This window comes from Streptomyces spiroverticillatus (genome assembly GCA_014650415.1).
GTDB classification, from domain to species: Bacteria; Actinomycetota; Actinomycetes; order Streptomycetales; family Streptomycetaceae; genus Streptomyces; species Streptomyces spiroverticillatus.
In genome coordinates, this window is sequence record BMUX01000003.1 from 684801 (window position 1) to 742471 (window position 57671).

The following is a 57671-nucleotide window of genomic DNA, read 5'->3' on the forward strand; positions in this document are numbered from 1 at the left end:
TGTGTCCTGGGCCTCAGCCTCTCTGGGCTGAGGGATGTTACCGGGGCCCCAACCCGCTGTCGACGAGGAAGTCGAAGCTGACTCTTCGTCCAGAGGGAAATCCGGTTTGCCTTGTGCTGTTTCAGAAGCAACTCTGTGGCGCTCTGGCCTCCCTTCTCTGGGCGAGGCTGCGTCCAAAGAAGTGATCGCACGTTGAGCATCGAACGGGGTAGCCCCAGAGAAGGAGCCATCGGGCTGCCCTGGTGCCTCGTGATCCGAGGTCGGATCCTCGCTTGCCACGGGTGAGGTGGCTTCAACCCGATCCCGGCCCAGGGAAGCGTCCTCCAGCGAACTATCAGGATCTCGCTTCGAGGCGTCGTCGCCTGTTGAGGGCGCCTGTTGCGACTCGTCTAACTTTCGGCGCTGCTCGTCGTCTTCGTTGTTGGACGGGGTGCGGTCGTAGTCGAAGGTCATCGTCTGGTGCCGGCCCTCAGCCGATCGGACCTTCGAGGTGTACCCCGACTTGCTCGCCTGTTTCGGCAATCGTCTTTGCCGTCTGTACGACGTGCAGTTGTCCCTTTGCTGTGATTCCCTGCGCACGGACCCCAACCTGCTGGCCTGCGATCTCATCAGAGTGCTGGGAAACCTCCACCCCGGGCCGAGGGCGGTGCTCGTTCCCGAAGGGCAGCCCGCAGCCGTAGACCTCCTCCAAGTCTCGGCGCAGCTGACCAAGGAGTTCACGGAGACCTGCGTCCTCGCCATCCAGCAGCTCAGGGCGCGAGAGGTATACGCGTAGGGCGCCTTGGGCGTGCATGAGGCGCTCAGCCCGTGTGTCTGTGAGCTCAGCAACCCGTACCTGGAGTAGGTCAGACCGCCCCGCAACCTGCTCTGGTTCCTCGACCGGTACGCGCCCGGCCCTCCTGTCGAGCACGGCCCCCGCTCGATCGAACAGGAACTTGACCGCTTCGGTCAGCATCGTCCCGGCGAGCATCGGAAATGTCAGCGGATCCATGATGCGTACCCCTCCCCGTTCCCCGTTGCGCCCCGGGGCGCCCGTCATAGTCGGTCGCCGCGGTCGTGATCAATCGCCACCCAGGCAAAAGCGTGACTCACAGTATGGAAGTGATCACTAAGCGGGGAGTCGGGATTCAGTCACATGCGGATGGCAGATGTCGAAGGCGGCTGAATCTTGCATATCCGACCTGATTGCCCCAGGTGCGGGCGTTCCGGCCTCACTCGACGATGGCTGACAACATGCAATGAGAAGGCGCCTTGGGGGGTGTGGTCAGGGATCTGGTGGGCTCGGCGCATTCACTCCACTGGGGAGAGAACGCCCAGGCGGCTGCGGGTGACCACTCCAGCACCCGCAGGGTGCTGGAGGTGCCCCGTTCCGGCTTCGGGATGGCTGGTGTTGGCCATCGAGTCGTTTGGGAGCAACATCGTTCGCGGCAACTGCAACCAAAACTGCAACCACGGCACGACGAAGGCCCCGACCGGTGAACCGGTCGGGGCCTTCATCTGCCCTGCTGGGCGGGTGCGGAGGATACGAGATTCGAACTCGTGAGGGGTTGCCCCCAACACGCTTTCCAAGCGTGCGCCCTAGGCCACTAGGCGAATCCTCCGCCGCAAACAATACAAGACGTTGAGGGGTGCTTGCGACCGCGTTCCCTGGGCGGGGGCTGTGAGGATCCGCAGGTGGGCCCGGGTCGTATTTGGTGGGGGGCATCGGCTAGGGTGGGCGTCAGCCCCTCACGTGGCGCTATCTGACTGAACTCCCCCAGGGCCGGAAGGCAGCAAGGGTAGGTCGGCTCTGGCGGGTGCGTGGGGGGTCTTTGCGTTCCCGGCGGGGTGTCTTCGTGTGCTCGGTGAGGTGTCCCGGGGTCGGGGCGGGGCCGGTTGTCAGTGGGTCCCGATAACCTCGTAGGTGTGTCGTCCCTTGCGCTGTACCGCCGCTATCGCCCCGAGTCGTTCGCCGAGGTCATCGGGCAGGAGCATGTCACTGCCCCGCTGATGCAGGCCCTGCGGAACAACCGGGTCAACCACGCGTACCTGTTCAGCGGGCCGCGGGGTTGTGGAAAGACGACCAGTGCGCGGATTCTGGCGCGCTGTCTCAACTGTGAGCAGGGGCCGACGCCGACGCCGTGCGGCGAGTGCCAGTCCTGCCAGGACCTCGCGCGGAACGGCCGTGGGTCGATTGACGTCATCGAGATCGACGCCGCTTCGCACGGTGGTGTGGACGATGCGCGTGATCTGAGGGAGAAGGCCTTCTTCGGGCCGGCCAGCAGCCGGTACAAGATCTACATCATCGACGAGGCGCACATGGTCACCTCGGCGGGCTTCAACGCCCTGCTGAAGGTGGTCGAGGAGCCGCCGGAGCACCTGAAGTTCATTTTTGCGACCACGGAGCCCGAGAAGGTCATCGGGACGATCCGGTCGAGGACGCACCACTACCCGTTCCGGCTGGTGCCGCCGGGGACCCTGCGGGACTACCTCGGCGAGGTCTGCGGCAAGGAGGGCATCCCGGTCGCGGACGGCGTGCTGCCGCTGGTGGTGCGGGCCGGGGCCGGGTCCGTACGAGACTCCATGTCGGTGATGGACCAGCTGCTCGCCGGTGCGGCTGATGACGGTGTGACGTATGCCATGGCGACGGGGCTGCTCGGGTACACGGACGGGTCGCTGCTGGATTCGGTCGTGGACGCGTTCGCGGCGGGGGACGGGGCGGCTGCGTTCGAGGTCGTCGACCGGGTCATCGAGGGCGGCAATGATCCGCGGCGGTTCGTGGCGGACTTGCTGGAGCGGCTGCGGGATCTCGTGATTCTGGCGGCCGTGCCGGATGCCGGGGAGAAGGGGCTCATTGATGCCCCTGCCGATGTGGTGGAGCGGATGCAGGCGCAGGCGTCCGTTTTCGGGGCGGCTGAGCTGAGCCGGGCTGCTGATCTGGTCAATTCCGGGCTGACCGAGATGCGGGGGGCGACCTCGCCGCGGTTGCAGCTGGAGCTGATCTGCGCCCGGGTTCTGCTGCCCGCGGCCTTCGACGACGAGCGGTCGGTGCAGGCGCGGCTGGACCGGCTGGAGCGCAACGGGGGCGGTGGGGGCGGCGGCTTCGTGCAGGGCGGGGGCATGCCGGGGATGCCGCCGGTCGGATACGTTCCGGGGCCCGAGGCGCAAGGGGCTCCGGCGCAGGTCGCTCCCCCTGCGCCCACTGCCGCGCCGATGGCGGCGCCGGTGGCTCCTGTGGCGCCTGCGGCTCCCGTGGCACCTGTCGCGCCCGCTCCGGCGGCTGAGGCCCCGGCGGCCCCGGCTCCGGCTCCCGTGCGGCGGCCCGGCGGGTGGCCCACCGCTTCCGCTCCCGGGGCGGGGCGGCCGGAGCCCGTCGCGCCGCCGCAGGCCGCCGCCCCGTTGGTTGCCGCGCCGTCCGCCGGGCCGGCCCAGGGGGCGCCGCCCAGCCAGGCTGCGGCACAGGGCGCCGCGCAGGTGCGGAACATGTGGCCCAACATCCTGGAGGCCGTCAAGAACAAGCGGCGCTTCACCTGGATCCTGCTCAGCCAGAACGCGCAGGTGGCCGGCTTCGACGGCACGACGCTCCAGGTCGGGTTCCTCAACGCCGGTGCGCGGGACAACTTCGCCAGCAGCGGCAGCGAGGACGTGCTGAAGCAGGTGCTGGCGGAGTCCTTCCAGGTGCAGTGGCGGATCGAGTCGGTCGTGGACGCGGGCGGGGGCGGGGGCGCCGGGGGCGGTCCGGCGGGTCCCTCCGGGGGCTTCGGCGGCGGCGGTGGCTTTGGTGGCGGCGGCTTCGGTGGTGGCGGGGCTCCCGCGCCCCCGGCGGCGCCGCGTCCGGCGCAGGACATGGGGGCGCAGGGGGGCGGCGGGGCTGTGTCGCAGGCGGCGACGTCGTACGCGCCCGCGCCCGCCGCCGCGCCTGCGCCGCAGGTGTCGTACCAGCCGGCTCCGGCTCCTTCGGCTCCGTCGCAGCCGGATCCCGGTCCGCAGCGGCGGCCCCCCGTGTCCGCGGAGGAGGACGTGCCGGAGGACGACGATCCGGACCTTCAGGAGGACGCGCTGTCGGGGTACGACCTGATCGTGCGGGAGCTGGGGGCGAGTGTCGTCGAGGAGTACGTCAACGAGTGATCCCCTCGCGGGGCGCTTCGGGGGTGTCCGGGGTGCCCGTGCCGGGGGCGTGCGTTCGCCGGGCCGCGGGTCGCCTCCCGGGGCCGGGTAGGTGCGGCCCCGCCCCGCTGGGCCAAGGGGTCCCCAGCCCCGCCCCTTCACCTAAACCCGCGGGGCAATGGGACCGGTTCCGTGCGGATGAGTGGGTGGCTGGGCGCGCAGTTCCCCGCGCCCCTGAAGGGGCGCGGAAGCGAGCGGCCCGTACGGGCAGGGTTGCCCGCGCGGCGGGGCCGCAGATCCAGTGCAGCCCCGTGCCCCTGAAGGGGCGCGGACAGCCCCCTCGTAGCAACGCACAAGCCTCCGCCCCCGCCCCCTTGAGAGGGAACTCCAGCCCCGGAGGGATTCGGCCGCACCGCAGGCCCTAGGCTTCACCCCGTGAAGGTCCTCGTCATCGGCGGCGGCGCCCGCGAACACGCCCTGTGCCGCTCTCTGTCCCTCGACCCCGACGTCACCGCCCTCTACTGCGCCCCCGGCAACGCCGGCATCGCGGAAGTGGCGGAGCTGCGTCCGGTCGATGCCATGGACGGGGCCGCCGTCGCGCGCCTCGCCACCGAACTCGGCGCCGGTCTCGTCGTCGTCGGCCCGGAGGCCCCGCTCGTCGCGGGCGTCGCCGACGCCGTCAGGGAGGCCGGGATCCCGGTCTTCGGGCCGTCCCGGGAGGCGGCCGAACTGGAGGGGTCCAAGGCCTTCGCCAAGGATGTGATGGCGGCCGCCGAGGTGCCCACCGCGCGGAGTTACGTCTGCACCACGGCCGAGGAGATCGACTCCGCGCTCGCCGCCTTCGGGGCTCCGTATGTGGTGAAGGACGACGGGCTGGCTGCCGGCAAGGGCGTCGTGGTGACGGAGGACGTCGAGGAGGCGCGGGCGCACGCCCTGGCCTGCGAGCGCGTCGTCATCGAGGAGTTCCTGGACGGGCCCGAGGTGTCGCTGTTCGCGATCACCGACGGCACGACCGTCCTTCCGCTCCAGCCCGCGCAGGACTTCAAGCGTGCGCTGGACGGGGACCAGGGGCCCAACACCGGCGGCATGGGCGCGTATTCGCCGCTGCCGTGGGCGGACCCGAAGCTCGTGGACGAGGTCATGGAGTCCGTGCTCCAGCCGACCGTCGACGAGTTGAGGAGGCGCGGGACGCCGTTCTCCGGGCTGCTGTACGCGGGGCTCGCGATCACCAGTCGTGGGGTGCGGGTCATCGAGTTCAACGCCCGGTTCGGTGATCCTGAGACGCAGGTCGTGCTGGCCCGGCTCCGTACCCCGCTGGCCGGAGTCCTGCTCGGCGCCGCCAACGGCACGCTCGACGCCCTGCCCCCGCTGGCCTGGCGCGACGACGCCGCCGTCACCGTCGTCATCGCCTCGCACAACTACCCCGGCACCCCCCGCACCGGCGACCCCATCGAGGGCCTCGCGGAGATCGCCGCCGAGGACGCCCCGTACGCCTACGTGCTGCACGCCGGGACCAAGCAGGACGGCGACGCCGTGCTCAGCGCCGGTGGGCGCGTGCTGTCGGTGACCGCCACCGGGGCCGACCTCGCCGAGGCGCGCACCCGTGCGTACCGCGCGGTCGAACGGATCCGGCTGGACGGGTCGCAGCACCGTACGGACATCGCGGCGAAGGCCGCCGGGGTCTGACACCGCCCCAGCAGGCACGACACGACAGCAGCACACCTGAGTCCCGGATTCGCCCGGGAAGCCAGCACCTTTGCCCAAAGCCATTCCATCGGGTGACGGCTCGCCCATCCGGATGACTCGTGCGGAAGCCCCAACTAGGGTGCCGCGCAAGCGTTCCGGCACTTGGCCCACCGACATTGCGATGTCAGTGGCGGGTGCCACAGTGGGGATGTGAGCAACCCATTGGTGGGCGAGCAGGGCAGAGGGGGTGAATCCGGTCGTGTCCGGTGTGTCTGATTCCGGTGCCAGTTCCACTGGCCCCGGTTCTCGGTCAGGTTCTGGTTCGGGTGTTCCGGGTTCCTCCGGCGACGGCGGCGACTTCGGTACGGAGCTGGGGGCGCAGGCCGCCCGGTCCCGGGCCGGTGCCGTGCTGCGTGTGCGCGGCCGGGCGGTGGGGGCGGCCCTGCTGCCCGCCGCCGCGGCCGTCGTGCTGCTGGCCGGCGGGGTCACCGGGCGCCTGACGGGCGCGGGCTGGGACGCGGCCCGCTGGGCCGTCTCCGGGGTCGCCCTGGTGGTGCTGCTGGTGGGGCTCGTGGTCGCCGCCGTCGTCGCGCGGGCCCGGCCCGCCGTGACGCCCACGGTGGAGCTGAGCGAGGAGTCCGCGCCCGATCTCTACCGGCTCGTACGGGACCTGGCCGCGCGGCTCGACGTGCCCGCGCCCTCCGCGATAGCCCTCACGCCGGACTGCGACAGCTGGCTGGAGGACCGCTCGCACCCCTCGGTGAGCAAGAGCGACGCCGAGTCCATACGCGGCGGGACCGCCCCGGTGCTGGTCATCGGGTCGCCCTTCCTGTGGTGGATGCGGGTCGCCGAGCTGCGCGCCGTCCTCGCCCCGGTCGTCGCCGGTACGGGACCCTCCGCGCACCCGGACATAGCCGCCGCCCGCCGTTTCGTACGGGGTCTGGACGCGGCCGTCGCGATCGCCGCCAAGCCCGGCCAGGGCGTCGTGCGCCGCATCGCCCTCCTTCCGCTCGGGCGGATCGCCCGGCTGCTCCTCGGCGCCTGCCGCGAGCACATCACGCAGCTGGAGCGGGGCGTCGCCGCCGCCGCCTCCGAGCGGGCACAGGCTGTGGACTACGGGCTGCGGATCGTCGCCCAGGAGCAGGTCGGCCTCGCCTACGCGGGCTGGGACCGCCTGCTGACCCGGGTCGCGCTGCCCGCCTGGCGGATGGGCCGCTGGCCCTCCCGGCTGGACGCCGGGGTCGTCTCCGCCCTCACCGAACTCTCCCGCCGCGACCGCCTCGCCGACGGCTTCGCCTCCCGGCTCGGCGAGCGGCCCGCCTGCGACCTCCTGGAGGAGCCGGGCGCCGTCGACGAGGCCGCCTCGCTGCTGGCGGCCCGGCTGTTCCACGGCGGGCCCGCGACCCCCGGACCCGACTGGTCGCCGGTCGACTGGCAGGCGTACCCCGAAGAAGTCGTCGACCGGAAGTGGCGCACCGAGGCCGCCCGCCTGCACCGCGTGCTCGACCGCCTCGGCGTCCGCCGCACCGGCGGCGACCGTACGGGCCCCACGCTGGCCCGCGTCATGGACCACCTCGCCGCCGAGGCCATAGCCCTCACCGGCGCCCCGGGCCCCGACGACGGCCGCAGCGACCAGGAGCGCACGGACGCCCTCGCCGCCGGGATCACGGCCGAGGCCGCCCGCGAGGAGGCCGCCGCGCCGACCCCGGTGCCGGTGGCGCTGGGGGACGGCCAGGAGTTCATGGACGGCGGCGCCTGGGACGGGGACCCGCTGCCCGTCTTCCCCATCCAGCCGCCCCGCACCGGCCGCGACCTGCTCGCCGACCACGTCACCGCGATGGTCTGCTGCGCGGCGGTGGACACGGCGGGCGCGGCACCCGGCCTGGACTGGCTGGACGGCCCGTCCCTGCTGGTCGAGGGCGTCCGGCGGAGCGACCTGGCGGGCCCGGTCCTCAGCCTCGTCGAGGACGGCGACCCCGGCCCGCTGCGCGACTGGCTCGCCGAACTGGGCGTCCGCCCGGAGAAGCCGGTGCGCCTGGTGTGACCCCCAAGACCCCAGGACCCCAGGACCCCGGGACCCCAGGCCCCCAGGACCCCCAGGCCCCTCCGCTGCGCACGCCAGCCGCCGCGCCGCGAAGTCCCACGAACGGAGTACCAAGTTCCGGTTCACGCCAATTCGCGACGAACGGTGACGGAGTGCGTGCTTTATGTGATGTGCTGGGCTCTTGGAGCTGACAGCTGACGTACCACTGTTGTCACGGACGCCGATGCGGCCCGTGGTGCCGGAGGGAACCCAGGGAGGGGCGTGACGTGGCGCCGGAGCAGAATCGCTGGGACTCGGGGGCGCTCGCGCACGCCGTGTCGGATCCCTTCGGGCAGGGCCCCCTGCCCTGGCTGCGCGGCGGCGACCAGTACTTCGACGCCGACGGCACGGTCGTCCCCTGGTACGCGGACCTGGACCCGGCCACCGGCGCCAAGGTCCCGCCGCCCCGGCGCACCTCGGGCCCCCGCGCCGCCGACGACGTGAACTGCCAGATCAAGGGCTTCACGTCCTCCGGCTCCGTCCAGCCCGGCGGTGCCGTTGACTTCCACGTCACGGTCAATCCGCCGCAGGAATTCTCGGTCTACGTCTACCGGATCGGCCACTACAGCGGCGCCGGCGCCCAGAAGGTCGACACCAGCCCCCGCCTCTCCGGCATCGTCCAGCCCGCCCCCCTCACTGTCGACCGCACGGTCTCCTGCCACCACTGGTGGCAGTCCTGGCGGCTCCAGATCCCCTCGTACTGGAGCCTCGGTGCGTACGTCGCCGTGCTGACCAGCGCCGACGGCCACCGCACCCACGTCCCCTTCACCGTCCGCGACGACCGCCCCGCCGACTTCCTGCTGCTCCTGCCGGACGTCACATGGCAGGCGTACAACCTCTTTCCCGAGGACGGCCGCACGGGCGCCAGCCTCTACCACGCCTGGGACGAGAACGGCCGGCTGCTGGGCGAGGAGCAGGCCGCCACCACCGTCTCCTTCGACCGCCCCTACGCGGGCCAGGGCCTTCCGCTGCACGTGGGGCACGCGTACGACTTCATCCGCTGGGCCGAGCGCTACGGCTACGACCTCGCCTACGCCGACGCCCGCGACCTGCACGCCGGCCGCGTCGACACCTCCCGCTACCGGGGCCTGATCTTCCCCGGCCACGACGAGTACTGGTCGGTGCCCATGCGCCGCGCCGCCGAGCAGGCCCGCGACGAGGGCACCTCCCTGGTCTTCCTCTCCGCCAACACCATGTACTGGCAGGTCGAGCTGGGCCCCGCCCCCTCCGGCGTCCCCGACCGCCTGCTGTCCTGCCGCAAGCGCCGGGGCCCCGGAAAGCCCGCCCTGTGGCGCGAGGTCGACAAGCCCGAGCAGCAGCTGATGGGCATCCAGTACGCGGGAAGAGTCCCCGAGCCGAGCCCCCTGGTCGTGCGCAACGCCGAGCACTGGCTGTGGGAGGGCACCGGCGCGGGCGAGGGCGACGAGATCGAGGGCCTGGTCGCGGGCGAGGCCGACCGCTACTTCCCGCGCACGGCCCTGCCCGAGCACCGGGGCCGCATCCTGCTCGCCCACTCCCCGTACCGCGACGGCGAGGGCGCCCTGCGCCACCAGGAGACCTCCCTCTACCGCGCCCCCAGCGGCGCCCTGGTCTTCGCCTCCGGCACCTTCGCCTGGTCCCCGGCCCTCGACCGCCCCGGCCACGTCGACCCCCGCATCCAGAAGGCCACCGCCAACCTCCTGGACCGCATCGCCAAGGGCACCTGAGCCAGAAGGCACCCGGAGCCCGACCGAGGAACACCCCCCACGCACACCCCGTCCGCGCGCCCCGGCCACCCTGACCGGGGACTTCCCCCGCGCATACGGGAGAATCGAGACCGATTGGCCATAACCACGGGGAGGAACCGTGTCCGGATTCGTAGTAAAGCCCGAACCCCAACAGGTGCCGGGCCTGGTACACCTGCACACCGGCAAGGTGCGCGACCTGTACCAGAACGAGGCGGGCGACCTCGTGATGGTCGCCAGCGACCGCACCAGCGCCTTCGACTGGGTGCTGCCCACCGACATCCCCGACAAGGGCCGCATCCTCACCCAGCTCTCGCTGTGGTGGTTCGACCAGCTCGCGGACCTCGTCCCCAACCACGTCCTGTCCACGGACGTGCCCGAGGGAGCCCCCGCAGACTGGGCCGGCCGCACGCTGGTCTGCAAGTCGCTGCGCATGGTCCCCGTCGAGTGCGTCGCCCGCGGCTACCTCACCGGCTCCGGACTGGTCGAGTACAAGGAATCGCGTACGGTCTGCGGCCTCGCCCTCCCCGAGGGCCTGGAGAACGGCTCGGAGCTGCCCGCGCCGATCTTCACGCCCGCCACCAAGGCCGCCGTCGGCGACCACGACGAGAACGTGAGCTACGAGGAGGTCGCCCGCCAGGTCGGCGCCGAGACCGCCGCCCAGCTCCGTCAGGCCACCCTCGCGGTGTACGGCCGGGCCCGCGACATCGCCCGCGACCGGGGCATCATCCTCGCCGACACCAAGTTCGAGTTCGGTTACGAGCCGGCCGCCTCCGGCGACGGCGAGCAACTGGTCATCGCGGACGAGGTCCTCACCCCGGACTCCTCCCGCTTCTGGCCCGCCGACACCTGGCAGCCGGGCCGCGCGCAGAAGTCCTTCGACAAGCAGTTCATCCGCGACTGGCTGTCCTCCGAGGCCTCCGGCTGGGACCCCAAGTCGGAGAACCCGCCGCCCGCCCTCCCGCAGGAGATCGTGGACGCCTCCCGCGCCAAGTACACCGAGGCGTACGAGCGCCTGACCGGCCAGAGCTGGTCGTAGTACGCCGAAGGGGCCCCGGCACAACCCGGGGCCCCACGGCACACAAAGTCACGGCACACGAAGAAGGCCCCGGTCGCAATGACCGGGGCCTTCTTCCTTCTCTGGAGCGGACGACCAGGTTCGAACTGGCGACCTCAACCTTGGCAAGGTTGCGCTCTACCAACTGAGCTACGTCCGCGTTGCGCCGTGGCGCGAGGACAACTATACCCAACCTCGCTCCCGTGCGAGACGCACTGCCGCATGACGGTTCTCCGCCCCCAGTTTCGACGCCGCCGACGACAGGTAGTTCCGTACCGTCCCCTGGCTCAGCGCGGCCCGCTCGGCGATCTCCGCGACCGGCGCCCCGTGCGCCGCCAGCTCCAGCACCTCGGCCTCCCGGGCGGTCAGCGGCGAGTCCCCGGCGGCGATGGCGTCGGCCGCCAACTCCGGGTCCACATAACGGTTTCCGGCTTGTACGGTACGGATGATCTCGGCCAGCCGCTGCGCGCTCACGGTCTTCGGCACGAACCCCCGCACCCCCGCCGCGAGCGCCCGCTTCAGGTGCCCCGGCAGCCCGTGACTGGTCACGATCATGGTCTTGCAGTCGGGCAGTTCGGTGCGCAGCGATGTGGCCACCGCCACACCGTCAAGACCCGGCATCTGGAGATCCAGCACCGCCACGTCCGGCCGGTGCTGGAGCGCCATGGCCAGCGCCTCGGGCCCGGTGGCGGCCTCCGCGACCACCTCCAGGTCGTCCTCCAGCGCGAGCAGCGCGGCCAGCGCCCCCCGGATCAGGTGCTCGTCGTCGGCGAGCAGTACGCGTACGGCGCTCATGCGGCACCCGCCCGCGTGCCCAGGCGCCCCAGGAACCTCGCCGTGCCCGTGCGGGGAGTGCTTGCTTGCGGGGTCATGCCCTCGGCTTCCTTGTCCGTACGTGTGTCCGTGTCGTCCGGGGCGGTCAGCGGGACCTCCGCCCGCACCCGGAACAGGCCGTTCTCCTCGGCCCCGGCGACCAGCGTGCCGCCCACCGCCGCGAGCCGTTCGCGCAGCCCCGCCATGCCCGAGCCGGACGGGCCGACGGCGGCTTCGCCGTTCGCCCCGTCGTTCTCGACGACCAGCACCGCGCGCACCCCGTCCGAGGTCAGGCGCAGGGTGCAGCTCTTGGGATTGCCGTGCCGCAGGACGTTCGTGGTGGTCTCGCGGACCACCCAGCCGAGCGCGGACTGCACCCCGGCGGACAGGTCCGCGGCGAGGCCGTCCTCGACGACGCAGCTGATGCCGGCGGCGGCCAGCACCCCGCGCGCCCCCTCGATCTCGTTGCGCAGATCGGCCTCGCGGTACCCGCGCACGACCGCCCGCACCTCGCGCTGCGACTCCTGCGCGATCCGCTGCACCTCCGCCATCTGCGCGACGGCCTCGGGCCTGCCCCGCTCGGCGAGCTGCACCGCCAGCTCGCTCTTCAGCGCGATGACGGCGAGGTTGCGGCCCATCACGTCGTGCAGGTCCCGCCCGAACCGCAGCCGCTCCTCGGCGACGGCGAGCCGGGCCTCGGTGTCGCGGGCCCGGTCGAGCTCCCAGACGGTGGAGACGAACCAGAGCGAGGAGCGGAACGCCGCCAGCCCGTACAGGCCCGCCAGCAGGATCGCGACCACGGTGATCACGGCGACCGGATCGTTCCCGGTGATCACCTGGACGGCCAGCCCCGAGAGCACCGCCGCCGCGAACGTCGCCAGCGTCAGACGGCCGACCGTCGAGAGGGTGAACGCGCACATCGCCACCGGGGTCAGGCCGAGCATCATGACCAGCGTCAGGTCCGCGCCGTCCTTGCCCGCCGCGCCGAAGCCGCCGGTGAGCTGGTACGTCACCGCCAGAGCCGTGAACGCCACACCCAGCGCCAACGCCACCACGGCCGTCCGCCGGGGCGCGGGGTCCCCGTGCCGGTGGTGGGCCATGCCGCGGCTGACGGCGTGCATCGAGAGCACGTTCAGCGCGAAGGCCACCGCGAGCAGCCCCTCGCCGACCCAGGGCGGGCCGTCGCCGCGGGCCAGCCCGGCGACGAGGGGGCCGATGACTCCGAGGAACAGGAACCACGGAATCCCGTACAGCGTGATCCGCATGTACAGGTCCATCTTGGCGGCCCCGCCGCGCCCCCGCCAGAAGCCCTTCATCCCCGTCACCACTCTCTCGAAAGCCGGCCCGCTCCCCGGAAAACGGCCCCCGCCCCAGGTCGGGACGGGGGCCGCGGGCCGGTCCTACCGTCGCGGCTCCCAGCGGAACCGCTTCTTGACCGTGTACGCCGACAGTACGATCCAGGCCGCCGCGATGGCCATCGCACCGAGCCCGCCCGACCAGGTCAGACTGCCGGACCAGCCGCCCCGCATCAGCTCCACCACGGGGGACAGCGGCAGCAGTTCGCAGATCCGGGCGGCGGTGTCGGGCAGTACCTCCAGCGGGAAGATCAGCCCGGAGCCGAACATCGAGACCAGCATGACCGGCGCGACCGTGAGCTGCGAGCTCTCCACCGACTTGGTGAAGGCCGCCGTCGCCGTGGCGAGCAGCGCGGCCAGTGCGATGCCGAAGACGATGCCCACCACCACGAACAGCAGGTTGGACGGCATCTTCACGCCGAGCACCAGGGCCCCCGCCACGATCAGCACCAGGCACTGCACGAGAGCGGTCGCCAGCGCGGCCACCGAGGTGCCCGCCAGGATCTCCAGGTCGCCCGGCTCCCCGGTGCGCAGCCGCTTCAGGACGAGCTCCTCGCGGCGGGCGACGTAGGTGGCGACCAGCGTGGTGTAGATCCCGAAGATCAGGACGTACGCGACCGAGGTGGGGATCACCATCGTGCCGATGGACAGCCCCATCTTGTCGAGGTCCATGCCCCTGGCGGCCGACCAGGACGAGAAGGTCAGGACGATCGGCATCACCAGCACCATGACCAGCGAGGACCTGTTCCGGCCCAGGAGGGTCAGCTCGGCCCTGGCCAGCGTCGCCATGCGGCCCACCGGTGTGGTGCGCGGACCGGCCGACCCCGTCGCGTGCGTGCCCTGCGTCAGTGTCGTCGTGCTCATCGCGCCGCCACCTCTTCCCTCTTCGTCGTGTCCGTCGTCGTCCTCGCGTCCCGGGCGATGTGCAGGAAGGCCTCCTCCAGCGAGGCCGACCGCACGTCGAGCCCGCGCAGCTGCACCCCTGCGGCCTCTGCCCAGACCAGCAGCCCGGTCGCCGACCGCTGGAGCTGTGGAGTGCTCAACTGGACGGTCTTTCCGGTCAGTTGGTGTTCCGTGACACCGAGCTGGCCGAGCGGCGGCAGGTCTCCCATGTGGTAGCCCTCCGGCAGCTCGAAGCTGATCCGCGACGGGTGTGCGGCGACCACCTCGTCCACCCGCCCCTCGGCGGCGATCCGGCCCTCGTGCATGATCGCCAGCCGGTCGGCCAGCTCCTCGGCCTCTTCGAGGTAGTGCGTGGTCAGCAGGACGGTCGTGCCCTGGTCGCGCAGCTCCCGCACCAACTCCCAGGTGGCGTGCCGCCCTTCGGCGTCCAGACCGGTCGTCGGCTCGTCCAGGAAGAGCACCTCGGGCCGCCCGAGCACCGCCATGGCCAGGTCCAGTCGCCGCCGCTCACCGCCGGACAACTGCTTGACCCGTACGGCAAGGCGCTTGCTCAGGCCCACCAGCTCCAGTGCTTCCTCGACCGGACGCGCCCCGCTCGTGCAGCCGGCCCACATCCGCGCGGTCTCCAGCACCGTCAACTGGGCCGGGAATCCGCCCTCCTGGAGCATCACACCCACGCGGGGGCGCACCTTCGCGCGCTCCGTGTACGGGTGGTGCCCCAGGACCCGGACCCGGCCGCCGCTCGGCTCGGCGAGCCCTTCGAGCAGCTCCAGCGTGGAGGTCTTGCCCGCGCCGTTCGTCCCGAGGAGCGCGAAGAGTTCGCCGCGCCCCACGGAGAAGGAGACGGATCGGACGGCTTCGAACCCTCCGGCGTAGGTCCGCCGGAGCCCTTCGACGTCGATGACAAGCTCTGCGTGGGTGGTCATGTCTCAAGGCTCCCGCCGGCCGGGGGCCGGCGGCAGTGCGGGCTGTCATGACTCCCGATGACAAATGTCATGAGCGATCAAGGCCCACACATACGCCCGCATACGCAGAAGGCCCCCGTCGCAATGACGGGGGCCTTCTGACTTCTGGAGCGGACGACCAGGTTCGAACTGGCGACCTCAACCTTGGCAAGGTTGCGCTCTACCAACTGAGCTACGTCCGCAAGGGGTGGTGCGTGGTGTTGCTTGCTCACCCTACCCGATGCTCCGGGGCTTCCGGAAACCGGTTGAGGCGATGCAGAGCGGGTGACAGGAATTGCACACTGCGCCTTCCCCCTGGAAGGGGGATGTTCTGCTACTGAACTACACCCGCACGCTGCGTGAGGCGGGGCCTTGCGGCCTTGCCCTTCGGCGTGCTCCAGACTTTAGCCCAGGTACCGGGGTGCGATGCAAATCGGTTCCGGCCGACCTCGCGGGGGCGGCCCGGACACCTGTCGTTCCGTCAGGAGGCTTCGGCGAACGCCTCGTAGACCTTCTTCGGGATGCGGCCCCTGGCCGGCACCTCCATGCGGTGCGAGCGGGCCCAGGCGCGCACGGCGGCCGGGTCGGGCGCCACCGAGGTGTGCCGGTACACATTGCCCGACTTCGAGTGCTTTCGCGCCGCCGTCACGTAGGGCTTCAGTGCGGCACGCAGTTTCTTTGCATTGGCGGGATTGAGGTCGATCTCGTACGACTTCCCGTCGAGGCCGAAGGTCACCGTTTCCGCTGCTTCTCCTCCGTCGATGTCGTCGAAGAGCGTGACCACAGTGCGTTGAGCCACGGATATCGGTCCTTCCTAGCGGACGAGTACCGGCGCGAGCGCCGATGTCACCGCGCTGACGTGCGGCGATGTCGGCCTTCCGACGGTTTTGAAGCAAGGCGACGGCAATGTTGCTTTCCCTTGTATTCCTTTGTACAGGGGGAGGCATTGCATTGTGAAGCCCAGTCAATTCCGTCCGCGTGTCCGAGGGCAATGAGGGGTGCCGCTTTTTTCCCTGATTTTTCCCCGCGTTGTCGGCGCCGATACCGGAACGTGATCGTTCGAGGGGATATCTACCCGCGTAGAATTTTTGGGCGGGTACGCTGGTGAAACCGCCTTAAGCACCACACCACACCGGGAGTGCCAGTGGCACGCGTCGTAGTCGACGTCATGCTCAAGCCCGAGATCCTCGACCCGCAGGGACAGGCGGTGCAGCGTGCACTGCCCCGTCTCGGCTTCGAAGGAATCGCGGACGTCCGCCAGGGGAAGCGTTTCGAGCTGGAGGTGGAGGGGCCGGTCGACGACGCCGCCCTCACCCGCATCCACGAGATGGCCGAAACGTTCCTCGCCAACACCGTCATCGAGGACTTCACCGTGAGGGTGGAGGAGGAGAAGTGACTTCTCGCATCGGAGTCGTCACCTTCCCCGGCACGCTCGACGACCAGGACGCGCTGCGCGCCGTCCGCCTCGCCGGGGCCGAGCCGGTGTCCCTCTGGCACCGCGACAAGGACCTCCACCAGGTCGACGCGGTGGTCCTCGCCGGAGGGTTCTCCTACGGCGACTACCTGCGGGCCGGCGCCATTTCGCGCTTCTCGCCGGTGATGGACACGATCATCGAGCAGGCGAAGGCCGGTATGCCGGTCCTGGGCATCTGCAACGGCTTCCAGATCCTCACCGAGGCCCACCTGCTGCCCGGCGCGATGCTCCGCAACAACCACCTCCACTTCATCTGCCGCGACCAGAAGCTGCGGGTGGAGAACGCGGAGACCGCCTGGACCCTCGATTACGAGCAGGGCCAGGAGATCTCCGTACCGCTGAAGAACATGGACGGCCGGTACGTCGCCGACGAGCGCACGCTCGACGAGCTGGAGGCGGAGGGCCGGGTGGCGTTCCGCTACCTGGACGGCAACCCCAACGGCTCGCTGCGGGACATCGCCGGGATCACGAACGCGGCGGGCAACGTCGTCGGACTGATGCCGCACCCCGAGCACGCCGTCGAGCCGCTGATCGGTACGGGCCGTACCGACGGGCTCGGGTTCTTCACCTCGATCCTGAAGAAGCTGGTCAACGCCTGATGACGACTGAGCGCAGCGAAGGCGCAATCAAGCACAGCCTGGACACCGTCAAGCACGCGAGCGAGACCCCCGAGGTCGAGCAGCCCTGGAAGGAACTCGGCCTCAAGGAGGACGAGTACGCCAAGATCCGCGAGATCCTCGGCCGCCGTCCCACCGGCGCCGAGCTCGCCATGTACTCCGTGATGTGGTCCGAGCACTGCTCCTACAAGAGCAGCAAGGTCCACCTCAAGCAGTTCGGCGAGAAGGTCCCCGCCAACGACGCCATGCTCGTCGGGATCGGCGAGAACGCCGGTGTCGTCGACGTCGGCCAGGGTTACGCGGTCACCTTCAAGGTCGAGTCGCACAACCACCCCTCGTACATCGAGCCCTACCAGGGCGCGGCCACCGGCGTCGGCGGCATCGTCCGCGACATCCTCGCCATGGGCGCGCGTCCGGTCGCGGTCGTCGACCCGCTGCGCTTCGGCGCGGCCGACCACCCCGACACCAAGCGCGTCCTGCCGGGCGTCGTCGCGGGCATCGGCGGCTACGGAAACTGCCTCGGCCTGCCGAACATCGGCGGCGAGGTCGTCTTCGACGCCTGCTACCAGGGCAACCCCCTCGTGAACGCCGGCTGCATCGGCGTCATGAAGCACGAGGACATTCACCTCGCGCAGGCGTCGGGCCCGGGCAACAAGGTCATCCTGTACGGCGCCCGCACGGGCGGCGACGGCATCGGCGGCGTCTCGGTCCTCGCCTCCGAGACCTTCGACGACGCGAAGCCGACGAAGCGCCCCGCCGTCCAGGTCGGCGACCCCTTCCAGGAGAAGCTCCTCATCGAGTGCACCCTGGAGATCTTCAAGGAGAAGCTGGTCGCGGGCATCCAGGACCTGGGCGGCGCCGGACTCTCCTGCGCCACTTCGGAGTTGGCCTCGGCCGGTTCCGGGGGCATGCGGGTCGAGCTGGACACCGTACCGCTGCGTGATGCGACGCTCTCGCCCGAGGAAATCCTCATGAGCGAGTCGCAGGAGCGCATGTGCGCGATCGTCGAGCCGCAGCACGTGGACCGCTTCCTGGAGATCTGCGAGAAGTGGGACGTCATCGCCACCGTCATCGGTGAGGTGACCGAGGGCTCGCAGCTGGAGATCTTCTGGCACGGCGAGCAGATCGTGGACGTACCGCCGCGGTCCGTGGCCCACGAGGGCCCGACCTACCACCGGCCGTACGCCCGTCCCTCCTGGCAGGACGCCCTCCAGGCGGACGACGCGAACAAGCTGCCGCGCCCGGCCACTTCGGAGGAACTGCGCGAGCAGGTCCTCAAGCTGGTCGCCTCGCCCAACCAGGCCTCCAAGGCGTGGATCACGGAGCAGTACGACCGCTTCGTGCAGGGCAACACGGTGCTGGCCATGCCCGAGGACGCGGGCATGGTGCGCATCGACGCGGAGACCGGTCTCGGCGTCACGATGGCTACGGACGGCAACGGGCGTTACGCCAAGCTGGACCCGTACACGGGCGCGCAGTTGGCGCTCGCCGAGTCGTACCGGAACGTCGCGACGACCGGTGCGAAGCCGCTCGCGATCTCGGACTGCCTCAACTTCGGTTCCCCCGAGGACCCGGACGTGATGTGGCAGTTCGCGGAGGCCACGCGCGGTCTCGCGGACGGCTGCCTGGAACTGGGCACCCCGGTCACCGGCGGCAACGTCTCCCTCTACAACCAGACCGGTGAGACGGCGATCCACCCGACGCCCGTCGTCGCGGTCCTCGGTGTGATCGACGACGTCGCACGCCGTACGCCGATGGCCTTCGCGCAGGAGGGCCAGCTCCTCTACCTCCTCGGTGACACCCACGAGGAACTGGGCGGCTCCGCCTGGTCGGAGGTCGTGCACGGCCACCTCGGCGGCATGCCGCCGAAGGTCGACCTGGCACGCGAGAAGCTGCTCGCGGAGATCCTGATCTCGGCGTCGCGCGACGGCATGGTCGACGCCGCCCACGACCTTTCGGACGGTGGCCTCATCCAGGCCGTCACCGAGTCCTGCCTGCGCGGCGGGAAGGGTGCGCGGCTGGTGGTCCCGGACGGGCTCGACCCGTTCGTCTTCCTCTTCTCGGAGTCGGCGGGCCGTGCGGTCGTGTCGATCCCGCGGAGCGAGGAGCTCCGCTTCAACGACATGTGCGGGGCGCGCGGTCTGCCGGTCACGCGCATCGGTGTCGTGGACGGTACGGACATCGAGGTCCAGGGCCAGTTCAGCATCCCGCTGAGCGAGCTGAAGGACGCGCACGAGGCGACGATTCCGGGTCTGCTGGCCTGAGTTCGCGCGGAGTGAGTCTCGTATGAGTGCGGCCCCGCCCGGGGAGACCGGGACGGGGCCGCATCCGTAGGTGTCCGGGCGCGTGGTCATAATGCGCGGGTGAGTGATCAATTTCCTTCTCCCGTACGGCTTCCGGGTGCGCGTATACCCGAGGGTGCGGCCCTCTGGCGGTCCGCCGACGCCAGGCGCTGGCCGGCGGCGGTGTCCGCGCGGTGGTGGGCGCGGCCGGTGTGGGCGCTGGTGGTGCTGGGGCTGGCGGGGGTGGTGGTGTGGTTGCTGCCGTTGCCGGAGGCGGAGCGGGTCGCCTTCGGGGTGTTCGGGGCGGTGCCGGACGGGGTGGTCTATCGGGGGTCGTACGTCCCGATGAGGGAGTCCCATGTGCTCGTCTCGACCTACGCCGGGGAATTCACCGGGGACGGTTCCTGGTCCTTCGGGACCCTCTGGGCGTGGGTGCTGCCCACGGTGTTCCAGGGGCTCGTGCTGCTGGAGGCGTACTGGATCTGGCGTCGCCCCGCCCTCGCGCTCGGCGTGCTCGCCCCGCTGACCGCCGCCGCACTGTTCCTCGACGAGGGGATGGCGGACACGGTTCCGGCCGCGCGGATCATGGTCGGGGCGGTGGCCGTTCTGGTCGGGCTGCACCTGCTGCACCGGGTCCGGGCGCGGTCACGGCAGCGGGCGCTGGTGGTGGAGGCTGCCGGTGCGGAGCGCCATCCGGTGCCTGATGTGCCGGTGCGTGGCCGTCCGTGGTTGGTGCCGGGCGCGGGGGCGGTGCTGCTCGCGGTGGCGGTGTACGTCTGGGCGAGTGACTGGTGGGCGGCGGAGTCGAAGTGGGTGTTCCTGGTCGCCGGCACCCTCGGCACCGGCCTGCTGGTCCATGCCCTGGCCGAGTGGCGTGCCGCCGTACGTCTGCGCCGCAGTCCCCAGCCCGTCCTGCGGGTCCTGGTGCGGGAGGACGTGGACGGCAGGACCCTGGTGTACGCCGCCGACGACACGGCCGGGGCCGAGCCGCTGCTCGGTTTCCGGGGGCGGGGCGGGTACGCGGGCGGGTCGGCCGGGCGGCCCGAGGGCCTCGGGCCGCGCCCGCTGCGGGAGGCCGTTCTGTACGGAATTCCCGCTTCCGGCTCGGAGTTGGTGTGCGTGGGCGCGGTCGACGGGCCCGAGGGGCGGGTCGAGGTGGTGCGGGGGGCGGCGGGCCGCCCGGAGCGTACGACTCGTACAAGAAGAGTGGAGAGGGACAACAGCACCGTGGAGAACGTCGCGTCGGGGAGCGGGGTCCGGCAGTGGGCCGCCGGGACGGTCGGGCGGGGGCTGGGGGTGTTCTTCCTGGTCATGTCGGCGGGGGCGGTGTTCAACCTGCTGACGGGGGAGATGTCCCTGTCGTGGTGGATGGCGGTGGTCTCGCTGCCGTTCTGGCTGACGGCCGCCGCGACGGCGCTCAACTGGCGGGTGACCGCCGACCGTTCGGGGGTCTGGGTGGCGGGGGCCTGGCGGGTGAAGCTGGTGCGCTGGGAGGAGATCGAGAAGGTCGACACCGCCAATGACAGCTTCGTACTGCGCGGGGGTGAGGGCGAGGGCGTCGCGCTGCGCCCCACCGGGTGGACGCGGCTGGACCACCGCACCGCCGCCGGGCACACGGCCGGGCATGCGGCGGAGGCGGTGCGCGCGATGCTGGCCGACCCGGGGCTGCGGCCCACGCGGGAGAGCACGACGGCGGAACAGGGGATGCCGCTGGGGCCGGTGCTGGTGGCGGGGGTGCTGGCGTTGGGGGCGTGCGTGTACTGGTTGTTCTGAGGGGTGGCGACGGGGCGATCAACTCCCGGGACAGGGAGCGGTTGTCGCACCGATACTTCGCACATGACCAGTCCTGTTCCGATACCTCCGCGCTCCACCCTGCCTCCGGCCGCGCAGGCCCCCGACGCCGTGTCCTGGAGCAGTGAGGACGCCCGCGCGTGGCGTGCCGAGGGCGTGCCGTGGTGGGCGCGGCCGCGCGTGGTGTCGTGGGGGCTGGCATTGTTCCTGCTGGCGGGCGCGGTCTTTCTCGTTGCCGCCGACACTGCTTACGTGTGCACGGAGGCGGCCCCGTGCGGGACCGACTGGGCCGGCTATCTGGTGCTGGCCTTCTTCGTCGTGCTCCCGTACTGCTGTCTCCGGCTGCCCGGGGTCGCCCTCTGGCTGCTCCCCGCGGTCCCGGTGCTCATACTGACGGGCAGGCCCGACGTCACCACGGAAGACCTACAGGCCGACCTGATCGGCGAAGGGCTGATGACGGCCGGTTCACTGCTCGCCCTCGTCGCGGTGATCGTGCGCCTGCGGGCCCGACGCCGTCAGCGTGCGCTGTTCCTGAAGGCGGCGCAGGGGCGTACCGCGCCGCTGCCCAAGGGGTTCGGCCGCGACGGCAGGGCGGTCCGCAGGCTGTGGGCCGCAACCGCACTGCTGGTGGTGGCCGGTGGGCTTCTGGCCTGGGGTGCGCTCGCCACGTCGGCCTCCGACGCCCGGGACGCGAAGGCCACCCGTACGGTCGCGACCGTCCTCGAAACGGTCGACCTGGACGAGGACGACGGCGGAACGGTGCGCGTGCGGACGGCGGACGGCAGGGAGCGGACCCTGTCCTCGCTGTACCCGCTGGAGCACCCCGTGGGCTCGCGGGTGACCGTACTGAGCGACGAGGGCCCACCGCGCCTGGCCGCTGAAGGCTACGACGCCGTCGGCCAGCAGATGGGCGCGCTGCCCTTCCTGGTCACCGGTGTTCTCCTGCTGGCCAAGGGCCTCCAACTGCACCTGGCGCGGCGGGCACTGCGCAGGGGTGAGCAGCCGGTGCTGCGGGTGTTCGCGGCGGGGCACTTCACGTGGCAGCGGTTGTACGCGGCCACCGACACGGAGCTGACGGGGCCGGCCGTCGACTGTACGGCGCTCGCGTACGGCGAATTGCTGTGGGTGGTCGGGGAGCCTCAGGAGGAGCCCGACGAGGAGGGCGCGGAGGGCGTGGAGGGCGAGGAGGGCGTGGAGAACGACGACGAGGAGGACCTCGGCGAACACCCCGCCTGGTGCGGAGAGGCGGTCGTGTACGGCGTCCTGGCCGAGGGCGCCGAGATCGCCGTTCTCCAGTCCTGTCTGCCCCTGCTGGACTTGGTGGACCTGCGGTCCCCCGGCGATCCGGTGGACGCCGCCGAGCGTGAGAACGCGCTGGTCGTCGCCATGACGGTGGGCGGGAGCAACAGCCGCGAGGGGGCGAACCTGGCGGCGGCCGTGGTCGGTGGTCTGCTGTGACGGCGGCTCTCTGACGGCAGCCGTTGTCAGACCCTGCCTCTAACCTCGAAGGCATGGCACAGAACCCGCGCCCCGCGACCGGCCGCAAGAAGCCCCGTGCGTACGACCCGGTGAAGACCCGGGTCGCCGTGCTCGCCCAGTTCGGGCTGGTCCGGGAGGTCGTCGAGGGGCTCTCCGAGGAGCAGCTCGCGCAGCCCAGCGGGCTGGGGGAGTGGTCGGTGCGGGAGCTGGCCGCGCACCTGTCGATGGCGGTGGGCTCGGTCGTACGGAGCCTGGGGGAGCCGTCGCCGGGCGCCGCCGAAGTGGGCCTCCTGGACTGGCCGTTCGCCACGGAGCAGCACGCCGGGCAGGTCGCGGAGGACACGGCGGGGATCGCCGCGAGCGCACCGATCTCCGAGTTGTACGAGAAGGCCGCGGCCGGAATCGCCGAAGCGCTGCCCGGCGCGGACGACGACCGGGTGGTGCCGACGCGGGTCGGTGCGATGCGGTTCGCGGACTTCCTCGTCACCCGCACCGTCGAGCTGGTCGTGCACAGCGACGACCTGGCGCGGGCCACCGGAGTCGAGGTCCCCTTCGACCGGCAGGCCCTGGCCGCCTGCACCCGCCTCCTCGCGGATGCCCTCGCCGTGAAGGCCCCCGGAGCCTCCACGGAGGTGCGCATCCCGCCGTTCGCGGTGGTGCAGTGCATCGAGGGCCCGAGGCACACCCGCGGCACCCCGCCGAACGTGGTGGAGACCGACCCGCTGACCTGGGTGCGGCTTGCCACAGGACGTACACAATGGGCCGCCGCGATTGAGAATGCGCAGGTCAGCGCCAGTGGCGAGCGTGCGGATCTGGTGGGGGTGCTGCCGATTCTGGGATGAAAGGGAACGCCTGCCGCGAGTGAAGTGGAACCGGTGCCGCCACCCGCTCCGTCACAGCGGCATGCAGAAGACGCCGAAGCTCAAGAAGACGCCGAAGCCCACGAGGCCGAAGACGCTGACGACGCTGAAGGCGCTCGGAGTGCCCGTCACCGCCGCGGCCCTCCTCGCGCTGAGCGCCTGCGGCACGGAGACGACCCCGGGCTCGCAGGCGGCCGGCGACAGAAAGGGTGCCGGCCAGGGCGACGGGCAGGGCACCGTGCAGACGGACCTCGCGCTGACCGGGGTGCGCTGGACGGTCGAGAGCTCGACGGTGGGCGGCAAGAAGGCCACCGCGCCCAGGGACACCTTCGTGCAGATCGACGACAAGGGCGCGGTCAAGGGCAACTACGGCTGCAACTCCTTCACCGGCAAGGCAACGGTCAAGGGCGACGCCGTGAACCTCGACAAGCTGATGTCAACCCAAATGGCCTGCGACGTCCAGGACTTCGAGCTGGCCATGCGCAAGGCCTTCAAGGAACCGCTGACGGCGAAGGTGGACGGCGACCGGCTCACCCTGACCACCGCGAAGGGCGACACCCTCGCCCTGACCTCCAAGCCCAAGAAGGAAGCGGCCGCCCCGCTCGCCGGGACCAAGTGGACCGTGACCTCCTTCAGCGACCGCAAGACCGTGGGCGGCGGCGACACCACCGCCGCGACCGTGCCGAAGGACACCGCCGGCAAGGCGTATCTGACCTTCGGCAAGGACGGCACGGTGCGCGGCCGCACGGGCTGCAACTCCCTGAACGGCACCGCGAAGGAGAGCGGCGGCAACCTCGAATTCGGCCGGGTCGCCACCACGCGCATGATGTGCCAGGGCGGTGCGGGCGAGGTCGAGAAGAAGATGCTGAAGGTGCTGACCGGCAAGGTCTCCTACACCGTGGACGGCCGCAGCCTCTCCCTCACCGGTCCGGCCGGCGTGGGTCTCGAGGCCACGGCCGACAAGTAGGGCTCGTACGAAGCGAATGCGGGCCCGGCTGGGGCAGCCGGGCCCGGGGCCGGGGCCGATGCCGTGGGGGCGTCGGACCCGGCCCTTGCGTCACCGGCCTCGCCCCCGCCTCACGCCCCCGGATACGGCAGCAGCCCCGCATCCGTCCGCTCCCACGCGCCCTTCAGCGCGGCCAGCCGCGCGGGCTCCGCCGCCGCCAGGTCCGCCTGCTCCCGCGCATCCGCCGTCAGCCGGAAGAGCTGGTCCTTCCCGGCCTTGCCCCGGTAGTACTTCCACTCCCCGCGCCGCAGCGCCCGCTCGCCCCGCACCCGCCAGAACAGGTCCCGCTCCGGCAGCCGCTCGCCGCGCAGCAGGTATCCGGCGAGCGAGGTGCCGTCCAGCGGGTGCGCCCGGTCGGGGCGCGCCCCCGCGATCTCCAGCAGCGTCGCCGTCCAGTCCGGCGTGAACACCGGTACGTGACTGACCTGCCGCCCGTCGATCCGCGCGGGCCAGCGCACGACGGTCGGCACCCGGATGCCGCCCTCCTGCAACGACCCCTTGTTGCCGCTCAACGGCCAGTTGTAGGAGAAGCGCTCGCCGCCGTTGTCGCTGGCGAAGAAGACGAGGGTGTCCTCCTCCTGCCCCGACTTCTTCAGCGCCTTCAGCACCTCGCCGACCGACCGGTCCAGGTCCTCGACCATCTCCGTGTACTTCTCGACGGACCCGCCGTCCTGGTGCCACAGCGCCCGCTTGTCCCCGGCCTTGATCCGCCGTACGACCTCGGCGCTCGCCTCCTCGTCGCCGTCGGCGATCCACGGCCAGTGCGGGGTGGTGAAGTTGAGGTTGAGCAGCCAGGGCGTGTCGCCGTGGTCCCTGCGGACGAACTCACTCGCCCGCTCGGTGAGGATCCGCGTGTAGTACCGCAGGTCCTTGTACTCGGCGTCGCCCTCGTAGAGGTCGTACGTCCCGTCGCCGCCCAGCTTCGAGTAGTACTCCAGTGCCCCGCCGAAGTTCCCGAAGAACTCGTCCCAGCCGGACCGGGTCGGGCTGTAGTCGGGCAGGAAGCCGCAGTGCCACTTGCCGATGAGGGCGGTGGAGTACCCGGCGCCCTTGAGGAGGGAGGCGAGCGTGGGGTGGGTGGGTTCGAGCCCGACCCCCTTGTCGGCTATCGGCTCGGCCAGGCCTCCCTTCGTACGCCCCGGAAAGCGGCCGGTGTACAGGCTGAACCGGGTCGGTGAGCAGGTAGCGGACCCGGAGTACGCATCCGTGAACCGCACCCCCTGCCGGGCGAGCCGGTCGAGGTTGGGCGTACGGATGTGGGGCGAGCCGTACGAGGACAGATCGGCCCAGCCGAGGTCGTCGCCCAGGATGAACAGGATGTTGGGCCGCTTGGACCTGCGGCGGTCGGCGGCGCGGAAGGGCCGCTCCTCGGGGGTGTTCGCCTCTGCGGTCGGGGCGGCGGCGGCCAGCCCGGCGGCTGCGGCGGCACCGACGAGGGTGCGGCGGGACAGGGGGGTGCGCGAAGTCACGGCTTCTCCGGAAGAAGTCAGGTCAAGTCGCCCGAACCCGGACAGAGTTCGGCGACCTGTGAGAAAGAGGGGTGCGGGGTGACTAGGCGCAGCGACAGATGGCGCTGGCGACACGGACCAGGTCTACGTGTCGGCGCGCGACGAGCGGGACCGAGCGGTCACCGGAGGGCTGCATGGCCCGTGACTCTGTCGGCTCCCGCCTCCCCGTGTCAACAATCGTCCCGCCCCGTGGACACCTCCCTGAGATCCCGTCACGGATCGCCCCGACACCCACATGGCCCTCCTGAGTCGCGCGTCCGCGCAACCTGACCTTGCCTGATGGAGGTGCACCGCAGGCCGCATCCCACGGCAGCCCGCCGCACTCTCACCCCTGGGGGCCCGTCATGACAGACCCTCAGCAAGGAGACCGAAGCCCCATGTCCCACCGCCTCACCGCCGCCCTCGCGACCTCCACCCTCGCGCTGGGCCTGGCCGCCCTCCCCGTCACCGCCCACGCGAGCGAGAGCGCCGGCCCCCGTCCCGTCCCCGTCGCCAGCGGCACCGTGAACGTCGACCTCTCGGCCTCCCTGCTCGCCTCCCTCAAGGCCAAGGGCCTCGTCCTCGCCCACCTCGGCGCCGACTGCGAGGTTCCGGCCCAGCTGACCGCCGCCACCTCCCTCACCGCCGCCGTCGACTCGGGCACGGTCTCGGCCTCCGCCGACGCCAAGGTCGCGGGCAAGCTCAAGCTCGACGCCACCTGCCTCGGGCTGGTCAACGTCGGTGCGAAGGCCGTCGTGGTCGTCAAGGACCTCGGCGTCGACATGACCACGGGCGCCATCACCGCCACCCTCAAGGGCGACGCCCGCGTCTCCGGCCGGGTCCAGCTCGGTACGTTCGTCCGCCCGGCGGTCAGCGCCAAGACGGTCGCCGGCAACTCCGTGAAGGTGGACGCGGCGGTCAAGCTCGACGCCGCCGTCGCCGCCAAGCTCAACACCGCACTCAAGGCGAACGTGTTCGTCGGCGGCCAGGTCCTCGCCGACGTGAAGACGGTCGTCCTGGTCGACGCCAAGATCGACCTGAAGGCCGCCCTCGGCCTCAAGCTCGACGTGGACCTCGGCGCGACCGTCGGCGGCCTCCTCGGCCTCGGCGCGAAGGCGAAGGTCAACACGAACGTCCAGGCAGACGTAGACGCAGACGTCAACGCCGCCGCCCACCTGAAGGCCGACGCCGACGTCTCCGCGAAGGCGAACGCCCTCCTGCTCGGCGCCGTCCGCTAGAAAGCAGCTCCACAAGGCCCTGACCTGGGCTCCAGCAGGACCGTTTCGTCCCGGGTCAGGGCCTGTTCGCATCCCCAATTCGGACCAGTGCTCGGTCTCGCCTACACTCGGTGCCGTGCCTCGTGGTGATGGACGACTCAACCACGACCTGCTCCCCGGTGAGAAAGGCCCCCAGGACGCTTGCGGCGTCTTCGGTGTCTGGGCTCCCGGCGAAGAGGTCGCCAAGCTCACCTATTTCGGACTGTATGCACTGCAGCACCGGGGACAAGAGTCCGCCGGTATCGCAGTAAGCAACGGGTCCCAGATCCTCGTCTTCAAGGACATGGGACTGGTCTCGCAAGTCTTCGACGAAACCTCTCTCGGCTCCCTCCAGGGCCATATCGCGGTCGGTCACGCCCGCTACTCCACCACCGGAGCCTCGGTGTGGGAGAACGCGCAGCCGACATTCCGTGCCACCGCGCACGGCTCGATCGCGCTGGGCCACAACGGAAACCTGGTCAATACGGCGCAACTCGCCGAACTGGTCGCCGAGCTCCCCAAGGAGAACGGCCGTGCCACCCAGGTGGCGGCCACCAACGACACCGACCTGGTCACGGCCCTCCTCGCGGGCCAGACCGACGACGACGGCAAGCCCCTGAAGCTGGAGGAGGCCGCCGCAAAGGTCCTCCCCAAGGTCATGGGTGCCTTCTCCCTCGTCTTCATGGACGAGGGGACCCTCTACGCGGCCCGCGACCCGCAGGGCATCCGCCCGCTGGTGCTGGGCCGTCTGGAGCGCGGCTGGGTGGTGGCCTCCGAGTCCGCCGCCCTCGACATCTGCGGTGCGTCCTACGTCCGCGAGGTCGAGCCGGGCGAGATGCTCGCGATCGACGAGAACGGTCTCCGCACCTCTCGATTCGCGGAAGCAAAGCCCAAGGGCTGTGTCTTCGAGTACGTGTACCTCGCGCGCCCCGACACCGACATCGCGGGCCGCAACGTCTATCTCAGCCGGGTCGAGATGGGACGCAAACTGGCCAAGGAAGCCCCTGCCGAGGCCGATCTCGTCATAGCTACGCCCGAATCCGGCACCCCCGCCGCGATCGGTTACGCCGAGGCCAGCGGAATTCCGTACGGCTCCGGACTCGTCAAGAACGCCTACGTCGGCCGGACCTTCATCCAGCCCTCGCAGACGATCCGCCAGCTGGGCATTCGGCTGAAGCTCAACCCGCTCAAGGAAGTCATCAAGGGCAAGCGCCTGGTCGTGGTGGACGACTCCATCGTCCGCGGCAACACCCAGCGCGCCCTGGTCAAGATGCTCCGCGAGGCGGGCGCGGCGGAGATCCACATCCGCATCTCCTCGCCGCCCGTGAAGTGGCCGTGCTTCTTCGGCATCGACTTCGCGACCCGCGCCGAGCTGATCGCAAACGGGATGACGATCGAGGAGATCGGGACCTCGCTGGGCGCCGACTCGCTCGCGTACATCTCCATCGACGGCATGATCGAGTCGACGACGATCGACAAGCCGAAGCTCTGCCGCGCCTGCTTCGACGGCGAGTACCCCATGGAACTCCCCGACCCGGAGCTCCTCGGCAAGCAGCTCCTGGAGACCGAACTCGCGGCGGGCCCGGCCAACACGGCCGCCGCCGACGCGCTCCGTCGCCCGTAGCAGCGCCCGTAACACCCTGTTGTACGACACGAAAGTTCTCACCTCCCATGTCTGAGACCACTGGTGCCAGCTACGCAGCCGCGGGCGTCGACATCGAAGCCGGCGACCGCGCCGTAGAGCTGATGAAGGAGTGGGTGAAGAAGACGAAGCGCCCGGAGGTCCTCGGCGGCCTCGGCGGGTTCGCCGGTCTCTTCGACGCCTCCGCCCTCAAGCGCTACGAGCGTCCGCTGCTCGCCTCCGCGACCGACGGCGTCGGCACGAAGGTCGACCTCGCCCGGCAGATGGGCGTGTACGACACCATCGGCCACGACCTCGTCGGCATGGTCGTGGACGACCTCGTCGTCTGCGGTGCCGAGCCGCTGTTCATGACCGACTACATCTGCGTCGGCAAGGTGCACCCCGAGCGTGTCGCCGCCATCGTCAAGGGCATCGCCGAGGGCTGTGTCCTCGCCGGCTGCGCCCTGGTCGGCGGCGAGACGGCGGAGCACCCGGGCCTGCTGGGCCCGGACGACTTCGACGTGGCGGGCGCCGGCACCGGTGTCGTGGAGTACGACCAGCTCCTGGGCGCGGACCGGATCCGGGAGGGCGACGCGGTGATCGCGATGGCCTCCTCCGGTCTTCACTCCAACGGGTACTCGCTCGTACGGCACGTCGTCTTCGACCGCGCCGGCTGGTCCCTCGACCGCGAGGTGGCCGAGTTCGGCCGCACCCTCGGCGAGGAGCTGCTCGAGCCGACCAAGATCTACTCGCTGGACTGCCTGGCCCTCACCCGCACCGCCGAGGTCCACGCGTTCAGCCACGTCACGGGCGGCGGCCTGGCCAACAACCTGGCCCGGGTCATCCCCGACCACCTGCACGCCACGGTCGACCGCTCCACCTGGACCCCCGGCGCCGTCTTCGACGTCGTCGGCCAGGCCGGAAAGGTCGAGCGCCTGGAGCTGGAGAAGACCCTCAACATGGGCGTCGGCATGATCGCCGTCGTTCCCCAGGAGTCGGTCGACGTCGCTCTGGCCACGCTGGAGGACCGGGGCGTCGAGTCGTGGGTCGCGGGCGAGATCCTCGCGCGCGGCGACCACCGCGACGGCGCTGCGCTCACCGGCGACTACGCCAAGTAGGACACGGACGCCCGGCCGGCACCCAGCCGGCCGGGCACGCCGAAGAGCAGGCGGACGCACAGAACCCGGCCCAGGGCTCTCGCCCCGGACCGGGTCCGGTGGAACTGCTCAAACCTTATGAAAATGTTCGAGGTGTACGAACGCCAGAACTGCCAAAACTGAACCGGCCGCACCAGAACCGAGGCGTCAAGCGCCCCGGCGCTGCGACGAAGGACCCGACTCATCGTCGTCGTCATCGTCGTTGTACTGCGACGCGTACTGTGCGTACGGGTCGTCTTCCTCGTCATCGTCCTCGAACGGCTCGCCATTCGGCGGCTGTTGCGAAGTCGAAGCGCCCAGCTCATTGGCCAGACGCGACAGGTCAGTCCCGCCGCTGCTGTACTTCAGCTGGCGGGCGACCTTCGTCTGCTTGGCCTTTGCCCGGCCGCGCCCCATGGCTCGACCCCCTCGGTGACGGGGCTCGACGGCCCCAGAGTCTTGACACGCGTTCATGGTTGGGAACGGGCTCTCCGTGAAGAGACCGGTCCGCAGGACTTCAACGGTACCTGCTTCTTTGGCCATACGGTACGCCGCCCGCAGGAGACACCTCGAAGCACCGCCCGCGGGGAGCCCCGTCCCCGCTGGTCAACCGCGATTTTAGCCTCTTCCTGACGCCCGACCCGCCGAGGGGGGTGAGCCATGTCTCCCCCACGGCGGAACGAGCCCTTCCGTCACCGTCGTGCGCGTGCCTCGGCCATCCGCTGCTCGGCGATCCGGTCGGCCGCGGCGGCCGGCGGAACACCCTCTTCCTTCGCACGTGCGAAGATTTGCAGCGTGGTGTCGAAGATCTTCGCGGCCTTCTTCTTGCACCGGTCGAAGTCGAAGCCGTGCAGCTCGTCGGCGACCTGGATGACCCCGCCCGCGTTCACGACGTAGTCGGGCGCGTACAGGATCCCGCGGTCCTGGAGGTCCTTCTCGACGCCGGGGTGCGCGAGCTGGTTGTTGGCCGCACCGCACACCACGGACGCGGTCAGCACCGGGACGCTCTCGTCGTTCAGCGCACCGCCCAGCGCGCAGGGCGCGTAGATGTCCAGGCCCTCCACCCGGATCAGCGCCTCGGTGTCGGCGACCACCGTCACCTGGGGGTGCCGGTCGGTGACGCGACGTACGGACTCCTCCCGTACGTCCGTGATCACGACCTCCGCGCCGTCCTCCAGCAGGTGCTCCACCAGGTAGTGCCCCACCTTGCCGACGCCGGCCACGCCGACCCTGCGGCCGCGCAGCGTCGGGTCGCCCCACAGGTGCTGGGCCGAGGCCCGCATGCCCTGGAAGACGCCGAAGGCGGTGAGCACGGACGAGTCGCCCGCGCCGCCGTTCTCGGGGGAGCGGCCGGTCGTCCACCGGCACTCGCGCGCCACGACGTCCATGTCCGCGACGTACGTGCCGACGTCGCACGCCGTCACGTAGCGGCCACCGAGCGAGGCGACGAAGCGCCCGTACGCCAGCAGCAGCTCCTCCGTCTTGATCAGCTCCGGATCGCCGATGATCACGGCCTTGCCGCCGCCGTGGTCGAGCCCGGCGAGGGCGTTCTTGTACGACATCCCGCGCGAGAGGTTGAGGGCGTCCGCGACGGCCGCCTCCTCGCTCTCGTACGGATAGAAGCGGGTGCCGCCCAGGCCCGGACCGAGGTCCGTGTTGTGCAGGGCGATGACGGCCTTCAGGCCGGAGGCGCGGTCCTGGCAGAGCACGACTTGCTCGTGGCCTCCCTGCTCCGAACGGAACAGGGTGTGCAGGACGCCGTCGGAAGATGCGGTCACGGTGGTGACTCCCAAGTACGAGGCGGTGAAGCCCTCTTGCGGGTGGAGAGGGCCGATGGGCATGAGAGTAGAGCCTTGACCCCCTCCGATCGGGGCCAGTGCCCGAGATCACCCCCTTTCCGACTACCCCCGTGGGACGATTTGCTTCCGGTCCGCAGTCGTGCCGTTACGGCCCCGGCAGTTTCGGCGGTAGGTGAGGAGCAGGCGTGCCCCTGGCGTCATCGGTGATCGTCCCGTACGTGTCGTCCTTGCGGGTGTACGAACCGCTGGCGGCCTTCCCCGAACCGGAGCGCACCCACTGGGCCCGCTACGCGCGTCGCCCCGCACTGCCCACCGGGCAGGACGAACTCCGCTCCGCGCTCGCCGACTTGCTGCCCACCCCGCCCGTCGCGGTGCCGGTCCACGAGAGCGGCGACGCGTACGTGGCGGAGGCCGACGGGGTCCTGGTGGTGTGCCCGTGGCGCACCCGACTGCGCGGCTGGCAGGCCCTGGAGGAGCTGCCCGAGCACTACCCGGCCGCGCTCCTGGACGCCGTACTGCCTCCTCTTCTGCGACGGCAGGCGAGCGCGGACTACGCGCGCTGGCGGGAGCGGAACCCGGACGCGCGGCCGTGGATCCGCACGTCGGTGTGGCACGTGCCGGTGCGGTGGTTCGTGCTCTTCGGGGACGAGGAGCGGGAGTTCACCAAGGCGGACGGCGAGGAGGGGGCGCTGCTGCGCTACCGGACGCCGATGGTGCAGGCCAGGCGTCGGGTGGCACGCGGGCTGCGGACGCTGCGGCAGCACGGGGGCGAGGCCGAGGAGGGTCCGCTCGTGACGGGTCTGGTGGACGTGGGGCGGTGGCTGGAGGAGTTCCACCCGCGTTCCCTCGTCGAACTGGACTACGGGGGTCTGACCCACGTCCTCGACGAGGCGCACCTCGCCGAGGACCGGTCGGCGGCGGACGTCGCCGAGGGGATCGGGGCACTGCGGGCCGGCGACGCCGAGGGCGCTGCGGCGGCGTACGAGCGGCTCACGGAGCGGTGGCGGACGGTCCGGTACCGCCAGTTCGCCAACTGAATGCTGAATACCGCACACGATTTGAGCAAAACCTGAGCTTTATCTGAACCACACCGTGATGTGGTGCGTGTGACATGTGAGGACTGATGGGCGGGTGGGTCGGGACCTACGTCCTGATCCGGGCTTTTGTGTCAAGCGTGACGGACGGCACTTAAGCACCCCTTGCGTCCATCCCCCGCCCTCGTGTCAAAATAGGACAAGGAGTCCGGGGAGGGCTCCTTCCGTCCAACTAAGGGCGGAATGCTTGGTATTGCTGGCTATGGGGGGTCTGACAACTCCCGATCGCTCTGTGACTGATCGTCACTGTGACGTAACTGTCCGCTATGGCATGGTCCATCGGCTTCCGTCGCGGATGAACACCTCAGAGGGCAATTCCGTCGGTTTGGCCCACGCGGCTGGACGGATGGTGTAGTTGTAGTGCCGAGGACAAGCCGTTCGTCCTATAACCGACTCGGCCCGCGTCCGCCATTTCGGGCAACGCGGGTCAAGGTGCAGAATTTAGAGGAAAGAACCGTGAAGGTTCGGTTCTCCCGAGGAGGCCGCTCATGACCGCTCGCACCCCTGACGCCGAGCCGCTGCTGACCCCGGCTGAGGTCGCCACGATGTTCCGCGTGGACCCGAAGACGGTGACCCGCTGGGCCAAGGCAGGGAAGCTCACGTCCATCCGCACGCTGGGTGGGCACAGGCGTTACCGCGAGGCCGAGGTCCGCGCACTGCTTGCGGGTATCCCGCAGCAGCGCAGCGAGGCCTGACGCTTCGTATTACCTCGCATTACCGCTTCACGCTTGAAGAGTCAGAGCTTTACCCGCAGTAACGGCAACACAGGGCAACACCCCGAAAAATCAGGGTAATTCGGACCCGGGTCCCCCAACTCGGGCCGTACGCCCGCCCACGCACCACTCGGCATGCGCCCGCCCCAACGGGTGCCGTGCCACGATCGCGCCGGACTCCGCCGAGTCCGGCGCGATTTTTTTGTGCCCGTACGGGCCCGTGGGGGCCCTGTGCGGGCCCTGTGCGCCCCGGCGTCCCCGTGCCGGGGTTACCCGGGGTCCGGGGGCTCCAGCCGCCCTGTGGCGGCGAGCTGCGCTCCGGGTGCCGTTCGCGGCCGTGACCTGGGGAGGGCTCGGGGGAGGGGCCGCGGGGGAGCCGGCGGGGCTCGGGGAGGTGCTGCACGAGAGGGTGCAATTGCACATATTAAATTGGCGAGTTGTAGGGAGGGGATAAGTGCACCCGTTCCGCAAACATTTCTCGTGACGCCCGTCACATGATGTGACGCCTGTCAAAAATGAGCTTGCCACCGGAACGGGGTTCCGATCGCGGGGCGATGGTCACGGGATCGGGGGACTTTCGTCCCGAGTCGCCTCGTGCTCCGCCTCGTGCTCCGCCTCGGGCTCGACCGGGTGTTCCGCCGGGTGCTCCACCGGGTGTTCCTCCCCGTACTCCTCCACGATCTGCTCGGCGAGCGCGAGGCGCAGCAGCCGCAGGCAGATCGGGCAGCTCCCGGTGCGGTGCCGGTAGCTGGTGGCGGCGGCCAGGTGGGCACGCAGCAGGGCCCGTGTCTCGTGCTTCTCCGTGGATGCAGCCATCTGTCACCTCCACCGCCCGCCCCCAAGGACCGGAATCCCTCCGTCTCCGGGTTACCGTTGGCAGATGCCCGCGTCAAGACACGCGAAAGCCCCGATCCGTACGGATCGGGGCTTTCGTTACTGCGGTCCTGACGGGATTTGAACCCGCGGCCTCCACCTTGACAGGGTGGCGAGCACTCCAAACTGCTCCACAGGACCTTGATTCGCAGCCGCTCCGCAGGTGTCTGCGTGTTGCTGCGAGTCAGACTGTACAGCAGGTCAGAGGGTGCAGTCGAACTCGATCCCGTCGGGTCCCGGCTAGGGGGCCGCCGCGTCGATCGCCTTCACGATCCGCTTGTCGGAGACCGGGTACGCGGTGCCCAGCGCATGCGCGAAGTAGCTGACCCGCAGCTCCTCGATCATCCACGGGATCTCCCGCACCTCGGCCGGCACCGGCCGCCCCTGCGGGAGCTGCTCCAGCAGCCACGCGTACTCGTCCTGCATCTCGTGGACCTTCTCCATGCGCGCGGTGTCGCGCTGGGCGCCGGTCGGCATCTGCTGGAGCCTGCGGTCGGCCGCCACCAGGTAGCGCATGAGGTGCGGGAGCCGCTTCAGCCCGGTCTTCGTGACGAAGCCCGCCGGCATCAGGGCGTCCAGCTGCTTGCGTACGTCGGCGAGGTTGGCCAGCAGCACGGGGCTGTTGGTCGACTTCAGCCGCCGCTCGCACGCCTGCCACGCGGCCAGCACCTGCTGGACCTGGCCCACGGTCCGTACCGTCGTGTCCACGAGGTCGGCGCGCACCTTGTCGTACAGCTTCCGGAACGACTCCTCGTCCCAGGCCGGGCCGCCGTGGTCGGCGATCAGCTTGTCCGTGGCCGCCATCGCGCAGTCGTCGAAGAGGGCCTGGATGGAGCCGTGCGGGTTGCTGGACAGGGCCAGCTTCTGCTGGTTCGTCAGCTTGTCGGAGGCGAACTTGGCCGGGTTCACCGGGATGTTGAGCAGGATCAGGCGGCGGGTGCCCGCCCACATCGCCTGCCGCTGCTCGGCCTCGCTGTCGAAGAGCCGTACGGAGACGGTCTTGCCCGCGTCCACCAGCGCCGGGAACGCCTTGACCGGCTGCCCGGCCCGTTTGGTCTCGAAGACCTTGGTGAGGGTCCCGATCGTCCAGTCGGTGAGGCCGGTGCGCTCGATGGTCTCGCCGCCCGCGCGCTCGGCGGTCGCTGCCGCCGCCTTGGAGAGGGCCTGGCGGGCCTTCGGGCGGAGCTTCAGGCGCAGGGCCTCCAGGTCCTTGTCCTCGGCGAGCTTCTTGCGGCGCTCGTCGACGATGCGGAAGGTGATGCGCAGGTGGTCCGGGATGCGGGAGAGGTCGAAGTCGGCGGCGGAGACCGGGACCCCGACCATCTTCTGGAGCTCGCGGGCGAGCGTGAAGTGGATCGGCTCCTGCTGTGCTCCTTGGCGGCCAGAGGCCGACGGGACCGCCCGGTCGAGGAAGCGGGTCGCGTAGTTCGGCGCGGGCACGTAATGCCGGCGGATCGGCTTCGGGAGGGAGCGGATCAGCTCGGTCACGACCTCTTCCCGCAGGCCCGGGATCTGCCAGTCGAAGCCCTCGTCGGTGACCTGGTTGAGGACCTGGAGCGGGATGTGGACGGTCACGCCGTCCGCGTCGGCGCCCGGCTCGAACTGGTACGTCACCCGGAATTTGAGGGGGCCCTGCCGCCAGTTGTCCGGGTAGTCGTCCTTCGTGACCCCCGCGGCCTTCTCGTTGATGAGCATCTCGCGCTCGAAGTCGAGGAGTTCGGGCTCCTCGCGCTTCTTGTGCTTCCACCACGAGTCGAAGTGCGCACCGGAGACGACGTGTTCGGGGATGCGCTGGTCGTAGAAGTCGAAGAGCGTCTCGTCGTCGACCAGGATGTCGCGGCGGCGCGCCCGGTGCTCCAACTCCTCGACCTCGGTGAGGAGTTTGCGGTTGTCGGCGAAGAACTTGTGGTGCGTGCGCCAGTCGCCCTCGACGAGGGCGTTGCGGATGAAAAGGTCGCGGCTGATCTCGGCGTCGATGCGCCCGTAGTTCACCTTGCGCTGGGCGACGATCGGGACGCCGTACAGCGTCACTCGCTCGTACGCCATGACGGCCGCCTGGTCCTTCTCCCAGTGCGGCTCGCTGTACGTGCGCTTCAGCAAGTGCTGGGCGAGCGGCTCGATCCACTCGGGCTCGACCTTGGCGTTGACGCGCGCCCACAGCCGGGAGGTCTCCACCAGCTCGGCGGACATCACGAAGCGGGGCTGCTTCTTGAACAGCGCCGACCCGGGGAAGATCGCGAACTTGGCGTTGCGCGCGCCCAGGTACTCGTTCTTGTCGGTGTCCTTGAGGCCGATGTGGGAGAGGAGGCCGGCGAGGAGGGAGGTGTGGACGGAGACCTCCGGGGCGTCCTCCTCGTTGAGATGGATCCCCATCTGCTTGGCGACCGAGCGGAGCTGGGCGTAGATGTCCTGCCACTCCCGGATGCGCAGGAAGTTCAGGTACTCCTGCTTGCACATCCGGCGGAAGGAGGACGAGCCGCGCTCCTTCTGCTGCTCGCGGACGTAGCGCCAGAGGTTGAGATAGGAGAGGAAGTCGCTCGTCTCGTCCTTGAAGCGGGCGTGGTTCTGGTCGGCCTGCGTCTGCTTCTCGACCGGGCGCTCGCGCGGGTCCTGGATGGAGAGCGCGGAGGCGATCACCATCACCTCGCGCACGCAGCCGTTCTTGTCGGCCTCCAGGACCATGCGGGCCAGGCGCGGGTCGACGGGCAGCTGGGAGAGCTTGCGGCCCTGCTGGGTGAGCCGCTTCTTCGGGTCCTTCTCGTGCGGGTCGAGCGCGCCGAGCTCCTGGAGGAGCTGGACGCCGTCGCGGATGTTGCGGTGGTCCGGCGGGTCGATGAACGGGAACTTCTCGATCTCGCCGAGCCCGGCGGCGGTCATCTGGAGGATGACGGAGGCCAGGTTCGTACGGAGGATCTCGGCGTCCGTGAACTCCGGACGGGTGAGGAAGTCGTCCTCGGAGTACAGGCGGATGCAGATGCCGTCGGAGGTACGGCCGCAACGGCCCTTGCGCTGGTTGGCGCTGGCCTGGGAGATCCGCTCGATGGGCAGGCGCTGCACCTTGGTGCGGTGGCTGTAGCGGGAGATGCGGGCGGTGCCCGGGTCGATGACGTACTTGATGCCGGGGACCGTGAGGGAGGTCTCGGCGACGTTCGTCGCGAGGACGACGCGGCGGCCGGTGTGGCGCTGGAAGACGCGGTTCTGCTCGGCGTGACTCAGCCGTGCGTACAGCGGGAGCACCTCGGTGAGGTGCAGCTTGCGTTTGTTGAGCGCGTCGGCCGTGTCGCGGATCTCCCGCTCCCCGGAGAGGAAGACCAGGATGTCGCCCGGGCCCTCGTTCTGGAGCTCGTCGACGGCGTCGGCGATGGCGGTGATCTGGTCCCGGTCGGAGTCGTCGCCGTCCTCTTCGAGGAGGGGGCGGTAGCGGACCTCGACGGGGTAGGTCCGGCCGCTCACTTCGACGATGGGCGCGTCGCCGAAGTGGCGGGAGAAGCGCTCGGGGTCGATGGTCGCGGAGGTGATGACGACCTTGAGGTCGGGGCGCTTGGGGAGGAGCTGGGCGAGGTAGCCGAGCAGGAAGTCGATGTTCAGGCTTCGCTCGTGGGCCTCGTCGATGATGATCGTGTCGTACGCGCGCAGCTCGCGGTCCGTCTGGATCTCGGCGAGCAGGATGCCGTCCGTCATGAGCTTCACGAAGGTGGAGTCCTGGTTCACCTGGTCGGTGAAGCGGACCTTCCAGCCGACGGCCTCGCCGAGCGGGGTCTTCAGCTCGTCCGCGATGCGCTCGGCCACCGTGCGGGCGGCGATGCGGCGGGGCTGGGTGTGGCCGATCATGCCCCTCACCCCGCGGCCCAGCTCCATGCAGATCTTCGGGATCTGCGTCGTCTTGCCGGAGCCGGTCTCGCCCGCGACGATCACGACCTGGTGGTCGCGTATCGCGTCGGCGATGTCCTGCTTCTTCTGGCTGACGGGGAGGGTCTCGGGGTACGTGATCGGGGGCACGCGGGTGGCACGGGCGGCCACCTTGGCGGCGGACTTCTCCGCCTCGGCGGCGATCTCGTCCAGGACGGCCTGCCGGGCCTCCGGCTTACGGATACGACGGGCGCCTTCGAGGCGGCGGCCGAGGCGGTGTGCGTCACGGAGCGAGCTCTGGGCGAGGGTGGCCTGGAGGTCGGCGAGGGAAGTAGACATACCTGGTCCAGGATCTCACTCCGGGTCTGTTGGTGGCGAACCCATTTCCGGTGGCGGGGGTGTTCGGGTGCGCCCCTTCCCTCTCCTGCGCCCCTGGAGGGCATCCCCCCGGCCCCGCCCCCCCGTGCCGGGTGTGCCCGGGATCGTGGGTGGGGGCACGTACCCTCGGGGGCGGGCCCCGTGCCCGGAAGTTTCCTTGCCCGCCCCGAGAGGTGCCCCGTGTTGTCCGTCGCCCCCCTGAGCCGGCTCCTCGCCGTCCTGGTGATGGCGGTCGGGCTGCTGTGCGGGCTGCCGGGGCAGGCTGCTGCCGGGCACACGCCCGGGGACCGGGGCCCGGTGGCCTTCCAGGCCGTGGACGACACGCCCGGGTGCCGGCCCACGCCCTCGCACGACACCGGCAAGCCCTCCGTTCCGCCGCGCGGTTCCACCTCGTACGAGCTGATGCCCGTCCTCTTCGAGACGCCCGGCAGCGGCGATGCGGCCGCCCTCGACCGGCTCCTGGCGCCCCCGGCTCCCGGCCGTGCCCCGCCGGCGGCGGGCCCGCCCACCCCCGTGGACCTCGGCGTACTCCTGCGCGTCTAGGGAGCGCGACGGGCACACCCCTGCCCGTTTCCGGCCCCGAACCCGCCTTCCCGTCAGGAGAACAGCACAGCCATGTCCATGAACAACAAGAGCACCAGCAAGAGCAACGGCAAGAGCAGCGGCAAGACGCGCGGCATTCTCATCGGGGCCGGCGTCGCCGCCGCCGCGGTCCTTCTCGGGCTGGCCTCCTGGTCCGCGACCAAGCCCGCCGACCGTGACTCCGCCGGGTCGATCCTGGAGATCAGTAACTCTCCGACCCCCGAGGCCGAAAGTGGCACCGGGGCCGAGACCGGTGTCTTCCCCGAGCTGGAGAAGCTCGCCCGGCGCACCGAGGGCGACCCCCTCGCGCAGGGGACGGCCGACGCGCCCGTCGTCATGGTCGAGTACGCCGACTTCAAGTGCGGCTTCTGCGGCAAGTTCGCCCGCGACACCGAGCCGAAGCTCGTGAAGAAGTACGTCGAGGACGGGACTCTGCGCATCGAATGGCGCAACTACCCGATCCTGAGCGAGGAGTCCGACGCCGCCGCGCACGCCGCCTGGGCCGCCGGCCGGCAGGGCCGCTTCTGGCAGTTCCACGCCGCGGCCTACGCCAAGGACGCCAAGGCGAAGGGCTTCGGGGCGGAGCAGTTGAAGGAGCTCGCGCGGCAGGCCGGGGTGAAGGACCTCGACAAGTTCGCCGCGGACTCCGCGAGCGAGGACGCGAAGACGTCCGTACGCAAGGACAAGGAGGAGGCCTTCGCGCTGCGGGCCACCGCCACCCCGTCCTTCCTGATCAACGGCCGTCCGATCTCCGGCGCCCAGCCCGACGAGGTCTTCGAGCAGGCCATCGAGTCCGCCAAGAAGGCCGCCGAGGCGGGCAAGGCGGGCAAGAAGGCCACGCCGGGTGCGGGTGCCGGTCAGTGACCCCCGACATCGGCTACTTCGCCGCCTTCCTCGGCGGCCTCCTCGCCCTCGTCAGCCCGTGCAGCGCCCTCCTGCTGCCCGCCTTCTTCGCGTACTCGATCGACTCCACCTCCCGGCTCGTCGCCCGCACCTCCCTCTTCTACGCGGGCCTCGCCACCACCCTCGTCCCGCTGGGCGCGGCGGGCTCCTTCGCGGGACGGTTCTTCTACGGCAACCGGGGGCTGCTGGTCACCCTCGCCGGCTGGCTGATCATCGCGCTCGGTGTCGCGCAGATCCTCGGCATGGGCTTCGCCTCGAAGAAGATGGCCGAGCTGTCGGGACGGATCCGCCCGACCACGGCCCTGTCCGTCTACGCCCTGGGTGCGGTGTACGGGCTGGCGGGCTTCTGCGCGGGACCGATCCTCGGCAGCGTCCTGACCGTGGCCGCCGTCAGCGGCAGCCCGGTCTACGGCGGCCTGCTGCTCGCCGTCTACGCGCTCGGCATGGCCGTCCCCCTCTTCGTCCTCGCCCTGCTCTGGGAACGCTTCGACCTGGGACGACGGAGGTGGCTGCGCGGCCGCACCCTCACCCTCGGCCGCTTCTCCCTCCACACCACCTCCCTCCTCTCCGGCCTCTTCTTCGTCGCCCTCGGCATCCTCTTCCTCGCCTTCGACGGCGCCACGGCCCTGCCCGGCCTCCTCGACGTCGACGACTCCTTCGCCGTCGAACAGTGGGCCTCCCGGATCGGCGAATCCGTCCCGGACTGGGCACTGCTGGCGGGCGCGGTCGCGGTGGTGGGGGCGGTGTTTGGCGTACGGGCCCTGCGCGGCCGGGGCCGCGAGAGCGCCGCAGCCGCAGCTCGCAGGCCCGAATAGCGCCTCACGGAATGCCCCGCCTCCTGCGCCCGGGCGTGCCTAGACTGGGCGCAGGAGGTGTGTGGTGACCGTCACTGAGGACCGGCCGCAGATGCTGGCCGAAGAGTTCGAGCGCATTGCCGCCGCCGCCGGGCGCGAGGGGGTCCGGCTGGAGTTCCTCCACGGCAGGCTGGGAGTGAAGACAGTGCCGGACGGCGATCACGACGAGATCATCCGTTGGCTCATGGAGCACTGCATCCAGCATCGCCCCGATCTCTGGCTCTACCCCGAGCGCGGTCTGCGGGTCGATCAGTACCGCAACGGATATGCCAAGCCAGACGGAACACTCGCGCCCAAGGGCGTTTTCGCTGGTCAGGGCGAATGGGCTGACGCCGGGCAGGTTCTGTTGGTGGCCGAGGTCACCTCGTACGACAGCGACACGGACCGGCGCGACCGGGTGGAGAAGCCGTCGGCGTACGCCCGGGCCGGTATCCCCGTCTACCTGCTGATCGATCGGGACACCTGCGAGGTCCTCGTCCACAGCGAGCCCGACAACGGCACCTACGCCCACCTGCTCCGCCGGCCCTTCGGCCGCACCGTCGAGCTGCCCGAGCCCCTCGGCTTCGCCCTGGAGACCGAGCCGCTCAAGCAGTGGGTCCGCTGAGGAGGCGGGTGCGGACAACGACTGAAGGCCCGGACGGTATCCCGTCCGGGCCTTCAGCTTGTTGCTTGAATGGTGGCTGGGGCCGGGATCGAACCGGCGACCTATCGCTTTTCAGGCGATCGCTCGTACCAACTGAGCTACCCAGCCACTGCGACCGGAGTCGCAAGCGGTCCTGACGGGATTTGAACCCGCGGCCTCCACCTTGACAGGGTGGCGAGCACTCCAAACTGCTCCACAGGACCAAGCTTTGTGCGAGCACGAGTCTCGCACAGGTGTTGCGTGCCCCCAACGGGATTCGAACCCGTGCTACCGCCTTGAAAGGGCGGCGTCCTGGGCCACTAGACGATGAGGGCTAATTGGCCCGCCTTTGCGCTTCGCAGCGCGTCGGGGACGTCAGAAGCATATGGGATGCCGGGGGGTATCGCCAAAACGGTTTACGGGGAGGGGGCCGATGGGGTGGGGGCGGGCCTCGCTCCGGGGCGGTTGGTTTCCGGGAGGTGGCGGCTGACCTCGGCGGTCGTCAGGCCCAGGCCGCCCAGGGTGATCTCGTCCCAGGCCTGGAGGCGGCGGGTGTCGCGGTCCAGGTAGAGGAGGGAGGCGCGGATCTTCTCGGGGTCGCCCTTGCCCTCGACGGCGCGCAGGCCGCCGCCGCCCGTGGAGCCCTCGACCATGAGGCGGGTGCCCTTGGCCATGACCTCCGTCTTGCGGGAGTGGGTGTGGCCGGCGAGGGCGAGCGGGACCTCGCCGTCGGTCTGGGTGACGGCGAGGGGGTTGTGGGCGACCGCGATGTCGACGGGGGTTCCGGCGGCCTTCTGGCCGCGCAGGGAGGCGGCCAGCCGGACGCCCGCGGCGCGCTCGTCGGCATCGCCCTGGGGCTTGACCGAGCGGTCCGGGGTGAACTGGGGGTCGCCCGTGCCCGCCACGCGCAGGCCGCCCGCGACGGTGACGGCGCTGCCGTGGTCGAGGACGTGGACGTTCTTCAGGCGCGACATGTACGCCTGGGTGGCGGCCGAATCGTGGTTTCCGCGCACCCAGATGTACGGGGCGCCCAGGTCGGGGATCGGGTCCAGGAAGACGTTCTCGGCGCTGCTGCCGTGGTCCATGGTGTCGCCGGAATCGATGATCGCGTCGATGTCGTACTGCTCCACGAGGGAGCTGATGATGTGCCACGACGCCGGGTTGAGGTGGATGTCCGAGACGTGCAGGACCCGGTAGGTGGAGGGGGAGGGCTGGTAGGCGGGGAGGGTCGAGGCGGCGTCGTACAGCTTGGTGACGTTGGTGACCAGGCGGGCCAGTTCCTGCTGGTAGACGTCGAACTCGGTGACGATGCTGCGGGCGTCGCCGACGACGGAGGGCGCGGAGGAGAGGAGTCCGGAGAATTTCGGCTCCAGGACCGATTTGGGGTTCCAGGTCGCGTACGCGGTCACGCCCGACGCGGTGAGCAGGGCCAGCGCGAGGCCGCCGGCGGCGAGGGCGCGGCGGGGGCGGCGGTAGACGGCCAGGCCCAGGGCGGTGGCGCCCGCGAGGACGGCGACGCAGGAGCGCAGGGCGAGGCCGAGGGTGCCGGACTCGACGTCCCTGGTGATCTCCTCCTGGAGGCCGGATATCCGCTCGGGGTGGTTGACCAGGGCGGCGGAGCGCGCCGGGTCGAGCCGGTCGATGTCGACGTCGAGGCGGATGGGGGCGGTGTGGGAGTCGAGCTCCAGGGCACCCAGGGGGGACACGTTGATCTTGGTGCCGCCGGTGAGGGAGGGACGCAGGGTCATCGTGGTGTCGACGGGGCCGACGGGGGTGCGGACGTCGCCGACGGTGAGGAGGCCGAGCCAGGCGCCGAGCAGGACGACGGCGAGGAGGCCGAGGGCGCGGGACCAGGGGTGGGGGTGCGGGTCGGGGTGCGGCGGGAGGGGCGTCGGGTTCGCGGGGCGGGGGTGGAGGCGGAGGCGGAGCCGGACTCGGGCCATTGGGGGCGTATGCCCGATCGGGCGGAGCGGTATGCGGGGGTCCGGGGGCGGTCGGGGCCGCGTCCGGCGCTTGCGGGTGCGGGCAGGGGGCGGTGTCCGGGTGGGCCCGGATCGGGCGGGCCGCCCCCTTGCCCGCCCGTTCCGCCCCCGGGGGGCGGCCCCGCCGCCCAAGGGGGCTCGGCGGAAAGGGGGCGCCGCCCAAGGGGGCTAAGGGGTGGGCCGAGATCACGATGCCCCCGCACAATGGACCCGTGCTGGAGATGACGCGTGAGGAGTTCGAGGAGCTGGTCGCCGAGGCGCTGGACCGGATACCGCCGGAGTTGACGCGGTTGATGGACAACGTCGCGGTGTTCGTGGAGGACGAGCCCGCCCCGGAGGACCCGGACCTGCTGGGGCTGTACGAGGGAACGCCGCTCACCGACCGCGGCGAGTGGTACGCCGGTGTGCTCCCCGACCGGATCACCATCTACCGGGGCCCCACCCTGCGCATGTGCGAGGACCGCGAGGACGTGGTCGCGGAGACCGAGATCACGGTCGTCCACGAGATCGCCCACCACTTCGGGATCGACGACGAGCGGCTGCACGCCCTGGGGTACGGGTGAGCGAGGTACGGGAGCCCGTCGACCCCGATGTCGATCTGCGGGCCGCCCCCGAGCCCGTACGCGTCCTGCCCGTGCTGGGCGCGGTGTCGCTCGGCGGCGCCCTCGGCGCGGCTGCCCGGTACGCGGCGCTGCTCGCGTGGCCCGCGTCCGGCGCGGGGTTCCCGTGGGCGCTGTTCGGGATCAACGTGGTGGGGTCGGGGCTGATCGGCGTGCTCATGGTGCTGGTCGTGGAGAGCGGGTTGCGGGTGCATCCGCTGGTGCGGCCCTTCCTGGGGGTGGGCGTGCTCGGCGGCTTCACCTCGTTCTCGACGTACGCCATGGATCTGAGCGGGCTGCTGGCGCGCGGCGAGCTGCTCACCGCGGTCGGCTACCTGCTCGGGACGCTCGCCGGGGCGCTGGGCGCCGTGTGGGCCGGGGCCGTGCTGACACGGCGGCTGTACCGGGCGAGTGAAGGACGTACCGGATGAGCTGGCTGCTGGTGGTCCTCGGCGGGGCGGTCGGTGCGCCGCTGCGGTATCTGACGGACCGTGCGGTGCAGTCGCGGCACGACTCCGGCTTCCCCTGGGGGACGCTGACCGTGAATGCGGTGGGGAGTGTGGTGCTGGGCGTGGTGACCGGGGCGGTGGCGGTGGGGGCCGCGTCCGACTCCGTACAGCTGCTGGTCGGAACGGGGTTGTGCGGGGCCCTCACGACGTATTCGACGTTCAGTTACGAGACGCTGCGGCTGGCCGAGACCGGGCGGCGCTTCCTCGCGGGGGCGAACGCGGCGGTGTCCGTGCTGGTCGCGCTGGGTGGGGTGACGCTCGGGGCGGGGCTGGGGCGCGGGCTCGGGGGCTGATGCCGTGGTCGTACGAGGTGTGCGGTGCGGCGGTACGGGTGTGGCGGGGCCGTGGTGGTCGCGTGCCCGCGCGTGTCCCCGGCGGGGCAAAGGGAGTTGAGAGGGGCAGACCCCAACTCGCCGTTACGGCTCCGGGAGTGTCGCAGACCCGTGCGCCGTCACCCCCGCGGCCGTCGTCCCGGAGGTGCGCCCGTGCGCCAGTTGCCCACCCCTGTCCGACTCGCCGCCGCGATGCTCGCGGTGGCGGCCTCCGCAGGCTGCATGAGTGTGAGTGACGAGGAGGGGAAACCGCTGCCCGCACGCCCGGCCGCCAAGCAGGAGCAGGCCGGGCCGGACGGCGGTGCCGTGGTGGGCGGCGAGGGCCAGGGGCGTCGGGGCGGCGGTCCGGTGGCGCGCGGCGAGGACGGCGGGGACGCCGACCCCAAGGGCGGCTCCTCGGCGAACCCCAGCGCCTCGCCGGGCCCCGAGGCCACTCCCTCCGGCAAGGCCGGTGCCTCGCCGGGCGCCACGCCGTCCCCGGGGGCCGGAGGCGGCCGCGCCACGCCGTCCCCGGGGACGCCGAAGCCGAGCCCCTCCCGACCCACCGAGGAGCCCCCGGAGCCGACTCCCACGCCCACCAGGCCCCCCGAGCCGACCCCGACGCCGAGCGAGCCCGAGCCGCAGCCGACGCCGCCCTCACAGACGCCCGCCGCGCAGAACCGGGCGGCGGACTCCCCGTCGCCGGTGAAGTACCGGCAGGTGCGTTCGGGGCCCGTGGAGAAACCGCAGGTCGCGGCCGTGTAGCGGAGTCGATTTGCCAGGTGTGGGGGAGGGTGCGTATGGTTATAGATCGTTTGATCCCATTGCCCGGCGCCGACACAGAAGAGCGCCGTGTGGCGCGTACTCTCCCTTGCCGTGGCTGACCGCATAGAGGCGGTTTCACTTGCGATTCACGGAGTTTGGGCGCGTGCCGAGACTCCGAGAGGTTTCGCATCCGCATGTCTGTTTCCAGTTCTGACCGCACCGCCATGCCCGCTGACGAGGCGATTGACGCCGTCGTCACCGAGGTCGTCGAGACGGTCGACACCCCCGCCGCCGAGGCCGTCGAGGCCCCGGTCGTTGACGCCACCGAGGTCGTAGAGGCCGCCACCGAGATCGTCGAGGCCGCCGAGGCCGAGGCCGCTCCGGCCGCCGACGAGGCCCCCGCCGCCGACGTCGAGGCTCCCGAGGCCGACGAGGACGACGCCGAGCCCGGCATCACCTTCGCCGACCTGGGCCTGCCCGAGGGCGTCGTGCGCAAGCTCGCGCAGAACGGCGTCACCAGCCCCTTCCCGATCCAGGCCGCGACCATCCCGGACGCCCTGGCCGGCAAGGACATCCTGGGCCGCGGCCGCACCGGCTCCGGCAAGACCCTCTCCTTCGGTCTGCCGACCCTGGCGCAGCTCGCCGGCGGCCAGACCGAGAAGAAGAAGCCCCGCGCGATCATCCTCACCCCGACGCGTGAGCTCGCGATGCAGGTCGCGGACGCCCTCCAGCCGTACGGCGACGTGCTCGGCCTGAAGATGAAGGTCGTCTGCGGCGGTACGTCGATGGGCAACCAGATCTACGCCCTGGAGCGCGGCGTCGACATCCTCGTCGCCACCCCGGGCCGTCTGCGCGACATCATCAACCGCGGCGCCTGCTCGCTGGAGAACGTGCAGATCGCCGTTCTCGACGAGGCCGACCAGATGTCCGACCTGGGCTTCCTGCCCGAGGTCACCGAGCTGCTCGACCAGATCCCGGGCGGCGGCCAGCGCATGCTCTTCTCCGCCACCATGGAGAACGAGATCGGCACGCTGGTCAAGCGCTACCTGTCCAACCCCGTCACGCACGAGGTCGACAGCGCGCAGGGCAACGTCTCGACCATGACCCACCACGTCCTCGTCGTGAAGCCGAAGGACAAGGCGCCGGTCACGGCCGCGATCGCCGCCCGCAAGGGCCGCACGATCATCTTCGTCCGCACCCAGCTGGGCGCGGACCGCATCGCCGAGCAGCTCCAGGACTCGGGCGTCAAGGCCGACGCCCTGCACGGCGGCATGACCCAGGGTGCGCGCACCCGCGTTCTTGAGGACTTCAAGAAGGGTTACGTCAACGCGCTCGTCGCCACCGACGTCGCCGCCCGAGGCATCCACGTCGACGGCATCGACCTGGTCCTGAACGTGGACCCGGCCGGTGACCACAAGGACTACCTGCACCGCTCGGGCCGTACCGCCCGTGCCGGCAAGTCCGGTGTCGTCGTCTCCCTGTCGCTGCCGCACCAGCGCCGCCAGATCTTCCGGCTGATGGAGGACGCGGGCGTCGACGCCTCGCGTCACATCGTCGGCGGCTCCGGCGCGTTCGACCCGGAGGTCGCCGAGATCACCGGCGCCCGTTCGCTGACCGAGGTCCAGGCCGACTCCGCGACCAACTCCGCCAAGCAGGCCGAGCGTGAGGCCAAGGAGCTGGCGAAGGAGCTGGAGCGCGTCCAGCGCCGTGCCACCGAGCTGCGCGAGGAGGCCGACCGTCTGGTCGCCCGTGCCGCCCGCGAGCGTGGCGAGGACCCGGAGACCGCTGTCGCCGAGGCTGCTGCCGCCGCCGAGGCCGAGGCCCTGGAAGAGGCCCAGGCCGAGGCCGCCGCTGCCGCGAAGGCGGCGGAGGAGCAGCGTCAGCGCCGTGACGAGCGCGGCAACTTCGAGCGCCGTGACGACCGTGGTGGCTACCGCGGCAACAACGACCGCGGCGGCGACCGCGGTGGGTTCCGTGGCGGCGACCGTCGTGACGACCGGGGTGGCGACCGTGGCGGCTTCCGCCGTGACGACCGTCCGTCCGGTGGTTTCCGCGGCAACGACCGTCGTGACGACCGTCCCTCCGGCGGCTTCCGTCGCGACGACCGTCCGTCCGGTGGTTTCCGTGGCGGCGACCGTCGTGACGACCGGGGTGGCGACCGTGGCGGCTTCCGTCGCGACGACCGTCCGTCCGGTGGTTTCCGCGGCGGCGAGCGCAGCGGCAGCGACCGTCCGGCGGCCACCGGCTACCGCGGCAACGACCGCAACGACCGCCCCTCCGGCGGCTTCCGTCGCGACGACCGTGACGACCGCGGCGGCGACCGTGGCGGCTTCCGCCGCGACGACCGTCCCTCGGCCGGACACCGTGGCAGCGACCGTCCGTTCAACCGCGACCGTCGTGACGAGCGCCCCTCGGGCGGCCGTTCCTTCGGCGGCGGCGACCGCCCGTACGGCCGTCGTGACGACCACCGTGGTGGCACGGGCACCGGCACCGGCTCCTTCGGCCGCCGCGACGACAAGCCGCGCTGGAAGCGCAACGGCTGAGTCAGCCTGAACGCGATGCCCTTCGCGTAGCAACTCCCTGAAACGGGCCCGCTCTTCACGAGCGGGCCCGTTTCTCTTTTCACTTCCGTCACATCTGCAACTGCTGTTAGCATCCGGCGACTTGTGTGGGGAACACAGGCGTGATGCGGCCGGGGGGCCTGGGGCCGATCGCCCTTTCTCCGGGCTGCCCGGGGGAGGGTTTCGCCGATGAATCGTCGTACGGGAATCAGGTCCGCAGTGGTGCTCGTGGCCGCGCTGGGGACCGCGGCGGGACTGGTGCCGGCGCACGCGGCGGAGAAGGGCCCGGCCGCCGAGGTGGTGATTCCGCTGGGGGCGCGGGAGTTGCCGCCCGAGGTGCGGGTGAGCAATGTGAGCGCCGTCGGCTTCGAGTCGTACGCGGAAAGCAGCACGGGCAACCACCGGTGGACGGACTTCGCGACCGGCGCGCAGCACGACGTGGCCGACGTCGTCGGCACGGAGGGCACCGACCAGCACTCCGGCATCGTCGCCAAGGAGACGGCGGCCGAGGGAAGCACTCCGGGCCGGGTCGACCTGACCGACCTCGCGAGCGGCCGGACGGTGGCCGTTCCGGTGCCCGCCGGGACGGTGTGGACCCGTACGAACACCGCAGACTCGATCGTCGTCGCGGTGCGGGCCGAGGACCGGAAGACGTACACCGCGCTGCGGCAGATCCGCGTCACCGACGGCAAGGCCGTGGCGCGCGACCTCGCCGCGCTGCCCAAGGGGACCGAGTACGCGATGACCTCGCGCCAGGACGGGCGCGGAGCGGTGATCGCCCTGAGCGGCGCGGGCGGGAAGGTCGCCTGGCACCTGCTGGACTACGCGGCCGGTTCCCTGGTGCCGCTGCACGCCGACTCCGGGCAGCTCCCCGTGGTGCTGGGCCGCGACCACCTGGCCTGGCGCGCCGCCGGTGAGGCCACCGTGCACACGGTGCCGCGCAAGCGTCCGGGCACCGCTCCTGTCAACGTCGCCGTCCCGGCGGGCACTTCGGCCACCGACGGGGTCACCGGGCTCGTCGGGGATTGGGTGCTCTTCCGGCACACCCCCGAGACGACCCCGACCAAGGGCGTGGCGGGGCCCGCGCTGTACGGCGTACCGATCAAGGGCGGCGCGGCCCGCGAGCTGCTGCCGCACGCGAGCGACACCCTGCGCACGGCCCCCGACGGGAGCGTGCTCGCCGCCGGCGGCCCCCGCTCGACCGCCTGGGCCGTGCAGCGCATCCGGGCCGACCGCCACGGCGTGCCCCGGCTGAGCGTGGTGCGTGCCCTGGCGCACGTCTACCAGCCGGTCGACGAGTTCACCCTGGGCGCCGGCCGGCTCCACTACACGACCCGGACGCCCGACAACGAAACCGGCATGTACGAGCAGGACCTCGCGACGACCGGCAGGCCCGTGCCGACGGGCGAGCGCCGCCTGGTCACCACGCTGCCCGGCCGCCTCCCCGTTTCTCTCGGCAACGGCCAGTTCGTGTGGAACCTGTGGGGCGACCACCAGCAGCCGGACAGCCCCAACAGCGCCTGGCAGCCGCGCCTGCCCGAGCCCGCCAAGGCGATCGGGATGCCCGCCGCCTCCGGCCGTTACGTCGTCCTGGACGCGGACGACGGCAAGCAGTACGTGGGCGACTTCCTGCGGCCGGACGACCTGGCCCTCACCCTGCCCACCCACACCGCCGCCGCCCTCTGGGGAAGCACGCTCTGGAAGCCCGCCGCCGACATCGGAAGCGTCGAGTCGTACGACGTGAAGACCGGGAAGAAGGCCCCGGCCGTGAACACCGGCTCCGGCTGCGTCCCGACGAAGCTCCAGGCGGTGGGCCGCTGGCTGTACTGGGAGTGCTCCTACGACAAGACCGGTGTCTTCGACCTGACCGAGCGGAAGAACATCGCCGCACCGCCGCTGGGCACGCTCGGCGACGGCTTCGTCGTCACCAAGGACTACATGGAGGGCAGGCTCCTGCTCACCGACCTCCGCAAGGGCACCACCGTCCCCTTCTCGACGCCGGGCGTCTGGATCGACGACTTCACCGTGGACGTGTACGGCGGCCACGTCGCCTACACCGACACCGACCAGCTCATGCACATCAAGCCGACCGGCATCGCCCGCCAGGCCGTCTCCGTGATCGAGTCGGGGACGGACGCGACTGCCGTCACCGGCAGCGACCCCTGGAACGCGCGCTTCTTCCTCTCGCGGCCCGTCGCCCGATGGACCGTCATCTTCACCGACGGCAAGGGCCGCACCGTCGCCACCCGCAGCGGAACCGCCCGCGAGGGCACGCAGATCGCCCCGGTCTGGGACGGCAAGGACAACCGGGGCAACGCCGTCGCGGGCGGCCGGCACACCTGGAAGCTGACCGCCGCGGCGGGCGACGGAACGGGCGTACGGGCGCTGGCCTCCGGCACTGTCGACCTGGGCGGCGCCGAAGGCACGGCCCGCGACTAGGACGGCAACGCGAACAACACCGTGGGAGCAGCGGGGCCGTGCGGTTATGCTGGGGCGCGCGGGCCGCTAGCTCAATTGGTCAGAGCAGCAGACTTTTAATCTGTTGGTTGTGGGTTCGAGTCCCACGCGGCCTACCGCTCGCCCGCTTCTTCACTCGCGGAGCAGAGTGTTTCGACGGTCCGACCGGCTGCGGCTGGTCGGACCGTCCTGTTTTTCCGGGGATTCTTCCCGGGGTCTTCCCGGGGTCTTCCCGCGTCCGTCAGGACGGGCAGCGGGCGAGTTTGCCGGTGTCCACGGTGGACTTGTCGGCGAACACCCAGCCCTCGGTCCTCGTACCGGCGATGCGGCCGTAGTACCACTTGTTGGCGTGCGCGTTGGACACGTAGCAGTGGTAGGCGATCTTGGTGCCGGACTTGATCGCCGTCACGTACGAGCACTCCGCGTACGGGCCGGTGTAGAGGTGGGTGTTCTGCGAGGCGCGGCCCGTTCCGTCGCTGATGTTCGCGTGGGCCCAGCCCGTGCAGGCCGTCGACACCGGAGTGGGCTCGCGCGGCGGGGAGCTGGGGCTGGACTTCGGCGGCGGTGCGGTCTGCTGCGCGGGCGTGGTGGAGCCCTTGCCCGGGGGCTTCTTCGAGGAGGCGCCCGACGGGGTCTTCGCGGGGGAGCGGGAGGCGGTCTTGCCGGGGGCGGTGGTCGGCAGGGTGCCCGCCGGGGGCGGGGCGTCGGCGGTGTTCCCGGCTGCGGGGCCACCGGCGGGGGTGCTCGCCGGGGGAAGCGCGGCGGGGGGTCCGTCGGGCTTGTCGGTACGTGCGTTGACCAGGGCGAATACGGTTCCGCCGCCGATCAGGACGGTGGCGGCGGCCACCGCGACGACCGTACGGGTGCGGCGGCGGGCGGAGTTCCGGCCCGCCGGTGGGTGTGTCGTCGTGCCGGACGCGGGGATTGGTGCCGGGGTGGCGTATGCGGCGGGGACGTAACCCTGGGGTCCCTGCGGTCTCTGCGGTCCCGGTGGCGGGACCGGGGGCCCGAAGCCGGGAGGGGGCGTGGGTGCGGGCGGCGGCGCGGGGGCGGGGGCAGGGGCCGGACCGGGAGCCGGTGAGGTCCCCGCGAGGTGCGTGCCCGTGCCCGCGAGGTCCGTGCCCGTGCCCGCGGCGACCGCCTCCAGCATCTCGCGGGCCTGTCCGGCGTCCGGCCGCCGGAGCGGGTCCTTGTCCATCAGTGCCCGCAGCACCGGGGCGAGCGGCCCGGCGCGGGTGGGCTCCGGCAGGGGCTCGCCCACGATCGCGGAGAGGGTGGACCACACCGACGTACGACGGAACGGCGAAGCCCCCTCCACCGCCGTGTACAGCGTCATGCCGAGTGCCCAGATGTCCGAGGCGGTGCCCGGCACCTGGCCCTGGGCGCGCTCCGGCGCGAGGTAGTCGAGCGAGCCGACGAGCTGGCCGCTCTGGGTCAGCTTGGCCAGCGCCTCGCCGCCGGAGACACCGGAGACGCCGGAGACGCCGGAGACGCCGGAGACGCCGGCCGTCTCCAGGATGGCGATGCCGAAATCGGTGAGGACGACCCGGCCGCCGCGTTCCAGCAGTACGTTCCCCGGCTTGACGTCCCGGTGCAGCACCCCGGCGCGGTGCGCCGCGTCGAGCGCGTCCATCAGCCGGGCGCCGATCGCGGCCGCCTCGCGCGGATCGAGCGAGCCGCGCTCGTCCAGCACGTCGTCCAGGGAGGGCCCGTCGACCAGCTCCATGACGATGACCGGCAGCCCCTGCTCCTCGACCACGTCGTGCACGGTGACGACGCCGCTGTGCCGGATCCGGGCGGCGGCCTGGGCCTCCCGCTGCATCCGGATCCGCAGCTCGGCCAGCTCCGCCGCCGAGGCGTCGGTGTACGAGCGCAGGACCTTGACGGCGACCTCGCGGTTCAGGAGCTGGTCCACGGCGCGTGCGACCACCCCCATGCCGCCGCGCCCGATGACCTCGGTCACCCGGTAGCGCCCGCCCAGAACCCTGCCGGTCAGATCCGCACCGCTGGCCCCCGACACCTGTCACATCCCGTTCGTCGCGTTGTTCGAATTCGGTCGTGCGGGCACCAGGGTAGGGGCAGGGCCGAAAGCGGGTGCACGGCAATGTGGTCGCGAGGGGTGCTCCGGATGGCGTAGGCTGGTCTTTACCGACGCGGGGTGGAGCAGCTCGGTAGCTCGCTGGGCTCATAACCCAGAGGTCGCAGGTTCAAATCCTGTCCCCGCTACTAGATAGGTCGAAGGCCCGGAATTCCTCGGAATTCCGGGCCTTCGGCATTTCCGCACACCACCCCCGTGTCCCCCACATGGCGGACGCCGATTCGCCGTACGGCGCGGCTCCGGCCAGCCTGGGTGGGGAGCGGTACCGTCCGCACCCGGTGCGGACCTGGGCAGGAGAGCTGACGGTGGCGGGGTACGGGCGCGACGGACGTGGGGGCGGCGCGAGCGGCGGGCCCGGTGAGGGGCCGGGAGGCATGCCTCATGAGGGCGGGCGCAAGACGCGGCGGTTCGTGCGGGCGCTGCCCGCGCTGATGATCGTCGGCGGTACCGTCTTCGACGCGACGACGCCATCCGACTTCACCGCCTCGCCGCTCTTCGCCGCCTCGGCCCTGGTCGCCGCGCCGTTCTTCTCGCTCGCCAACACCGCCCTGACCGCCTTCGCCGCCGTCATGGCGGTGGTGGGGCTGCGGGTCGCCGACGACCGGCTGACGACCGTGGTGGCGATCACCGAGCTGATCACCGTGCTCACCGTGTCCGTGCTCGCGATCCTGATCAACCGGGTCGTACGGCGCAGTGGGCGCCAGCTCGCCTCGGTGCGGGTCATCGCGGAGGCGGCGCAGCGGGCCGTGGTGCCGACGCCGCCGGACCGCATCGGCGGTCTGGAGATCGCCGCGCGGTACGAGGCGGCCGAGGCGGACGCGTTCATCGGCGGCGACCTCTTCGCGGTGCAGGACACGCCGTACGGGGTGCGGCTGGTGGTGGGGGACGTGCGGGGCAAGGGACTTGAGGCCGTCGAGGCGGTGGCGGTGGTGGTCGGCGCGTTCCGGGAGGCGGCCGAGACGGAGAGCTGTCTGGAGGGGGTGGCGCAGCGGCTGGAGCGGGCGCTGGAGCGGGAGGGCACCCGGCGCGACGGGCTGGACGCGCTGGAGGGGTTCACGACGGCGGTGCTCGCGGAGATCCCGCGCGGCGAGGGTCTCGTACGACTGGTGAACCGGGGGCATCCCGAGCCGCTGCTGCTGTACGCGGACGGGGAGCTGGACGTGCTGGAGCCGGAGGAGTTCGCGCTGCCGCTGGGGATGGGGGACCTGGGCGACTGGCCGGACCGGGCGCGGGAGTTCCCGTACCCGGCGGGGTCGACGCTGGTGTTCTACACCGACGGGCTGTCGGAGGCGCGGGACGAGACGGGTGCGTTCTACGATCCGGCGGTGCGGCTGCGGCGTTCGCTCTTCCCCGGGCCCGATGCCGTACTGGACGCGCTGACCAGTGATGTGCGGGTGCACACCGGCGGCAAGCAGACCGACGACATGGCGCTGCTCGCGGTGGCGCGGCCGGGGGTGGGGCAGCCCGCGCGGCGGCGGACGGTGGAGATCGTGAAGCGTCCGTGAGGGGGTGATGGCGGTGAGGGGGCGTCAGTTCGTCGACGTACAGGTGGAAATGTCTTGGCCAAAGGCGTCTGCACAGCGTTAACGATCAATCGGAACGGCTTGGAATTCCGGTCACGTGTCTATTAACGTTCGATAACGCAGCACGGTCGTCCCAGCCGTCGTCAGAGGCGGCGCCGTGCGCGTGCGCCGAATTCCGTGAGGAAACCGGGGAACCACCATTTGGGGTGAATCGGGTCCTACCAGGCCCGTAGGAGACCTTCCTGCTCCGAACCCGTCAGCTAACCCGGTAGGCGAGAAGGAAGGAAAGGAGCGCGCCTCCGTGGCGTCCAACAGGCCTGCCCCCGCAGCCCCCGCTTTCTCGTACCAGGCATATGGCGTTCCCAACGACGAGTACGAGACGGGACCCGGCACCGGGGACACCGCCGTCATGACGCCGGAAGCCCCGCAGGCCCAGCAGATGCCGCAGATCCCGCAGCAGCGGCGCGGCGGCTTCGAGGGCTTCGTGGAGGCCGACGCCCCCGAGGCGTCCACCGAGGAGTGGAACCCGACCGCCGACTCCGTCGCCCCCGTGCGCGGCAAGCACCGGGTCGCCAAGCAGCGCGGCTCCCTCGCCCGCAGCTCCACGGTCCTGGGTGTCGGCGTGATCGCGGCCGTCGGCGCGGGCGGCATCGCCACCGCGCAGGACAAGCCGGCCGTGTCGATATCCCTGCCGGACCAGATCACCGAGTCCCTGGACTCGCTCGCCGACTCGCTGCCGGACGCCAAGTCGCTGCCCGGTGTGGGCTCCCTGGTGTCGGACTCCGACTCCTCGGAGGACTCGGCGGAGGAGGGCGTGGTCGTCGCCGCCGCCCCGGCCGCCGCCACCCCCGCATCGACCGGCTCCCAGAGCACCGGCGCCGGCGAGAGCCTGCGCGCCCGCATCCTCCAGCAGGCCGAGCAGCAGCGTTCGGTGGCCGACGAGGCCAAGCGGGCGGAGGCCCGCGAGCAGGCCGTGAAGGACGCCGCGGCCGAGGCGAAGAAGGCCCAGCAGGAGGCCGACGCCAAGGCGGAGAAGGCCGAGAAGGAGAAGGCGGAGAAGGAGGCCCGCGAGAAGGCCGCCGCCGAGGCCAGGGCGGAGGCCGAGCGCCTCGCCAAGCTGGCCGCCAGCTACTCGCTGCCCACCTCCTCGTACACCCTCACCTCGACCTACGGCCAGGCCGGTTCGATGTGGTCCTCCGGGCACCACACCGGTCTCGACTTCGCCGCCCCGACGGGCACGCCGGTCAAGGCCGTGCACGGCGGGACCATCAAGTCGGCGGGCTGGTCCGGTTCGTACGGCTACCGCATCGTGCTGGAGCTGAAGGACGGCACCGAGATCTGGTACTGCCACCTCTCGCAGATGAACGTCGCGGCGGGCGCGGACGTCTCCACCGGCCAGACCATCGGCAACGTGGGCGCCACCGGCAACGTCACCGGCCCGCACCTGCACCTCGAGGTCCACACCCCCGGCGGCGACGGTGTCGACCCGGCGGCCTGGCTGCGCGGCAAGGGCCTGTCCGTCTAGACCTTTGGCGCGTACACGGAATAGGTCCGGCGGGTGTGGGGGTTGTCGTACGACATGACTTCCTCCCCTCTTCGCCCGCTGGGCAACTCCGGCCTCGACGTGTTCCCGCTCGCCCTCGGCGGCAACGTCTTCGGCTGGACAGCCGACCGTGACCAGTCCTTCGCCGTCCTCGACGCATACGTCGCCGGGGGCGGCAATTTCGTGGACAGCGCCGACGTCTACTCGGCCTGGGTGCCGGGCAACGAGGGCGGCGAGTCCGAGACCGTCCTCGGTGCGTGGCTGGCCGCCCGGGGCAACCGCGACGAGGTCGTCGTCGCCACCAAGGTCGGCGCGCACCCCTCCTTCAAGGGCCTGTCCGCCACCAACATCAAGGCCGCCGCCGAGGAGTCGCTGCGCCGCCTGGGCACCGACCACATCGACCTGTACTACACGCACTTCGACGACCCGACCGTGCCGGTCGAGGAGATCGTCACCGCCCTCGACCAGCTCGTACGGGACGGGAAGGTGCGCGCGGTGGCCGCCTCCAACATCACCCCCGACCGGCTGCGCGAATCCCTGGACTTCGCCGAGCGCGAGGGCCTGGCGAAGTACAGCGCGCTCCAGCCGCACTACAACCTGGTCTCCCGCGACACCTACGAGGGCGAGCTCCAGGAGGTCGCCTCCCAGGCGGGCCTGGCGGCCGTCCCGTACTACGCCCTCGCCTCCGGCTTCCTGACCGGCAAGTACCGCGTCGGCGGCGAGTCCGTGCAGAGCCAGCGCGCCGAGGGCGCCGCCAAGCACCTGGAGACCGAGCGCGGCCGCAAGGTCTTGGCCGCGCTCGACGAGGTGGCGCAGGCGCACAACGCCGAGATCGCGTCCGTCGCCCTGGCCTGGCTGGCCTCCCGCCCGACCGTCGTCGCCCCGATCGCCAGCGCCCGCACGGTCGAGCAGCTTCCGGCGCTGCTCGCGGTCGCGGACCTGACGCTCACCGACGCGGAGCTGTCGAAGCTGACCGTCGCGTCGGCCTGATCAGTAGGTCTTGTACGGGTTGTACGCGGCCGCGTAGGCCGGGTGGTACGGCGGCGGGAGCAGCCGTATTCGGCCGGTGACCTGGGCCGCGTACACCAGTGCCGGGCCCGCGAGGCGCTTGCGCTCCCACAGGCGGTGCAGCAGTTCGCGCTCGCGGGCCTGGAAGGCGGCGGCCAGGTCCGGGGTCGCCGCCCCGCGCCGGGCCCGGTAGCGCAGGAAGGCCAGCGCGGTCGCCGCCTCCTCGTACTCGGCGACCGCCTTCGCCGCACCCGGCCCGTGCACCCGGGCGGCCTGGCCCTGGGCGATGGAGCGGGCCCGCATCGAGGACAGGGCGAGCGGCTCGGCCGGGTCCAGCCAGCCGGCGGCCGCGTACGCGGGAAGTTCGGCGGCGAGCAGCCGCAGTTCGCGCTGCCGCGTCCAGATCGCCAGCCAGGTGAGGAAGGCGAAGACGGGGACCATGAACAGCCCGTACACCCCGTAGAAGGCGAGCGGGCTCAGCGACGCCGAGCCGTTCCACAGCGCGTGCATGCCCATGGCCAGCAGCAGGCCGGTCACCGGGAGCAGGAAGCGGCGGATCCGCACCCAGGCCCGCCCCCGCATCCGGCGGGTCGGCGTGAGCGCCACGAGCCCGAAGCCGATGCCGGTGAGCACCGTGAACAGCGGGTGCGCGAACGGCGACATGATGACCCGGACGAAGAAGGTCCCGGCCGTCACCGAGCCCAGCCCCGAGAAGCCGAACTCCTGGTCCTCGCCGAAGGCATTGCCCAGATAGAGGATGTTCTCGGTGAAGGCGAAGCCGGTCGCGGTGAAGCCCGCGAAGACCACGCCGTCCACGATTCCCGTGAAGTGCCGTCTGCGGAACAGGAAGAGCAGCAGGATCGCCGCCGCCTTCGCGCTCTCCTCGACGACCGGGGCCACCAGCGTCGCCCCCAGGGTGTCCGCGCTGTCGGGGTCGGCGGTGGCCACGGCTATCCAGCGCACCGCGAAGCTGTTCGCCGTGATGGCG

Annotated in this window: 45 protein-coding genes, 10 tRNA genes, 1 other RNA gene and 1 riboswitch (1 of these 57 only partly in view); of the genes, 33 read left to right on the plus strand and 23 right to left on the minus strand. The window is 71.2% G+C overall.

The annotated features are described in order from the left end of the window. Nucleotides 1-469: 469 nt before the first annotated feature. Nucleotides 470-991 carry a hypothetical protein gene (locus IE269_RS11225; protein WP_189822685.1) on the minus strand — a complete coding sequence of 174 codons (522 nt, stop codon included), beginning with the start codon at nt 989-991 and terminating at the stop codon, nt 470-472. A gap of 525 nt (nt 992-1516) precedes the next feature. Next, nucleotides 1517-1601, minus strand: a tRNA-Ser gene (locus IE269_RS11230). A 118-nt stretch (nt 1602-1719) separates the two neighbouring features. Between IE269_RS11230 and ffs the strand changes: the two genes are divergently transcribed. From ffs to IE269_RS11260, 6 genes are all read left to right on the plus strand, one after another. Then, an RNA gene (gene ffs, locus IE269_RS11235) (signal recognition particle sRNA small type) lies at nt 1720-1816 on the plus strand. 89 nt (nt 1817-1905) lie between these two features. Beyond that, on the plus strand, nt 1906-4107 hold the full coding sequence (locus IE269_RS11240; RefSeq protein ID WP_189822686.1) for a DNA polymerase III subunit gamma and tau: 2202 nt from the start codon (nt 1906-1908) through the stop codon (nt 4105-4107). A 414-nt stretch (nt 4108-4521) separates the two neighbouring features. Continuing rightward, nucleotides 4522-5772, plus strand: a complete 1251-nt coding sequence (gene purD / locus IE269_RS11245) for a phosphoribosylamine--glycine ligase (protein ID WP_189822687.1) — start codon at nt 4522-4524, stop codon at nt 5770-5772. Between the two features lie 406 nt (nt 5773-6178). Further along, nucleotides 6179-7816 carry a M48 family metalloprotease gene (locus IE269_RS11250; RefSeq protein ID WP_229897536.1) on the plus strand — a complete coding sequence of 546 codons (1638 nt, stop codon included), beginning with the start codon at nt 6179-6181 and terminating at the stop codon, nt 7814-7816. Nucleotides 7817-8082: 266 nt separating this feature from the next. Next, nucleotides 8083-9561 (plus strand): N,N-dimethylformamidase beta subunit family domain-containing protein, encoded by a 1479-nt coding sequence (locus IE269_RS11255; protein WP_189822688.1) that lies wholly within the window; start codon nt 8083-8085, stop codon nt 9559-9561. A gap of 139 nt (nt 9562-9700) precedes the next feature. Next, entirely contained in the window at nt 9701-10618 is a 918-nt protein-coding gene (locus tag IE269_RS11260; protein ID WP_189822689.1) for a phosphoribosylaminoimidazolesuccinocarboxamide synthase, read from the plus strand. 102 nt (nt 10619-10720) lie between these two features. Here the strand turns inward: IE269_RS11260 and IE269_RS11265 are convergent. From IE269_RS11265 to IE269_RS11300, 8 genes are all read right to left on the minus strand, one after another. After that, nucleotides 10721-10796, minus strand: a tRNA-Gly gene (locus IE269_RS11265). A gap of 23 nt (nt 10797-10819) precedes the next feature. Further along, nucleotides 10820-11431, minus strand: a complete 612-nt coding sequence (locus IE269_RS11270; RefSeq protein WP_189822690.1) for a response regulator transcription factor — start codon at nt 11429-11431, stop codon at nt 10820-10822. Then, entirely contained in the window at nt 11428-12765 is a 1338-nt protein-coding gene (locus tag IE269_RS11275) for a sensor histidine kinase (RefSeq protein ID WP_229897569.1), read from the minus strand. The genes IE269_RS11270 and IE269_RS11275 overlap by 4 nt, the downstream gene beginning before the upstream one ends. Nucleotides 12766-12849: 84 nt before the next feature. Continuing rightward, nucleotides 12850-13668, minus strand: a complete 819-nt coding sequence (locus IE269_RS11280; RefSeq protein ID WP_189822691.1) for an ABC transporter permease — start codon at nt 13666-13668, stop codon at nt 12850-12852. Beyond that, nucleotides 13665-14633 (minus strand): ABC transporter ATP-binding protein, encoded by a 969-nt coding sequence (locus IE269_RS11285; protein ID WP_189822692.1) that lies wholly within the window; start codon nt 14631-14633, stop codon nt 13665-13667. The genes IE269_RS11280 and IE269_RS11285 overlap by 4 nt, the downstream gene beginning before the upstream one ends. Before the next feature lie 145 nt (nt 14634-14778). Beyond that, nucleotides 14779-14854 (minus strand) — tRNA-Gly (locus IE269_RS11290). 77 nt (nt 14855-14931) lie between these two features. Beyond that, a tRNA-Gly gene (locus tag IE269_RS11295) sits at nt 14932-15003 on the minus strand. Between the two features lie 129 nt (nt 15004-15132). Continuing rightward, a complete protein-coding gene (locus IE269_RS11300) occupies nt 15133-15450 on the minus strand; it encodes a histone-like nucleoid-structuring protein Lsr2 (RefSeq protein WP_189822693.1) in 318 nt (105 codons plus the stop codon). A gap of 345 nt (nt 15451-15795) precedes the next feature. Between IE269_RS11300 and purS the strand changes: the two genes are divergently transcribed. From purS to IE269_RS11335, 7 genes are all read left to right on the plus strand, one after another. Further along, nucleotides 15796-16047, plus strand: a complete 252-nt coding sequence (purS, locus tag IE269_RS11305) for a phosphoribosylformylglycinamidine synthase subunit PurS (RefSeq protein WP_189822694.1) — start codon at nt 15796-15798, stop codon at nt 16045-16047. Then, nucleotides 16044-16724 carry a phosphoribosylformylglycinamidine synthase subunit PurQ gene (gene purQ, locus IE269_RS11310; protein ID WP_189822695.1) on the plus strand — a complete coding sequence of 227 codons (681 nt, stop codon included), beginning with the start codon at nt 16044-16046 and terminating at the stop codon, nt 16722-16724. Before purS ends, purQ begins: the two co-directional genes overlap by 4 nt. After that, a complete protein-coding gene (gene purL / locus IE269_RS11315; protein ID WP_189822696.1) occupies nt 16724-19006 on the plus strand; it encodes a phosphoribosylformylglycinamidine synthase subunit PurL in 2283 nt (760 codons plus the stop codon). The genes purQ and purL overlap by 1 nt, the downstream gene beginning before the upstream one ends. Nucleotides 19007-19207: 201 nt before the next feature. Beyond that, nucleotides 19208-20797, plus strand: a complete 1590-nt coding sequence (locus tag IE269_RS11320; protein ID WP_189822697.1) for a hypothetical protein — start codon at nt 19208-19210, stop codon at nt 20795-20797. A 63-nt stretch (nt 20798-20860) separates the two neighbouring features. Further along, entirely contained in the window at nt 20861-22273 is a 1413-nt protein-coding gene (locus IE269_RS11325; protein ID WP_189822698.1) for a hypothetical protein, read from the plus strand. A 53-nt stretch (nt 22274-22326) separates the two neighbouring features. Beyond that, nucleotides 22327-23136: a maleylpyruvate isomerase family mycothiol-dependent enzyme gene (locus tag IE269_RS11330; protein ID WP_189822699.1), complete on the plus strand. Its 810-nt coding sequence runs from the start codon at nt 22327-22329 to the stop codon at nt 23134-23136. A 61-nt stretch (nt 23137-23197) separates the two neighbouring features. Further along, nucleotides 23198-24121, plus strand: a complete 924-nt coding sequence (locus IE269_RS11335) for an META domain-containing protein (protein ID WP_189822700.1) — start codon at nt 23198-23200, stop codon at nt 24119-24121. Between the two features lie 110 nt (nt 24122-24231). Here IE269_RS11335 and IE269_RS11340 read toward each other — a convergent pair whose 3' ends face one another. Together IE269_RS11340 and IE269_RS43755 are read right to left on the minus strand one after the other, a co-directional pair. After that, nucleotides 24232-25629, minus strand: a complete 1398-nt coding sequence (locus tag IE269_RS11340; protein ID WP_189822701.1) for a sulfatase-like hydrolase/transferase — start codon at nt 25627-25629, stop codon at nt 24232-24234. A gap of 82 nt (nt 25630-25711) precedes the next feature. Beyond that, the gene (locus IE269_RS43755) at nt 25712-25804 is read right to left on the minus strand and encodes a putative leader peptide (protein ID WP_368861140.1); all 93 of its coding nucleotides are present in this window, start codon (nt 25802-25804) and stop codon (nt 25712-25714) included. Nucleotides 25805-26045: 241 nt separating this feature from the next. On the opposite strand from IE269_RS43755, the gene IE269_RS11345 reads away from it, so the two are divergent. From IE269_RS11345 to purM, 3 genes are all read left to right on the plus strand, one after another. After that, complete coding sequence (locus tag IE269_RS11345) at nt 26046-26885, plus strand: hypothetical protein (protein WP_189822702.1); 840 nt, start codon at nt 26046-26048, stop codon at nt 26883-26885. 115 nt (nt 26886-27000) lie between these two features. Further along, nucleotides 27001-28527 carry an amidophosphoribosyltransferase gene (gene purF / locus IE269_RS11350; protein WP_189822703.1) on the plus strand — a complete coding sequence of 509 codons (1527 nt, stop codon included), beginning with the start codon at nt 27001-27003 and terminating at the stop codon, nt 28525-28527. Between the two features lie 47 nt (nt 28528-28574). Next, a complete protein-coding gene (gene purM, locus IE269_RS11355) occupies nt 28575-29642 on the plus strand; it encodes a phosphoribosylformylglycinamidine cyclo-ligase (RefSeq protein ID WP_189822704.1) in 1068 nt (355 codons plus the stop codon). A gap of 186 nt (nt 29643-29828) precedes the next feature. Here purM and IE269_RS11360 read toward each other — a convergent pair whose 3' ends face one another. Next, nucleotides 29829-30077, minus strand: a complete 249-nt coding sequence (locus IE269_RS11360; RefSeq protein WP_189822705.1) for a DUF3073 domain-containing protein — start codon at nt 30075-30077, stop codon at nt 29829-29831. 275 nt (nt 30078-30352) lie between these two features. After that, nucleotides 30353-31438 carry a Leu/Phe/Val dehydrogenase gene (locus IE269_RS11365; RefSeq protein ID WP_189822706.1) on the minus strand — a complete coding sequence of 362 codons (1086 nt, stop codon included), beginning with the start codon at nt 31436-31438 and terminating at the stop codon, nt 30353-30355. A 206-nt stretch (nt 31439-31644) separates the two neighbouring features. Between IE269_RS11365 and IE269_RS11370 the strand changes: the two genes are divergently transcribed. Both IE269_RS11370 and bldC read left to right on the plus strand, forming a co-directional pair. Beyond that, nucleotides 31645-32496, plus strand: coding sequence for a DUF8083 family protein (locus tag IE269_RS11370; protein WP_189822707.1), 852 nt, complete (start codon nt 31645-31647; stop codon nt 32494-32496). 545 nt (nt 32497-33041) lie between these two features. Beyond that, nucleotides 33042-33248: a developmental transcriptional regulator BldC gene (gene bldC, locus IE269_RS11375; protein ID WP_003949541.1), complete on the plus strand. Its 207-nt coding sequence runs from the start codon at nt 33042-33044 to the stop codon at nt 33246-33248. Nucleotides 33249-33824: 576 nt separating this feature from the next. On the opposite strand, the gene IE269_RS11380 is transcribed toward bldC, so the two are convergent. The 3 genes from IE269_RS11380 to hrpA form a co-directional block, all read right to left on the minus strand. Next, nucleotides 33825-34082, minus strand: a complete 258-nt coding sequence (locus IE269_RS11380; RefSeq protein ID WP_189822781.1) for a DUF6274 family protein — start codon at nt 34080-34082, stop codon at nt 33825-33827. A 123-nt stretch (nt 34083-34205) separates the two neighbouring features. Further along, nucleotides 34206-34280, minus strand: a tRNA-Asp gene (locus tag IE269_RS11385). Between the two features lie 99 nt (nt 34281-34379). Further along, complete coding sequence (gene hrpA, locus IE269_RS11390) at nt 34380-38327, minus strand: ATP-dependent RNA helicase HrpA (RefSeq protein WP_189822708.1); 3948 nt, start codon at nt 38325-38327, stop codon at nt 34380-34382. 222 nt (nt 38328-38549) lie between these two features. Between hrpA and IE269_RS11395 the strand changes: the two genes are divergently transcribed. From IE269_RS11395 to IE269_RS11410, 4 genes are all read left to right on the plus strand, one after another. Next, complete coding sequence (locus IE269_RS11395; protein ID WP_189822709.1) at nt 38550-38909, plus strand: hypothetical protein; 360 nt, start codon at nt 38550-38552, stop codon at nt 38907-38909. 78 nt (nt 38910-38987) lie between these two features. After that, nucleotides 38988-39812, plus strand: coding sequence for a DsbA family protein (locus IE269_RS11400; protein WP_189822710.1), 825 nt, complete (start codon nt 38988-38990; stop codon nt 39810-39812). Beyond that, entirely contained in the window at nt 39809-40666 is an 858-nt protein-coding gene (locus IE269_RS11405) for a cytochrome c biogenesis CcdA family protein (RefSeq protein WP_189822711.1), read from the plus strand. Before IE269_RS11400 ends, IE269_RS11405 begins: the two co-directional genes overlap by 4 nt. A 91-nt stretch (nt 40667-40757) precedes the next feature. Beyond that, the gene (locus tag IE269_RS11410; protein ID WP_189822774.1) at nt 40758-41309 is read left to right on the plus strand and encodes a Uma2 family endonuclease; all 552 of its coding nucleotides are present in this window, start codon (nt 40758-40760) and stop codon (nt 41307-41309) included. Nucleotides 41310-41379: 70 nt separating this feature from the next. Here IE269_RS11410 and IE269_RS11415 read toward each other — a convergent pair. The 4 genes from IE269_RS11415 to IE269_RS11430 form a co-directional block, all read right to left on the minus strand. Beyond that, nucleotides 41380-41456: transfer RNA gene (locus IE269_RS11415), tRNA-Phe, on the minus strand. Nucleotides 41457-41476: 20 nt separating this feature from the next. Then, nucleotides 41477-41551, minus strand: a tRNA-Asp gene (locus IE269_RS11420). Between the two features lie 38 nt (nt 41552-41589). Then, nucleotides 41590-41662 (minus strand) — tRNA-Glu (locus IE269_RS11425). Nucleotides 41663-41743: 81 nt separating this feature from the next. Continuing rightward, nucleotides 41744-43270, minus strand: a complete 1527-nt coding sequence (locus IE269_RS11430; RefSeq protein ID WP_189822712.1) for a metallophosphoesterase family protein — start codon at nt 43268-43270, stop codon at nt 41744-41746. Between the two features lie 251 nt (nt 43271-43521). On the opposite strand from IE269_RS11430, the gene IE269_RS11435 reads away from it, so the two are divergent. The 7 genes from IE269_RS11435 to IE269_RS11465 all read left to right on the plus strand — a co-directional run bounded on the left by IE269_RS11435 (nt 43522) and on the right by IE269_RS11465 (nt 50627). Beyond that, nucleotides 43522-43872 (plus strand): metallopeptidase family protein, encoded by a 351-nt coding sequence (locus tag IE269_RS11435; RefSeq protein ID WP_189822713.1) that lies wholly within the window; start codon nt 43522-43524, stop codon nt 43870-43872. Beyond that, nucleotides 43869-44339 carry a fluoride efflux transporter FluC gene (locus tag IE269_RS11440; RefSeq protein WP_189822714.1) on the plus strand — a complete coding sequence of 157 codons (471 nt, stop codon included), beginning with the start codon at nt 43869-43871 and terminating at the stop codon, nt 44337-44339. Before IE269_RS11435 ends, IE269_RS11440 begins: the two co-directional genes overlap by 4 nt. Beyond that, nucleotides 44336-44710 (plus strand): fluoride efflux transporter CrcB, encoded by a 375-nt coding sequence (gene crcB / locus IE269_RS11445; RefSeq protein ID WP_189822715.1) that lies wholly within the window; start codon nt 44336-44338, stop codon nt 44708-44710. Before IE269_RS11440 ends, crcB begins: the two co-directional genes overlap by 4 nt. 192 nt (nt 44711-44902) lie before the next feature. Continuing rightward, a complete protein-coding gene (locus tag IE269_RS11450; RefSeq protein ID WP_189822716.1) occupies nt 44903-45493 on the plus strand; it encodes a hypothetical protein in 591 nt (196 codons plus the stop codon). Nucleotides 45494-45687: 194 nt separating this feature from the next. Then, nucleotides 45688-48036, plus strand: coding sequence for a DEAD/DEAH box helicase (locus IE269_RS11455; RefSeq protein WP_189822717.1), 2349 nt, complete (start codon nt 45688-45690; stop codon nt 48034-48036). 207 nt (nt 48037-48243) lie between these two features. Beyond that, nucleotides 48244-50493, plus strand: coding sequence for a FlgD immunoglobulin-like domain containing protein (locus IE269_RS11460; protein ID WP_189822718.1), 2250 nt, complete (start codon nt 48244-48246; stop codon nt 50491-50493). Nucleotides 50494-50553: 60 nt separating this feature from the next. After that, nucleotides 50554-50627: transfer RNA gene (locus tag IE269_RS11465), tRNA-Lys, on the plus strand. 125 nt (nt 50628-50752) lie between these two features. Here IE269_RS11465 and IE269_RS11470 read toward each other — a convergent pair. Further along, nucleotides 50753-52531, minus strand: coding sequence for a serine/threonine-protein kinase (locus IE269_RS11470; protein ID WP_229897537.1), 1779 nt, complete (start codon nt 52529-52531; stop codon nt 50753-50755). A gap of 132 nt (nt 52532-52663) precedes the next feature. Here IE269_RS11470 and IE269_RS11475 point away from each other — a divergent pair. From IE269_RS11475 to IE269_RS11490, 4 genes are all read left to right on the plus strand, one after another. Continuing rightward, nucleotides 52664-52737, plus strand: a tRNA-Met gene (locus IE269_RS11475). A 246-nt stretch (nt 52738-52983) separates the two neighbouring features. Further along, nucleotides 52984-54114 carry a PP2C family protein-serine/threonine phosphatase gene (locus IE269_RS11480; RefSeq protein ID WP_189822719.1) on the plus strand — a complete coding sequence of 377 codons (1131 nt, stop codon included), beginning with the start codon at nt 52984-52986 and terminating at the stop codon, nt 54112-54114. Between the two features lie 174 nt (nt 54115-54288). Beyond that, nucleotides 54289-54422, plus strand: a riboswitch (cyclic di-AMP (ydaO/yuaA leader). 11 nt (nt 54423-54433) lie between these two features. Continuing rightward, entirely contained in the window at nt 54434-55657 is a 1224-nt protein-coding gene (locus tag IE269_RS11485) for a M23 family metallopeptidase (protein WP_438817536.1), read from the plus strand. A gap of 54 nt (nt 55658-55711) precedes the next feature. After that, on the plus strand, nt 55712-56665 hold the full coding sequence (locus IE269_RS11490) for an aldo/keto reductase (RefSeq protein WP_189822720.1): 954 nt from the start codon (nt 55712-55714) through the stop codon (nt 56663-56665). Here the strand turns inward: IE269_RS11490 and IE269_RS11495 are convergent, their stop codons facing one another. Continuing rightward, nucleotides 56666-57671 carry the 3' portion of a PrsW family intramembrane metalloprotease gene (locus IE269_RS11495; protein WP_189822721.1) on the minus strand. Its footprint extends 362 nt past the window's final position, so the window shows 1006 of its 1368 coding nt (coding positions 363-1368); its start codon lies off the right edge, out of view; it ends in the stop codon at nt 56666-56668.

Excerpts from the sequence above, each read along its gene's own strand:
- IE269_RS11225 (WP_189822685.1), bottom strand. The coding sequence starts at position 991 with ATGGATCCGCTGACATTTCCGATGCTCGCCGGGACGATGCTGACCGAA.
- IE269_RS11270 (WP_189822690.1), bottom strand. The coding sequence starts at position 11,431 with ATGAGCGCCGTACGCGTACTGCTCGCCGACGACGAGCACCTGATCCGG.
- IE269_RS11275 (WP_229897569.1), bottom strand. The coding sequence starts at position 12,765 with ATGAAGGGCTTCTGGCGGGGGCGCGGCGGGGCCGCCAAGATGGACCTG.
- IE269_RS11280 (WP_189822691.1), bottom strand. The coding sequence starts at position 13,668 with ATGAGCACGACGACACTGACGCAGGGCACGCACGCGACGGGGTCGGCC.
- IE269_RS11285 (WP_189822692.1), bottom strand. The coding sequence starts at position 14,633 with ATGACCACCCACGCAGAGCTTGTCATCGACGTCGAAGGGCTCCGGCGG.
- purL (WP_189822696.1), top strand. The coding sequence starts at position 16,724 with ATGACGACTGAGCGCAGCGAAGGCGCAATCAAGCACAGCCTGGACACC.
- IE269_RS11325 (WP_189822698.1), top strand. The coding sequence starts at position 20,861 with ATGACCAGTCCTGTTCCGATACCTCCGCGCTCCACCCTGCCTCCGGCC.
- IE269_RS11330 (WP_189822699.1), top strand. The coding sequence starts at position 22,327 with ATGGCACAGAACCCGCGCCCCGCGACCGGCCGCAAGAAGCCCCGTGCG.
- IE269_RS11335 (WP_189822700.1), top strand. The coding sequence starts at position 23,198 with ATGCAGAAGACGCCGAAGCTCAAGAAGACGCCGAAGCCCACGAGGCCG.
- IE269_RS43755 (WP_368861140.1), bottom strand. The coding sequence starts at position 25,804 with ATGCAGCCCTCCGGTGACCGCTCGGTCCCGCTCGTCGCGCGCCGACAC.
- IE269_RS11345 (WP_189822702.1), top strand. The coding sequence starts at position 26,046 with ATGTCCCACCGCCTCACCGCCGCCCTCGCGACCTCCACCCTCGCGCTG.
- purM (WP_189822704.1), top strand. The coding sequence starts at position 28,575 with ATGTCTGAGACCACTGGTGCCAGCTACGCAGCCGCGGGCGTCGACATC.
- IE269_RS11360 (WP_189822705.1), bottom strand. The coding sequence starts at position 30,077 with ATGGGGCGCGGCCGGGCAAAGGCCAAGCAGACGAAGGTCGCCCGCCAG.
- bldC (WP_003949541.1), top strand. The coding sequence starts at position 33,042 with ATGACCGCTCGCACCCCTGACGCCGAGCCGCTGCTGACCCCGGCTGAG.
- IE269_RS11380 (WP_189822781.1), bottom strand. The coding sequence starts at position 34,082 with ATGGCTGCATCCACGGAGAAGCACGAGACACGGGCCCTGCTGCGTGCC.
- hrpA (WP_189822708.1), bottom strand. The coding sequence starts at position 38,327 with ATGTCTACTTCCCTCGCCGACCTCCAGGCCACCCTCGCCCAGAGCTCG.
- IE269_RS11400 (WP_189822710.1), top strand. The coding sequence starts at position 38,988 with ATGAACAACAAGAGCACCAGCAAGAGCAACGGCAAGAGCAGCGGCAAG.
- IE269_RS11410 (WP_189822774.1), top strand. The coding sequence starts at position 40,758 with ATGCTGGCCGAAGAGTTCGAGCGCATTGCCGCCGCCGCCGGGCGCGAG.
- IE269_RS11430 (WP_189822712.1), bottom strand. The coding sequence starts at position 43,270 with ATGGCCCGAGTCCGGCTCCGCCTCCGCCTCCACCCCCGCCCCGCGAAC.
- crcB (WP_189822715.1), top strand. The coding sequence starts at position 44,336 with ATGAGCTGGCTGCTGGTGGTCCTCGGCGGGGCGGTCGGTGCGCCGCTG.
- IE269_RS11455 (WP_189822717.1), top strand. The coding sequence starts at position 45,688 with ATGTCTGTTTCCAGTTCTGACCGCACCGCCATGCCCGCTGACGAGGCG.
- IE269_RS11460 (WP_189822718.1), top strand. The coding sequence starts at position 48,244 with ATGAATCGTCGTACGGGAATCAGGTCCGCAGTGGTGCTCGTGGCCGCG.
- IE269_RS11480 (WP_189822719.1), top strand. The coding sequence starts at position 52,984 with ATGCCTCATGAGGGCGGGCGCAAGACGCGGCGGTTCGTGCGGGCGCTG.
- IE269_RS11490 (WP_189822720.1), top strand. The coding sequence starts at position 55,712 with ATGACTTCCTCCCCTCTTCGCCCGCTGGGCAACTCCGGCCTCGACGTG.